This window comes from Hymenobacter sp. (assembly GCF_035709525.1).
Classification (GTDB): Bacteria; Bacteroidota; Bacteroidia; order Cytophagales; family Hymenobacteraceae; genus Hymenobacter.
In genome coordinates, this window is sequence record NZ_DASTEP010000120.1 from 1 (window position 1) to 41,932 (window position 41,932).

The 41,932-nt window shown below is 63.2% G+C and carries 19 protein-coding genes; 17 read left to right on the plus strand and 2 right to left on the minus strand.

Annotated elements, in window-relative coordinates:
- Positions 1–93: 93 nt before the first annotated feature.
- Together VFO93_RS10065 and VFO93_RS10070 are read right to left on the minus strand one after the other, a co-directional pair.
- Entirely contained in the window at positions 94–1,344 is a 1,251-nt protein-coding gene (locus tag VFO93_RS10065) for a DUF2264 domain-containing protein (protein ID WP_325134240.1), read from the minus strand.
- A 226-nt stretch (positions 1,345–1,570) separates the two neighbouring features.
- The gene (locus VFO93_RS10070) at positions 1,571–5,824 is read right to left on the minus strand and encodes a two-component regulator propeller domain-containing protein (protein ID WP_325134241.1); all 4,254 of its coding nucleotides are present in this window, start codon (positions 5,822–5,824) and stop codon (positions 1,571–1,573) included.
- A gap of 501 nt (positions 5,825–6,325) precedes the next feature.
- On the opposite strand from VFO93_RS10070, the gene VFO93_RS10075 reads away from it, so the two are divergent.
- The 17 genes from VFO93_RS10075 (at position 6,326) to VFO93_RS10155 (ending at position 41,847) form a co-directional block, all read left to right on the plus strand.
- On the plus strand, positions 6,326–9,433 hold the full coding sequence (locus tag VFO93_RS10075; protein WP_325134242.1) for a SusC/RagA family TonB-linked outer membrane protein: 3,108 nt from the start codon (positions 6,326–6,328) through the stop codon (positions 9,431–9,433).
- Between the two features lie 117 nt (positions 9,434–9,550).
- Entirely contained in the window at positions 9,551–11,311 is a 1,761-nt protein-coding gene (locus VFO93_RS10080) for a RagB/SusD family nutrient uptake outer membrane protein (protein ID WP_325134243.1), read from the plus strand.
- Between the two features lie 92 nt (positions 11,312–11,403).
- Positions 11,404–14,580: a TonB-dependent receptor gene (locus VFO93_RS10085; RefSeq protein WP_325134244.1), complete on the plus strand. Its 3,177-nt coding sequence runs from the start codon at positions 11,404–11,406 to the stop codon at positions 14,578–14,580.
- A gap of 45 nt (positions 14,581–14,625) precedes the next feature.
- Complete coding sequence (locus tag VFO93_RS10090; protein WP_325134245.1) at positions 14,626–16,404, plus strand: RagB/SusD family nutrient uptake outer membrane protein; 1,779 nt, start codon at positions 14,626–14,628, stop codon at positions 16,402–16,404.
- Positions 16,405–16,543: 139 nt separating this feature from the next.
- On the plus strand, positions 16,544–18,418 hold the full coding sequence (locus VFO93_RS10095; RefSeq protein WP_325134246.1) for a glycoside hydrolase family 35 protein: 1,875 nt from the start codon (positions 16,544–16,546) through the stop codon (positions 18,416–18,418).
- Between the two features lie 30 nt (positions 18,419–18,448).
- Positions 18,449–19,615 carry a glycoside hydrolase family 43 protein gene (locus tag VFO93_RS10100; protein ID WP_325134247.1) on the plus strand — a complete coding sequence of 389 codons (1,167 nt, stop codon included), beginning with the start codon at positions 18,449–18,451 and terminating at the stop codon, positions 19,613–19,615.
- A gap of 312 nt (positions 19,616–19,927) precedes the next feature.
- On the plus strand, positions 19,928–21,982 hold the full coding sequence (locus tag VFO93_RS10105; RefSeq protein WP_325134248.1) for a DUF2264 domain-containing protein: 2,055 nt from the start codon (positions 19,928–19,930) through the stop codon (positions 21,980–21,982).
- A 98-nt stretch (positions 21,983–22,080) separates the two neighbouring features.
- The gene (locus VFO93_RS10110; protein ID WP_325134249.1) at positions 22,081–24,432 is read left to right on the plus strand and encodes a S41 family peptidase; all 2,352 of its coding nucleotides are present in this window, start codon (positions 22,081–22,083) and stop codon (positions 24,430–24,432) included.
- Positions 24,433–24,752: 320 nt separating this feature from the next.
- Positions 24,753–27,149 carry a TIM-barrel domain-containing protein gene (locus tag VFO93_RS10115; RefSeq protein WP_325134250.1) on the plus strand — a complete coding sequence of 799 codons (2,397 nt, stop codon included), beginning with the start codon at positions 24,753–24,755 and terminating at the stop codon, positions 27,147–27,149.
- A gap of 202 nt (positions 27,150–27,351) precedes the next feature.
- Entirely contained in the window at positions 27,352–29,523 is a 2,172-nt protein-coding gene (locus tag VFO93_RS10120; protein WP_325134251.1) for a family 43 glycosylhydrolase, read from the plus strand.
- Positions 29,524–29,680: 157 nt separating this feature from the next.
- Entirely contained in the window at positions 29,681–30,784 is a 1,104-nt protein-coding gene (locus VFO93_RS10125; protein ID WP_325134252.1) for a glycoside hydrolase family 43 protein, read from the plus strand.
- 179 nt (positions 30,785–30,963) lie between these two features.
- Positions 30,964–33,351: a glycoside hydrolase family 127 protein gene (locus VFO93_RS10130; protein WP_325134253.1), complete on the plus strand. Its 2,388-nt coding sequence runs from the start codon at positions 30,964–30,966 to the stop codon at positions 33,349–33,351.
- 49 nt (positions 33,352–33,400) lie between these two features.
- Positions 33,401–34,906 (plus strand): hypothetical protein, encoded by a 1,506-nt coding sequence (locus tag VFO93_RS10135; protein ID WP_325134254.1) that lies wholly within the window; start codon positions 33,401–33,403, stop codon positions 34,904–34,906.
- Positions 34,907–34,975: 69 nt separating this feature from the next.
- The gene (locus VFO93_RS10140; protein WP_325134255.1) at positions 34,976–36,892 is read left to right on the plus strand and encodes an NPCBM/NEW2 domain-containing protein; all 1,917 of its coding nucleotides are present in this window, start codon (positions 34,976–34,978) and stop codon (positions 36,890–36,892) included.
- A 40-nt stretch (positions 36,893–36,932) separates the two neighbouring features.
- Positions 36,933–38,087: a glycoside hydrolase family 88 protein gene (locus tag VFO93_RS10145; RefSeq protein ID WP_325134256.1), complete on the plus strand. Its 1,155-nt coding sequence runs from the start codon at positions 36,933–36,935 to the stop codon at positions 38,085–38,087.
- Between the two features lie 4 nt (positions 38,088–38,091).
- The gene (locus VFO93_RS10150; protein ID WP_325134257.1) at positions 38,092–40,053 is read left to right on the plus strand and encodes an alpha-L-arabinofuranosidase C-terminal domain-containing protein; all 1,962 of its coding nucleotides are present in this window, start codon (positions 38,092–38,094) and stop codon (positions 40,051–40,053) included.
- A 234-nt stretch (positions 40,054–40,287) separates the two neighbouring features.
- Positions 40,288–41,847: an alpha-N-arabinofuranosidase gene (locus VFO93_RS10155; protein ID WP_325134258.1), complete on the plus strand. Its 1,560-nt coding sequence runs from the start codon at positions 40,288–40,290 to the stop codon at positions 41,845–41,847.
- The last annotated feature ends 85 nt before the right edge of the window (positions 41,848–41,932 follow it).

Consider the following 41,932-nt stretch of genomic DNA (forward strand, 5'->3'; position numbering starts at 1 on the left):
CGCTGCGTCTCTGCTTGATGCGCAGAATGCTCAGCATGACAGTATCACCCACTCATCCACTCATCCAAAAAACCACTCACCCACTCACCCACCCTACAGCGCGTGGTCGAGCCTGACATCCTGGCCCGACCAGATGCGCCGGGCGGTCCAGTCCTGGGCGGGCTCGGCCCAAAAGGCATGGCTGGCGGGCAAACCCAGCGGCAGAAAGGCGGTGGAGCAGAGGTAAAGGCTGCCCGTGGAAATATACCCCTCGCCGATGCCTGGCTGGTGGCCGCAGAGCCCGATTTGCAGCCAGCCCTGCGCGTCGAAGGTGCCCTTGGGCTCCATGGTGCGCTGAATGACGGCCGTGAGCGCGCTGCGCACCTGCCCGGCCGGCAGCCCCTCGGGCAGCACGCCCTGCAAGGTGCACTGCGCCAGGTGCTGAAACGCCCCGCAGCGATACGCCAGCGAGCGCCCAAACGCCGCAAATGAGCCATCGGGCCCGATGAGGCGCTCTTGCACGGCGGCGTAGCGGCGGGCGCGGGTGCGCAGCGTGTCGAGCAACTCCTTGCGCTCGCGGCCGGCCGCCACCAGCGTGCCCACCACGTCAAGCAGCATGGGCTGAATGACGTAGCTGTTGTAGTAATCCCAGTGAAAATCAGGCCCGTCGCCGTAGGTGCCATCGCCCTTGTACCAGGTTTGGTGCTCCCGAATGGCGTAGTCCATCCGCATGGGGTCGCCCTGCCCGGTAAACTTGAGCAGCGCCGCCTCAATGATGGCGCTGAACAGCAGCCAGTTGCTGTACACCGGCTTGATGACCCGGCTGCTTTGCAGCGCCGCCACCAGTTGCGCCTGGGTGGCGGCGGGCAGCTTCTCCCAAAGCTGGGTGGGCGCGCGCAGCAGCGCATGGGCCAGGAAAGCGGCATCGACCACCGGCTGGCCGCCTTGGTTGAAATTCAGAAAGTCAACATCCTGCGGATTGACGGCGTGGGCGATGGCCTGCCGGGCCTGCTCGGCGGCCTGCTGCTGGCGGGCGGCCTCATCGGCGGGCACGTCTTTGAGCTCGAGCCAGGGGGCCAGGCCGGCGAGGGTGCGGCCCAGCGCTTCGAGGTGACTCACGCTACGGCGGCCTTGCTGCTGGCCGGCGGCCGCCTCAATGGGCATGGTGGCCTTGAGGCGGCCGGCGGCCCCGGCGGCCAGCACCGGGCTGGCCACGCGCAGCAGGGTAGCCAGCCAGTAGGCGCGGTCGTTGGCGGGGCGCTTGGCGGGGGGCGAAAGGGTAGGAGCGGCGGCGTGGCCTACGTGTGGCAAGGCCAGCGCCGAGAGGCCGGTAGCCGCCTGGCCCAGAAAAAAACGACGTTTCATGCAAGCTTACTTTTTGAACTTCAGCAGTTCGGAATCGACCAGCAAACAGCCCCAAGTGCTGGGCCGCAGCCGGCTACCTGCCGGGAGGCACACCAGCGGCAAAAAAGCAGGAACGGCCGCTGCCACAATAGTACGGCCGCCTGGCCCGACGAATCGGGGGCATTTTGGAAAATCAGCGGGGAAGTTTTCGGCACAAGCCAGCGAGGCGCGGGTGGAACTGCCGCCGCTACTCGGCCGGCGCGGCCGCGCCCCGGTGCTGCCGGGCGTAGTCGGAGGGCGTGGTGCCGAACAGCTTCTGGAATACCTGCCGGAAGTACTTGGCATTCTCGATGCCCACCTCAAAGGCCACTTCCGACACCCGCAGCTGGGTGCTGGCCAGCAGCTGGGCCGCCCGCTTCAGGCGCACGTCGCGGATAAACTCCACCGCCGTCTGGCCCGTCAGGCTCTTGATGCGGCGGTAAAAAACCGAACTGCTGAGGCCCAGCTCGCGCACCAATACCTGCACGCTGAATTCGGCGTCGCCGAGGTGCTGCTCGACTACGTGCATGGCTTTTTCCAGAAACTCGCGGTCGGCGTCGGCCACTACTATCTCGGTGGGCTGAAGCAAGATGCGACGCTGGTAAAACTCGTGTAGCTTGCGGCGGTTGCGCAGCAGGGCGTCGGCCTTGGCGTGCAGCAGGGTGGGGTTAAAGGGCTTGCTCACGTAGTCGTCGGCCCCCATGCCGAGGCCTTCGAGCTGGTGGGTTTCGGCGGTGCGGGCGGTCAGCAGCAGCACCGGAATGTGGCTGGTTTTGGGGTGCTGCTTCAGCTTCTGGCACAGCTCCAGGCCGTCGGAGCGCGGCATCATCACATCCGAGATAATGAGGTCGGGCTGCTGGGCCAGGGCCATTTCCCAGCCGACTACGCCGTCTTCGGCGGCCAGCACCTGGTAGTCGGCCGCGAAGAGCTCGCAGAGGTAGTCGCGCACTTCGTCGTGGTCTTCTACCACCAGCAGGCGTGGCGGGCTGGCGGGCGGGGCCGCTTCCGTAGCTGGCTCGCCCGCCGGTAGCTCGTCGGGCGCGGCTGGCTCGGGCAAGGGCTCCTCGGCTGCCATATCGGGGGTTTCGGGCGCGGGGGCCAGGTCTTCGGGGCGCAGGTGCTGCTGGCCGAAGGGTAGGCGCAGCTCGAAGGTGGAGCCCACGCCCAGCGTGCTGGCCACCGTGAGCTGCCCGCCGTGGCGCTCGGCAAACTGCCGGGCCAGCGCCAGCCCGATGCCGGTGCCCGTCATGCGCAGCGTGTTGGTGTGCGCAGCCTGGTAGTAGGGGTCGAAAATGCGGTCGAGCTCGTGCGCCGCAATGCCCAGGCCGGTATCCGAGACGGTGATGCGCAAGTAATTGGCGGCCAGCTGCCCATCGGTGTACACGGCCGGGCCGGCCGGGCTGCCCACTGCGGCGGCAGTCAGCTCCACGCGGCCCTGGGGGCGCACGTACTTAAAGGCATTAGCCAGCAGGTTGGTCAGAATAATTTCCAGCTTGCCCTGGTCGAAAAACAGCGGCACCGGCCCGGCCGGCAGGTCGAGTTGGTACTGCACGCCGCGCTCCTGGGCTTGCAGCTGAAAGCTGGCGTACTGCTCGGCGACGAACGGCGCAATGTCCTGGCGGGCGGCGCGCAGCGGCACGTGGCCGGCTTCAACCTTGCGAAAATCAAGCAGCTGGTTTACCAAATCGAGTAGCTTGCGGGTTTGGCGTTGCATCAGCTGCACCTTGGCTTGCAGGCCGGGCACCGGGCCGGGGCTGCCGGCAATCTCCTCCATCGGCCCCAGGATGAGGGTGAGCGGCGTGCGCAGCTCGTGGCTGATGTTGGTGAAAAAGCCCAGCTTGAGGTTGGTGAGCTCCTTTTCTTTTTCGACCCGAAAATGCTCCAGTGCGAGCTTGCTTTTCAGTTCCTGCCGCGTCATTTCGATGCGGCGGTACAGCGCTACGCCGCCCAGCAGCGCCAGCGCGTACAGCGCGTAGGCCCAGCCGGTTTTGTACCACGGCGCGCGCACGTCGAAGCTGATAGTGGCCGGGCGGGCGCTCCACGCGCCCTCGCCGTTGCTGGCTTTCACGTGCAGCGTGTAGTGGCCGGGCGGCAGGTTGGCAAAGCTGGCCGAGCGCTGGCCGGGCGGCGGCGTCACCCAGCCCCGATTGTAGCCTTCGAGCTGGTAGGCGTACTGGTTTTTCTGTGGGTTGGCGTAGTTCAACCCCACAAACTCCACTGAAAAATCATTGTCGCCGGGCCGGATTACTACCGTTTGCGCCTCCGACAGCGGGCGCGGCAGCAGCACGCGGCCGTTGAAGGGCTGGCCCACGGCCACCGGCTGGTTGGCCACGCGCAGGCCCGTGAGCTGCACTACCGGCGCGTAGGGGTTGGGCTGAATCATGGCCGGCTGGAAGTAGCTCACCCCATTGATGCCCCCGAAGTAGAGCGTGCCATCGGCCCCGCGGTCGGCCGCGCCTATCTTGAAGGCGTTGCTTTGCAGGCCATCGGCCACGTCGTAGCGCAAATACTGGCGGGTGGCGGGCGCGTAGCGGTAGAGGCCGGTGCCGCCTATCCAGAGGTGGCCGGCGTCGTCGGCCAGCAGGCTTTCTACATCGCTCTCGGGCAAGTGCTTATAAGCGCTGCGCACCGTTTCGCGGCCTTGCGTGTCGGTAGCCAGCCAGTGCAGCCCGCCCCCGATGGTGCCAATCCAGAGCGTGCCCTGGCGGTCGAGCAGCAGCGGCCACACGTAGTTCACGCGCAGGCCGTCGGGGGCGTCGGGCTGGTGCTGGAAGTGCCGCAGCACGCGCAGCGAGTCGGCTTCCACGCGCAGCTTCAGCAGGCCTTGGTCGGCGGTGCTGGCCCACAGTACGTCGCGGCGCGCGTCGTAGAGCAGGTAGGTAAAGCGGCTGGTGGGCAGCGCACTGTTTTTGGCGAGGTAGGCGCGCAGCAGCTGGCCCTGGGCGTCGAACTCAAGCAGGCCCATATTGAGCGTGGCTACCCACAAGTGGCCGGCGCGGTCTTCGGTGATGCGCTCGATGCTGGCGTCGTGCAGGGTTCCGGCCCCGGCCACAAATGGGTCGTAGGTAGTAAGGGTTTCGCGGCCGCCGGCGCGGCTGAGGCTCACCAAGCCCCGGTTGCGGGTGCCAATCCAGAGGGTGCCGTTGCGGGCCTGGTACAGGGCCGACACGTCGATGCTGCTGCGGCCCGAGGTTTTGTCTTCGCTGAGGTAGCTGCGGTAGGTTTGCCGGGCGAGGTCGTAGGCCTGCACGCCGTTGCGGGTGCCCAGCCACAGCGTGTTGGTGGCCTCTTCCTTATACACGGCGTTGATGTAGTTGCTGGCCAGCGCCGCTTGGCCGGCCCGCTGCCGGCGCAGCTGCCCAAAGGGCTTCTGGCGCAGATTCACCTTATTGAGGCCGCCGGCCGAGGCGCAGAGCCACATCACCTGGGTGCGGTCTTCGAAAATCTGGTGCACCCGCTCGGAGTTGAGGCCGCCGGGCTCGCCATCCTGCGGCAGCAGCAGGGTAGGGGCGGGGCGCAGCGGCGGGGCGGTGCCCGTCACGGCCCCGGCCTCCCACACGTAGAGGCCGTAGTTGGTACCCACCCACAAGCGCCCAAACGAGTCGAGCTGAAGGGCTTGCAGCTGCGGGTAGTCGAGCGGCTGGGGGTGGGCGGCCAGCTGGCGGCCGGCCCGGCGGTTGGCGGCGCTCACCCACAGCACCTGCTGGTTGAGGCCAATCCAGAAGTCGCCGCGCCGGTCCACGAGCAGCGCCCGCACGTGGTCGTTTATTTCGGTGGGCTCTACTACCGGGGCGGCGCTGCCGGGGCGCACCACCCCGAGGCCCTGGTTGTAGGTGCCCACCCACACGTTGCCCTCGGCATCGGTGGCCAGGCTGCTGAGGTAGTGCTCAGCTGGCTGGCGGGCGGCAAACGGCACCAGGCGCACGCTGGCCAACCCGCCTTTCGCATCAAAAGTCAGCAAAAACAGGCCGTGCTTGGGGGTGGCCACCCACAGCCGCCCCTGGGCATCGGAGGTCAGGGCCATAATGCTGACATCGGCGAGCTGGGCCAGCAGCGGGCGGGCGGCGGGCGGGGCGGCGGCCGGGCTCAGGGGGCGCAGCTGGTCGGCGGCGGCATCGTAGTAGTAGAGGCCGGCGCGCTCGGTGCCCACCCACAGGCGGCCGGTAGCCGGGGCCACGTGCAAGACCTTGATGCGGTTGCCGGCCACGCCCTGCCGCGTGATGGGTAGCAGGTAGGGCCGCAGCGCGTAGCCGTCGTAGCGGTCGAGGCCGCGATTGGTGCCCACCCAGATAAAGCCGGCCCGGTCCTGGGCCACGGCCATGGCGTCGCTGTGGCTCAGGCCCTGGTCTACGGTGAGGTGCTCGAAGCGAAACTCACCGGGGGCGGTGTCCTGCGCCCGCGTACCCAGTGCTAGCAGGAGTAGCAGCGGCAGCGAAAGCAGGTAGCGGTAAAAAAGCGGCATAGGCGCGGCGGTAGGAGCGAAGACGGGCGCAGTAAGCGCCGGATAAACCGAACGAGAAGCTGGCCGCCCGGCCAAGTAAAGCAAGACGTGGATGCTAGTTAAAGGCCGGCCCACGAGCCAGCCCTAATCAGGTTGCAAGGTAAGGCCGGCCGCCCAACCATGTGCGGCGGCCAGCGCCGTTTTTCTACCTGCTCTAAATAAGCTGACAAGTGCTTTTATACATTGTTTGTAAAGTAGTTGAATGGCAAATATTTTAAATAAAGTCGCTTCAAGAAGGTTGCTGTCACGTAAGCAATGGATGAATTTACCCCCTGCTAATTGATGAAAACGTACCCGCCGCGCCGGTGGAAATGCTGCTACTTTTGTGTTGCTGCACTGTTACCAACGCGGGTTGCTTACGTGCAGTAAGCATTTACTTACTAGGGCTGGCCCGGCTGGTGCCACTGCTCCGAGCTAGCCCCGATTTTCCCACCCAGCGTCTTCCGCTACCCCCTTTTTTCTATGCCCAAACCCTTACCCTCACGGGCGCTATGCCGGCTACTATTCTTAGCGGCGGCCGGCGTGGCTGGTACCACGGCTGCCCAGGCGCAGGTTATCAATACGCCGATATTGCCGCCCCGCGCTACCACGCCCACCGATACGGCTCGCACCAGTGGCACCCCGCCCGAGCTCAACAAGCAGCCCGTAGCCCAAGTGTTTACCCCCTCGGTGACGGACGAAAACGGCGAGCCCCTGGCCGGCGTGAAGCTGGCCACCGAAAGCGGCGCCTTCACGGCCCTCACCGACTCGGTGGGCCAGGCCCAGATGCCGGACGTGAAGGCCGGCGAAACGCTGGTGGTAAGCATCGACAAGTCGGTGATTCGGCGCTTTGCCGTTACCGACAACCTCACGCCCATCATCATGCTCGATACGCGCAACCCGGCGGTGGCGCGGCTCAAGCCGGTGCGGCTGCTGTTCAATACGTCTATCCGGCCGGACCTCACGGCGGCTTCTACGCAGACCGTGTACTACCGCGACCTGCAAAAATTTCCGGTCACGACCTTCCTCAACGCGCTGGCGGGGCAGGCGGCGGGCTTGCAGGCCATCCAGTTTTCGGGCCGGCCCACCGACGACGTGTCGGCTGTGTCGATACTGGGGCAAAGCCCCACGATTGTGATTGACGGCATCGCGCGCACCAACTCGTCGCTCGACCCGCTGGCTTTGTTTGACCTGGAAGAGATTGAGTCGGTGACGGTAATGCGCGACGCGCTGGCCACCTCGATGCTGGGCGTGCGCAACACCAACGGCGGCATCCTGAACGTGACCACCCGCCGGGGCACGCCGGGCCAGCCGCGCATCTCGCTCACGGTGCAGTCGGCCATTCAGCAGCCGCTGCGCCTGCCCCGCGCCCTCGACTCGTACAACTACGCTACCCTCTACAACGAGGCGGCCCAGAATGACGGCTTGCCGCCCGTGTACACGGCCGCCGACTTGCAAGCTTACCAGGACGGCTCGGACCCCATCGGCCACCCCAACGTGAACTGGCGCGACGCGGTGCTCAAGAAGTCGTCGCAGCTCGACCGCTACACCTTCAGCGCCAGCGGGGGCAATGCCTTCTCGAAGTACTTCGTGAGCCTGGAGCACCTGAGCCAGTCGGGCCTGCTCAAAACCAGCGACATCAACAGCTACAACACCAGCAACGACTACAAGGTCTACACGGTGCGCTCCAACATCGACTTGCAGCTGAGCAAGAAGCTGACGGGCGGCATCCGGCTGCTGGGCCGCCTGCAAAACCTCAACGACGCGGGCGCGACGGCCAACACTATTCTGGCGTCGATTATCAACACGCCGGCCAACGCCTACCCGATTTTCAACGCCAATGGCAGCTACGGCGGCACGCAGCAGTTTCAGAACAATGTGTACGCCCAGACCGTGGGCTCGGGCTACCGCGAAAACTACAAGCGCAACGTACTAGGAGACTTCTACTTGCAGCGCACGCTCAATGAGGTGACGCAGGGCCTTTACGCCCGCCTCACGGGCTCGTACTACGCCAGCTTGTCGGAAAACATCACCCGTAGCAAGTCGTTCGCCACCTTCTTGCAAACGACGCCGGCCACCGGCACCCCCACCTACCAGCAGTTCGGGGTCAATAGCGACCAGTCGAACAGCAACGGTATCAGCTACCAGAGCAACACTACCTACGTGGAAGGCCTGCTGGGCTACGACCGCCAGTTTGGCGAACACGGCCTGAGTGCCGTGGCCGTGGCCAGCCGCCAGTCGACCAACCAGGACTCGGACCTGCCCTACACGGTGCAGGGCGTGTCGGGGCGCGCGTCGTACAACTACCAGCAGAAATACGTGGCCGAGCTAGCCTTCGGCCTCAACGGCTCGAACCGCTACGCCAGCGGCACGGCCTACGGCTTTTTCCCGGCCGGGGGCCTGGCCTGGAACATCTCGCGCGAGCGCTTTATGGAGTCGCAGCAGTGGCTGTCGTTTCTGAAGCTGTACGGCTCCATCGGCGTCACGGGCAACGACGTGCCGGGCTACTTCACTTACATCCAAACGTATTTCGACACGCCTAACACCTTCTATGGCACCGGCGCGAGCGGCACGTTCTCGCTGAGCGAGCAAACGCTGGCCGCCACCAACCGCACCTGGGAAAAAGCCCGCAAGCTGTCGCTGGGCGTGCAGGGCGCGCTGGCCGACAATCACCTGGGCTTCACCCTTGAGTATTTCAACTCGCTGTACTACGACCTGCTGTATCAGCGCGGCCGCAACACGGGCCTGCTCGGCCAGACTTATCCCGACGAGAACATCGGCCGCACGCAGTACTACGGCATCACGGGCCAGCTCACGTACCAGCAGTCGTTTGGCAGCCTCAGTTTGTTTGGCTCGCTGAACATGAGCGTGCAAAACTCCCGCATCCGCAACATCGACGAGGTGTACCGGCCGTATCCCTGGATGCAGCTCACCGGCGGGCCGGTCAACCAGTTTGTGGGCTACGTGGCCGACGGGCTGTACCAGACCCAGGCCGAAATTGCGGGTAGTGCTACTACAGTGGGCTACAAGCCGGTGCTGGGCGACATCAAGTACAAAGACCTGAACGGCGACGGCGTTATCGACCAGTTCGACCGGGCTACCATCAACACCACCAAGCCCAGCATTCCGTTCGGCGTGACGCTGGGCGCGGCCTGGAAAGGCTTCGACTTTTCGGTGCTCTTCCAGGGCACCCTCAACCGCCAGATATACCTGCAGGGCAACAGTGAGTATGCCTTTCAGAACGGCGGCTTTGGCCCGGCCTTCGAGCAGCACCTCGACCGCTGGACGCCTCAGAACCCCGGCGCCAGCTACCCGCGCCTGGGGTTGGGCAACAACATCAATAACTTCGCTACCTCATCTTACTGGCTGCACGACAACAGCTACGTGCGCCTCAAAAACCTGGAGCTGGGCTACACCGTGCCGCTGGACCTGAGCCGCCGGGTGCGCCTGCAAGGCGTGCGCTTCTTCTTCAACGCCACCAACCTGGTAACCTTCAGCCAGTACGCCAGCGACCGCATCGACCCCGAGGTGTTCAACGCGGCCTACCCGATTCAGCGCCTGCTCAACTTTGGTTTCAACATCAAGCTGTAATTTTTTCTGGGCTGTTGGCTGGCAGCTGCTAGCTGCCGGCTTGTGCCGCAACTCTTCCCACCCATTAAAAATAACGCTGTTGGCTGCTAGCTGACAGCGTACAGCCCAAGCATAGTTATGAATCAGAAGCTACTTATTCCGGCCGCCGCGCTGCTGCTGGCCCTCGGAACCACTGCTTGCCAGAAAGACCCCGAAACGGAGCCGCGCTACCTCATCCGCGACGAGCTGCTGTGGGACAACCTGGACCAGAATGCCTTTCTGGCCGGGGCTTACCTCAACGACGTGTATAGCTACCTGCCCGGCGGCTTCAACCGCATCGGGGCCGGGGCTGGCATCGGGGCCAACACCGACATCGGTGACTTTCTGGCGGCCGGGGCCGGCGATGCCGTGCCCTCGCGCTTGCAGCGCCCGGTAGAGTACTACACCAACGGGACGGTGAGCTCGGTCAACAACCCCGACCCGTACTGGAACTCTGCCTACGCCGGCATTCGGCGGGTAAATATTTTCCTGGCCAACATTGACCGCGTGCCCGTGTCGGCCACCAACAACGTGTACTGGAAAGCCGAGGTGCGCTTTATCCGGGCCATGCTGTACTTCGAGCTGGTGAAGCGCTACGGCGGCGTGCCGCTCATCGGCGACAAGGTGTTTACCCTGAACGATGACCTGTCGCTGCCGCGCAACACGTATGCCGACTGCGTCAATTACATCGTGAGCGAGTGCGATGCCATCAAGGGCAACCTGCGGGCCGATGCCTCCCTGGCCGATGCCGACTGGGGCCGCATCACGCGGGGCTGCGCCCTGGCCCTCAAGGGCCGGATGCTGCTGTACGCCGCCAGCCCGCTCTTCAACGGGGGCCGGGTAAACGGGGCCAGCGACCTGCAAGGCTACCCCAGCGCGGACCCCAGCCGCTGGCAGCGCGCCTACGATGCCACCCAGGAGCTGGTGGCCCTCAACTACTACGCCCTGAATGCGGGCACGGTGGGCTCGGCCACGCCGTATTCCAATATCTTCACGGCGAAGCGGAATAAGGAGATTATCCTGGCCAAGCAGGCGGCCAACAGCACCCTGCTCGAAACCAATAACGCGCCGATTGGCTACAGCTCGCCGGCTACCAGCCTGGGCCTCACCAGCCCCACGCAGGATTTTGTGGATGCCTTCCCGACCAATACGGGCCTGGGCATCACGGCTACCGGCACCAACTACAACGCTACCGCGCCCTACACCAACCGCGACCCGCGCCTCGACGCCACGGTGTTTTACAACGGCATGACCTGGCTGAGCCGGCCGGTGCAAACCTTCACGGGCGGCGTGGACCGCCCCGGCGGCTCGGCCGTGCAAACCCGCACCGGCTACTACCTGCGCAAGTTCACGGGCAACTTCGTGACGGGCACTACCTACTCCAACACCAGCCACAACTTCCCGATTTTCCGCTACGCCGAAGTGCTGCTGAACGCGGCCGAGGCGCTCAACGAGCTGGGCCGCACCGACGAGGCCCTGACGCGCCTCATCGCTATTCGCACCCGCTCGGGCATTGCGCCGGGCACCAACAGCCGCTACGGCCTGCCGGCGGCCGGGAGCGTGAGCCAGGCCGATGCCCGCACGCTCATCCGCAACGAGCGCCGCATCGAGTTGGGCTTTGAGGAGCACCGCTTCTGGGATTTGCGCCGCTGGAAAACGGCTGAAACCGTGCTCAACGGCCCGCTCTATGGCGTGCAGATTACGCGCAGTGGCGCCGGCACCACGGCTTCGCCCTACACCTTCACTTATGCCCGCCAGCAGGTGAGCACGATGAACTGGCAGCCCCGGCTTTACTACATGCCGCTGCCCTACGACGAAACCACCAAAAACCTGAACCTGGCCCAAAACCCCGGCTGGTAGCAGCTACACGGCGGCGGGCGTTGGGCTGATGCAGCCGCAGGCCCGCCGCCCAACGCTACCAGCGTAACATAAACCTCCCCACCCATTTATATATGAAAAACTTTTTACTACTACTGTGGCTGGCCCTGGGCGCGACCATTCAGCTGGCGTATGCGCAGAGCCGGGTGGTGCAGGGCGTGGTGCGCGACCGCGAAGGCACCGTGCCCGGCGTGGCCGTGTACGAAAAAGACAACACCGCCAACGGCGCATCTACCGACGTGGATGGCCGCTACGCGCTGACCTTGAAGGGCAAAAGTGGCGTGCTCGTGTTTCGCTCGGTAAACTACAAGCTGAGCGAGGTGCAGGTGGGCAGCCGCACGACCATCAACGTAACGCTGGAATCGACCGACCAAAAGCTCGACGAGGTAACGGTAGTGGGCTACGGCGAGCAAAAGAAGCTGACCCAAACCGGGGCCGTGAGCCAGGTGAGCGGCCAGGAAATACGCCAGAACCCCTCGGCCAGCTTGCAAAACTCGCTGGTGGGCCGCCTGCCGGGCTTCTTCTCGCAGCAGTCGTCGGGCCAGCCCGGCGCCGACGGGGCCAACTTCTTTATCCGGGGTGTGAGCAGCTACAACCAAAACAACCAGCCGCTCATCATCGTCGATGACATTCAGTACAGCTACGACCAGTTTGCCCGCCTCGACCCCAACGAGATTGAGAGTCTTTCCATCCTGAAAGACGCCGCTACCACGGCCATCTACGGGGTGCGCGGGGCCAACGGCGTAATCGTGGTAACGACCCGCCGCGGCAAAGACGGCCCGCCCCAGATTTCGGGCCGCGCCGAGTTTGGCTTGTCGCAGCCCACCAAGATTACCCACTACCTCGACGCCTACGAGTCGGCGCGCCTCTACAACCAGGCCCAGATAAACGACAACAACGCGCTGGCTACGCCCAACCCCAACTTTCAGCCGCGCTTTTCGGCCGACGACCTAAAGAAATTTCAGGATGGCTCGGACCCCTACGGCCACCCCAACGTGAACTGGCGCAAGGAGCTGTTTCGGACCTGGAGCCAGCAGTACCGCGCCAACATCGACATCTCGGGCGGCTCGCCCCGCGTGAAGTACTTCACGTCGGTAGGCTACCTGTTTCAGAACGGGATGCTGAAAGACTTCAGCGGCACCACCGGCGTAAACAACAACTACTACCAGCGCCGCTACAACTACCGCTCGAACCTGGACATCAACGTAACCAAGGGCCTCGACATGCGGGTGGACGTGTACGGCAACTTTGCCGAGGTTAACTACCCCTCGGTAAACAGCCCCAACGGGGTGAACTCGGGCAACGGCGGCGACGTGTTTTACGACTACAGCAGCTTCCTGACGCTGGCGCCCTTTGCCTACCCCATCTACAACCCCAACGGGTCGTATGGCTACAGCAACTGGGCCAAAAGCAACGGCTCGGCCTACGACGTGAACAACGTAATCGGCCGCGTAACCAACAACGGCTACATCCGCAACTTCGAGAATAACATCAACGGGGTGCTGTCGGGCAAGCTGGACCTGGGGGCCTACAACAGCACCCTCAAGGGCCTCACCCTGACGGGCCGCGCCGCCTACACCAGCAACTACTACTACACGCGCAGCAACACGCGTAACTCGTTTCCGTCCTTCATCTACGACCCCACCAAGGACCCCAACGACCCCACGGCCTACACCCCGCGCGACCAAAACGTCTTCCGCACTACGCGCTACAGCCTGGGTTACAACCCCCGCGGCACTACCCGCGTGCTGACGTTGCAAGCCATTCTGGGCTACGACCGCACGTTTGGCAAGCACCACGCCTCGGGCCTGGCGCTCTATAACCGCAACTCGAACACGGCCGGCAACAGCAACAACATCTACAACTTTATTCCGGCCAACTTCCTGGGTTACTCGCTGCGCCTGGGCTACGACTACGACGAGCGCTACCTGTTCCAGTTCAATGCCGGCTACAACGGCTCCGACCGCTTTAGCTCGGCCAACCGCTACGGGTTTTTCCCGGCCGTATCGGCCGGCTGGAACATTGCCGAGGAAGCCTTCTTCAAGCGCGCCATTCCGGTGGTGGACATGCTGAAGCTGCGCGGCAGCTACGGCCTGGTGGGCAACGACGCCCTGGGCGGCGGCTACTCGTACTACTACCAGCAGAACTACTTCAACAGCGGCAGCACCAACGGTAACCCCGGCATCGGCTGGAACACCGGCACCACCAGCACGCCGCAAAACGGCATCGCCGAAGGTACCCTGCCCAACGACCAGGTAACCTGGGAAAAAGAGAAAAAGCTGGACGTAGCCGTGGAGTTCCGCTTGTTCAAGAATGCCTTGTCGGGTAGCGTCGACTACTTCCGCAACAACCGCTACGACATTCTCACCACCCGCGGCACGGTATCGGGCATCTTCGGCCAGGGCCTGCCGCCCGTGAACCTGGGCATGGTGCGCAACCAGGGCATCGAGGTAGAGCTGGGCTACCAGAGCCCACTCTCGCGCGATTTCTCGTACTCCATCCGGGGCAACTACTCGTTTGCCAAAAACAAAATCATCTTCCAGGATGAGCCCCAGAACCAGTACAGCTACCAGAACTTTACGGGCAACAGCATCGGCCAGCAGCGGGTGTACGTCTTCGACGGCTTTTACAGCCAGGCCGACGCCGCCAACAAGGACGTGCCCAAGCCCGCTACCGGCGCGCAGCCCGGCGACCTCAAGTACAAAGACCTGAACGGCGACGGTAGAATCGACGCCTTCGACCAGGCGGTAACCGGCTTTCCCAGCCTGCCCAACACCACCTTCGGCCTCAACCTGGGCGTGCGCTACAAGGGCTTCAGCGTTAGCGTGCTGTTTCAGGGCGCGGCCAATTTTAACATCGCCGGTGGCGCGGAAGCCATTAAGGCATTCGGCGCCAACCTCACCGAGGTGCACACCCGCGCCTGGACGCCCGACCTGGGCGACGACGCGGCCTACCCGCGCCTCTCGTTGCTGGGCGGCATCAGCGACCCGGCCAACCGCTCCACGTTCTGGCAGATTTCGGGCAACTACGTGCGCCTCAAAAATGCCCAGATTAACTACGACCTGCCCACCAGCTTTATGCGCCGCCTGGGCATCCCGGCCGCCCGCATCTACGCCAACGGCACCAACCTGCTGACCTGGACGGTAGCCGATAAGCTGTACGATTTTGACCCCGAAATCAACCTCAACATCGCCAGCACGCCCTACCCGCCCCAGCGCCTCGTGAACTTCGGCCTCAGTGTGACTTTCTAACCTCACTGCTTAGCTCACTTCCCACCCTATTCTAGTATCTCGTATATGAAAAAGCTACTTCCCGTGGCGCTGGCCGCCCTCGCCCTGACAACGGCCTGCCAGAAAGATGACTTTCTCGAGCCTAAAACCAGTGCCCTGACCGAGGAAACGGTATTTGCCGACAGCACCCGCACGCTGGGCTTTCTGAGCCGTATTTATTCCGACGTGGCGTTCAGCTTTGCCAAGCAGCGCTGGTCGAGCCACGGCAACAGTGAGCACGCCACCGACGATGCCGAGTACAACTACTCGGGCACGCCGCAGGTGTCGGTGCAGCTCTACAGCGGCATTCTCACGCCGCTGGCCTTCTACGGCTCGGGCGCTTCGTCGGGCGTTAGTTTCGACTCTAACAACGGCAGCGACTTTTGGGTAACGCCCTGGCAGAACATCCGCCGCTGCAACCTGCTGCTGAGCAAGCTGCCCAGCACGCCGCTCTCCAAAAAGATGCAGGCGCGCATGGCCGGCGAGGTGCGCTTTTTGCGCGCCTGGTACTACAACCAGCTGCTCATTGCCTTCGGCGGCGTTCCCATCATCGGGGATAAGGTGTACGGCATTGAGGACGTGATTAACCTGCCCCGTACTTCCTACGCCGACTGCGTCACGTACATCAGCAGCGAGCTGGATGCCGCCGCTGCCGTGCTGCCCCGCGGCAACAGCGACTACGCCGGCCCCGACTACGGCCGGGTTACCGCCGGGGCCTGCCTGGGCCTGAAAAGCCGCCTGCTACTCTACGCCGCCAGCCCGCTCTTCAATGGCGGGGCCGAAACTACCGACGCCAGCCTCGCGGCCCTGGTGAGCTACCCCAGCGCCAATACTGCCCGCTGGCAGGCCGCCGCCGACGCCGCCAAGGCCGTGATGGACCTGAACCTGTATTCGCTCTACACCGACAACGCCACCAAACCCGGCTACGGCTACTACTCGGTGTTCTTGCAGCGTGTGAATCCTGAGTACATTTTCTTTTATAACCGCCCGGCCAACAAGGACTTCGAGTACTACTACAACCCGCCCTCGCGCGGAGGCTCTACGTACTCGATGCCCACCCAGAACATCGTGGATGCCTTCCCGATGCGCAACGGCAAAGCCATCACCGACCCCACCTCGGGCTACGTGGCCACCAACCCCTACGTGAACCGCGACCCGCGCTTCAACTACTCGATTATCTACAACACGGCTTCTATCTTCCAGGCTTCGGCCGGGCGGGCGGCCCCGGTGTACACCTACGAGGGCGCTTCTTCGGATGGCTTCAACCTGAATAACTCCTACACCGGCTACTGGTGCCGCAAGATGTGCGACTCGACTACCTCGCAAAGCAGCGGGGCGAGCACCGAGCGCGGCTGGCCGCTGATGCGCTACGGCGAAATCGTGCTCAACTACGCCGAGGCCCTCAATGAAGTAGGCCGCACCAACGACGCCATTACGCAAATCATCGCCCTGCGTACCCGCGCGGGCATATTGCCCGGCACCGATGGGCGCTACGGCATTGCATCGGGCATCAGCCAGTCGGCGGCCCGCGACCTCATTCGCAACGAGCGCCACATCGAGCTGTGCTACGAAGACCACCGCTACCACGACATCCGCCGCTGGAAAATCGCGATGGTGACCAACAACGCCTTCAACAACCGGATGCGCATCACCAACCGCGGCACTGCCACCGCGCCCGGCCCCTACACCTACAGCATCGTGCCCACCATCCGGCGCCACAATTTCCGCCCCGAGATGTACCTGCTGCCCCTGCCCGACGCGGAAATCCGCAAGGTGCCGCTGCTGCGCCAAAACCCCGGCTGGTAGCAGCTGCTAGCAGGCAGCGATAATAAAAAGAGGTAGCCGGCATTCTGGGAATTTACGAACAACTCCTGGAGTGCCTGCTACCTCTTTTTGTGTCAATACCTAGCCGGCCGAATCTACTTTCTTGCTCATATTTAGTTACATGACCACGCGCTTTCTTCCTTTAGTACTGGCCGGCGTTGGCCTGGGGCTGGGCCCCGCCCCGGCCCCCAAGCGGCCCGCGCCCGCGCCTACCCACACCTTCGCGCTGGGTGCCAGCCAGTTTTTGCTCGATGGCAAGCCCTACCAGATTGTGTCGGGCGAGCTGCACTACCCGCGCATTCCGCGCGAAGCCTGGCGCAGCCGCCTGCGCGCCGCCAAGGCCATGGGCCTGAACACGGTGGGCACCTACGTATTCTGGAACGCCCACGAGCCGCAGCCGGGCCAGTTCGACTTCACGGGTAATAACGACGTGGCCGCCTTCGTGAAGATGGCCCAGGAAGAAGGCCTGTGGGTGACCTTGCGCCCCAGCCCCTACGTGTGCGCCGAGTGGGAATTTGGCGGCTACCCGTACTGGCTCCAGAACATCACGGGCCTGAAAGTGCGCTCGCAGGAGCCGCAGTACCTGGCCGCCTACCGCCGCTACCTGCTAGCCGTGGGCAAGCAGCTGGCCGGGTTGCAAGTCAACCACGGCGGCCCCATCCTGATGGTGCAGGTGGAGAATGAGTACGGCTCCTACGGCTCGGACAAAGTGTACCTAACCCAGAACAAGAAGATGTTTGAGGAAGCCGGCTTCGACGGCCTGCTCTACACCTGCGACCCGGCCGCCGACGTGGCTGCTGGCCACCTGCCCGGCCTGCTGCCCGCGGTGAACGGCGTGGACAAGCCCAGCCAGATTCGGCAATTGGTAAACGCCAACCACGATGGCAAAGGCCCTTACTACGTGGCCGAGTGGTACCCGGCGTGGTTCGACTGGTGGGGTACCGAGCACCACACCGTGCCCGCCGCCAAGTACACGCCGGGTCTCGACTCGGTGCTGCGCGCGGGCATGAGCATCAACATGTACATGTTTCACGGGGGCACCACCCGCGACTTCATGAACGGAGCCAACTACAAAGGCCCCGGCACGCACTACGAGCCCCAAATCAGCTCCTACGACTACGACGCCCCGCTCGACGAGGCCGGCAACCCCACGGCTAAGTTCCGCGCCTTCCGCGAGGTGATTGCCAAGTACCGGCCGGCCGGCGCGCCCGCCCTGCCGCCCGTACCCGCCGCCAAGCCCAGCGTGGCCTTTCCTGCCGTGCAGCTCACTTACAACGGCGAGCTGATGAGCCGGGCCGCCGCCCCGGTGGCCAGCCAAAAGCCCCTCACGTTTGAAAAGCTCAAGCAGGCCTACGGCCTGGTGCAGTACCGCACTACCGTGGCGGGTGGCGGTGAGAAATGGCTTAAAATAAAGGACGTGCGCGACTACGCCGTGGTGCTGGTGAACGGCAAGCGCGCCGGCACCCTCGACCGCCGCCTGGAGCAGGACAGCCTGCGCCTGACGCTGCCCGCCGGGCAGGTGCAACTCGACATTGTGGTAGAAAACCTGGGCCGCATCAACTTCGGCAAGTACTTGCTGGAGAACAACAAAGGCATCACCAAGAGCGTGACGCTGGGCGGCAAAGAGCTTACCAACTGGCAGCACTACGGCCTGCCCCTGGCGCAAGACCCGCAGAAGGCCACGGCGAAAACCACGCGCGCCAGCAACGACGCGCCGGCCGTGAGCCGCGGCACCTTCACGGTGGCCACGCCCACCGATACCTACCTCGACATGCGGCAGTGGGGCAAGGGCGTGGTCTGGATAAACGGCCACAACCTGGGCCGCTACTGGGCCATTGGCCCGCAGCAAACCTTGTACGTGCCCGCCGAGTGGCTCAAGAAAGGCGCGAACACCGTGACCGTGCTGGAAATGCTCAAAACCAAGCAGGCTACCCTGACTTTCCTCGACCATCCCATTCTGAGCGAGGTGCGCCCGAGCTCGGCACTGGTTAATTAATTTTCACCGTTTCCGGTCCTTTTTCCTGGTATGAAACATCTTCTTTTTCTGGGCTTGCTGGCGCTGGCCGGCGCTACGCACGCGCAGAAGCGCACGGCCTTCGCGCCCGGCCAACCGTGGCCCGATAATAAGGGCACGCACCTCAACGCCCACGGCGGCGGCGCGCTCTACGACAAGGGCCGCTACTACTTTTTCGGCGAGCACAAGATAGCCGGCCCCAAGGGCAACAGCGCCCAGGTAGGCGTGCATTGCTACTCGTCCAAAGACCTGTATAACTGGAAGGATGAGGGCATTGCCTTCGCGGTAGCGCCCGAGGGCTCGGGTTCGGAGGTGGAGAAAGGCTGCGTGCTGGAGCGGCCCAAGGTGGTGTACAACGCCAAGACCGGCAAGTACGTGATGTGGTTTCACCTGGAGTTGAAGGGCAAGGGCTACGAGGCCGCCCGCACGGCCGTGGCTGTAGCCGACAAACCCACCGGGCCCTACAAGTACGTGCGCTCGTTCCGGCCCGGCGCGGGGCAGTGGCCGCTGGGCTTCAAGGAAGAGTGGAAGCAGCCCGTGCCCGGCGAAAAAGACCTGAAATGGTGGACGCCCACCTGGCAAACGGCCGTGGCGCAGGGCCTCTTTATCCGCCGCGACTTCGAGCCGGGGCAGATGGCCCGCGACATGACGGTGTACGTGGACGACGATGGCAAGGCCTACCACATCGCGTCGTCGGAGGAAAACCTGACGCTGCACGTGGCCGAGCTCACCGACGACTACCAGAACTTTACGGGCAAGTGGAACACCATCGCGCCGGCCGGGCACAACGAGGCCCCGGCCCTGTGCAAAAAGGATGGCAAGTACTACCTCATTACCTCGGGCTGCACCGGCTGGGACCCCAACGCGGCGCGCTCATTTGTGAGCAGCTCCATCTGGGGACCGTGGCGGCAGCTCGATAACCCGGCCACCGGCCCGCAGGCCAACATCACCTACAACTCGCAGAGCACTTACATTTTGCCGGTAGCGGGCAAGAAGGATGCTTTCATCTTCATGGCCGACCGCTGGACGCCGAAGAACCCCATCGACGGCGGCTACATCTGGCTGCCGCTCACTTTCGAGGGCGACCAGCCCCGCCTCACCTGGGCCGACCGCTGGGACTTGGGCGTGTTCAACCAGCCCAAAGCCAGCGAAGGCCGCGCCGCTAACGACTCAAAATAAGGCGCTACTACGCGTTGGTAGCGAGCCTGCGCTGGTCGCGGGCCCAGAATAACGAAAAAAAGGCCGGAGCTTGCTGCTGCACTAGCAGGCTCCGGCCTTTGCTTTACTAGCTCAAGTTGCGAGGTAGCCGCGAAGCGGCGGCATGTTGGTAGTTATCGTAGCAATCTGCGGAGAGCCGCAAAGCGGCGGCACCCACGAGAAAATGCCGCCGCTTTGCGGCTCTGGCTTGCGAAAAGTCACATAGACTACCAACGTACCGCCGCTTCGCGGCTACCCTGCAACTTGGGTTTGCTAACTGTATCGATGAATTCAATGAAGTATTTCTCTTTGCTGGCCGGCGCGCTGTTGGCGCTGCCCGCCGGGCGCGCCCTAGGCCAAGCTACCGCCACTACCCCCGCTTTTTTTGATACCCACGTGGCGCGGCCCGCCACCAAGCTGCCGCTTTTCGAGGTCAAAAACCCTGATAAGACGCTGAGCCCCTACACCGGCATGACGCGCCGGCACTGGCAGGATGCCGCCCGCTACCTGCTCGGCGGGGCCTTCAGCTACGTGCATAAGCTCGACGACCCGATGCAGTTTCCGAAGCAGCCGGGCAAAAGCTACCCACGCAGCGAAAGCCAGGTGCCCACCGAAAAACTCGAAGGCCTGTGCCGCACGCTCTTCATGGCCGCGCCGCTGCTGAAAGAAGAACCCGGCCTGACCCTGAACGGCGTGGGCGTGGCCGACTACTACCGCCACCAGCTAACGCAGCTCGTGAACCCGGCCAGCCCGAGCTACATCAAGCCCCGCGCCAAGGACGGCGGCCCCAGCCAGAACCTGGTGGAGTTTGGCGGGCTGGCGGTGGCCCTCTTCGCGGCCCCCGAGGTGCTGTGGGACCCGCTGCCCCAGGCCACCAAAGACCAGCTGGCCGCCACCATGCTCAGCTACGGCGACGGCCCCACGGTGCAGCAGAACTGGCGCTACTTCAACGTATTCGTGCTCAGTTTCTTCGACTCGCGCGGCTATAAGGTAAACAAGCCGCTGCTGGAAGAGTACGCCCGCAAGCAGCTGACCCACTACCGGGGCCAGGGCTGGTACCACGACGCGCCGTTCTACGACTACTACAGTATGTGGGCGTTCCAGATGTACGGCAAGCTCTGGACGCACTACTACGCCCGCGCGCACTACCCCGACATTGCCGCCCAGCTCACCAGCAACTTCAACGACCTGCGCGCCAGCTACCCCTATATGTTTGCCCGCGACGGCAGCATGATAATGTACGGCCGCAGCATCGGCTACCGCTTCGCGGCGGCGGTGCCGTTTCCGCTGATGGGCCTGGAGCCCGAGGCCGATACCAACTTCGGCTGGATGCGGCGCATTGCCTCGGGCACGCTGCTGCAATTTTTGCAGAACCCTGATTTTTTGCAGGATAACGTGCCTAATCTGGGCTTCTACGGCGAGTTTGACCCCGCCGTGCAGGGCTACAGCTGCCGGGGCAGCATGTACTGGCTGAGCAAGGTATTCCTGGGCTTGCTGACGCCGGCCGACTCGCCCTTCTGGACGGCCCCCGAAAACGAGGGCACTTGGGCTACACCCGCGCTGGCTTCCGGCAAGGTGCTGAACAACTACCTGCCCGGCCCCAACATCCTGCTGACCGACTACGCTAATATCGGGGCCAGCGAAATTCGGGCGTGGTGCCACTTCAAGGCCATCGGGGCGGGCGAGCCGTTTCGGGCCAGTGAAAACTACAACCGCCTGAGCTACAACAGTGCCTTTCCGTGGCAGGCCGACGGGCCCAACGGCGAAGTAGCCATGAACTACGTCTTCAAAAACAAACAGAACAAGTGGGAGGCGCTGCGTCTGTTCACGTTCAAGAAGTTTGAGAGTGGCGTGTACTACCGCGACGCCGAGCTCGAAACCAACCCCAACGTGAAGCTGCACCTGGCCGACATGCCGCTGCCCAACGGCATTTTGCGCGTAGACCAGAGCGTCGGCACCGAGCCTGTGGCTGCCCGCCTGGGCCACTACGCCCTGCCCAACCTCACGGGCACCATCCGGCGCAGTACCCGCAAAGTCGGGGGCCACGAGGTGCAACTCATCGACAACGGCACCTACCAGTTGGCCCTGGTAAACCTGAGCGGCTGGGACCAACTCGAAACCCTGGACACCAAGGGCCTCAATCCGGTGAAACCCACTAGCACGCTGCTCAACGCCAGCGCGCAATTCACTCCCGGCCCCCGGCTCTACGCTACGCTCATGCTCTGGAAAAAATCGGGGCAAAAGTGGACGAAGACCGAGCTGTCGCCCGTGCGCCGCCTCACGCCCGCGCCCGATGGCAGCGTGGCTGTGGAAATGGCCGACGGTACCCGCCGGCAAATCAAGTACTAGCGCAGCGGCAACTTGCTGTGCTGGCGAAGGCTTTTCGTGCAACCTAAAGCGCGGGCAAGCTACTCACTGCGGAAACCGCTCACCGCTAAAAAAACTACATGAGAAAGCTTTGCCTAACCTTAAGCCTGCTCGCCGCCCTGGGGCTGGCCGGGCCCGCCGCCCGCGCCCAGCCGCAGCCCACCAAGCGGCAGCAGGAAGGCCTGGCCACCTTTGCTCGGCTCTACGGCTACGTGCGCTACTTCCACCCAAGCGACGAGGCGGCGGCTACCGACTGGAATAGCCTGGCCATCCTGGGCAGCGAGCGGGTGTTGGCCGCCCGCACCGATGCCGAGTTGCAAGCCACGCTGCTGGGCTTGTTTCGGCCGCTGGCACCCACGCTTCAGCTGGTGCCGGCCGGCAAAAGTTACACCTTTAAGAAAGAGGCGATTACGCCGCCTCGCCTGGCTGGCTACCAGCCCATCAGCTGGCAGTACGAGGGCTACGGCCAGGCCGGCACCTACGGGCCCTATTACAGCCGCCGCCTGCACCGGCCCGTGCCGGCCCCTATTGCTCCGCTGAACGTCAGCCGGTCTGGTACCGTGGTCAAATGGCTGGATGCCACGGCTTACCAGGGGCTGCCGTTTCGTTACGTGGCGGCCGTGCGCAATACGCAGCCCAACCAAGCTACTGGGGCGCTATTTGCGGGGATAAGCCTGGAAAAGCGAGGCACGGGCTTTCGGGAGGATATGAGCGACCGGCCCATCCTGTACGGCCAATGGGCCGATTATACCATCAGCGGCCGCATCGACCAGCAGGCCAATGGCTTGTACGTGGGCGTGCAACTACTCGGCGATGGCGAGCTGCAAGTAGACCGGCTGCGGGTGGAGGTGCAGGACAGTGGGCGCTGGAAAACGGTGTTTGCCACTGGCTTCGAAGGCGACTCTACCGGCCGCTACCCGCGCAGCCTCGAAGCCCAGGAAGATAAGGCGCAAGATAAAGCCAACGGCTACACATACTTGGTGCAGGAAGGCAAGGCGGCCGAAGGACATAAATACCTGGCCATGACCAGTAAATACCAGCCGCCCAAAGCTACCCATCCGGCTAAAAGCGAGGTCGAAGCCCCGCCGCTGTTTGCCCATCAGGCGGCCATCGGTGAGGTGGTGCAGGAGGACATTGGCAGCAACCTGCGCTGCGTGCTCCCGCTGGCCCTCTATGGTACTAAAACTGCTACCTACCCGGCCGCCGACCCCGCCGCTGGGCGGCAGCTGCGGGAGGCGCTGGCCCGCGTGGCCCGCACCGAGTATACCGGCGCCACCCGCGCCGTGCGCCTGGCCGACGTCATTATTACCTGGAATATTTTCCAGCATTTCTATCCCTATTTCGCCGTCAGCCACTCCGACTGGCCGGCCGCGCTGCCCGAGTATTTGCGGGCGGCCTACCCCGAGCAGTCGGGCTACGAGTTTGGGCAGGTGTTGCGCCGCCTCGTGGCCCGCCTGCACGATGGGCACGGCTACTTCCAGTATGCCGGCCCCCGCCCGCGCACGCAGCAGCTGCCGCTAAAGTGGGAGTGGGTGCAGGGCAAGCTGGCCATCACGCAGGTGCTGGGCGACTCGCTGCCGGTGCGGCGCGGCGACGTGGTGACGGCCATCAATGGCGAGAATCCCCGGGAATTTTTCGAGCAGGCCGAGCAGTTTATTTCGGCCGCCACGCCCGGCTTCCTGAACTATCTGGCGGCCGAGGAAACGAGGACGGGACCGGCCAACTCCGTGCTGCGTGTGCAGGTGCAGCACGCCACCGGCACTACCCGCAACCTGGTGCTGCACTACAGCCTGAACGGCCAGTCCTTTCCCACCAAAAAAGCGTCGCTGGAGCCCTACCGGCAACTCAGCCCCGGCGTGTTCTACGTCAACCTCGACCAATTGCCGATGGAGAAAATCACCCCGCACCTCGCTGAGCTGGCCCAGGCCAAAGCCATCATCTGTGACCTGCGGGGCTACCCAGGCAGTAAGGAACTGCTGAGCCACTTGCTGACCCGTCCCGACACTGCCACCCACTGGATGCGGGTGCCGCGCTACATCTACCCCGACCAAAAGCAGTTGGTTGGCTACCGGTATGAGGGCTGGAGCATGCAGCCGAAAAAGCCTCATTTGGCGGCCCGTATAGTATTTATTACCGATGGCCGCGCCGTCAGTTTTGCCGAAAGCGTGCTGGGATTGGTGAAGGGCTACCACCTAGCTACCATCGTAGGACAGCCCACGGCCTGCACCAACGGCGATGTCAACCCCTTCGTGCTGCCCGGCCGCTATACCATTTACTGGACCGGCATAGAGGTGCGCCGCCTCAACGGGCAGCCCCACCACGGTGTGGGCGTGCTGCCCGACGTGCCCATGGAGCGCACCCTTGAAGGCGTGCGCGCCGGCCGCGACGAGCTGCTGGAAAAAGCCATTGAAGTGGCCACGGAGCATCCTTAGCGGCTGCTCGCCACGAAGCGAGTAGAGTACAGGGCTTTTAGTAAGTGGCCGAAAGCTGAGTTGCTGTCCGTGTGCCAATTGGTGCCAGGAGTTACAGTTGTCTTGGCCGATGGTATGCGCAAAACAATAACGTTTGAGTAGGGGAGGCGGACTACCTTTAAGGGCCGACTGCTGCGAGAAGGGCATCTTTCGCGGAAGCCGGTTCATTTGTTTTTCATTTTTTATGCGCTTTTCGCACAATCGATTGTGCGAAAAGCACCATATTTGTAGGCCGGCCCGGCAGGGGCGGCAGTTGTCTTACCTTGTTACGCACTGCTCCTTTGTCCCACCCTTTTTCTCGCGGCCTTTTCCTGGCCGGCCTCGGCCTGGCGCTGGCTACTGCGGCCCACGCCCAAGACTACCAGAAAACCGCCGACGGCCTGCGCCTCAACACCGACTCGCTCACCGTGGAGGTGCAGTTTTACGCCCCCGACATCGTGCGGGTGCTGAAATATCCTAAAGGCCGCGACGCCGGGAAAAAGAGCCTGACCGTGACGCTGCCGCCCGCGCCGGGTAAGCTGAAATACGGCGAGCAAAACGGCCTAGCCACGGTAGGTAGCGCCAGTACGCAGGTGTTGGTGAACCGCCAAACCGGGCAGGTAAGCTTCCGCACGGCCAAGGGCCAGCCGCTGCTGAGCGAAAAAGCGCGCGGCACGCGCTTCAGCCCCAAAACCGACCTGAGCGCCGCCACCTACCGCGTGCGCCAAACATTTGAGCTGACGCCCGATGAGGCCGTGTACGGCCTGGGCCAGCACCAGGACGGCCACCTCAACTACCGCGGCCAGAAGGTGCTGCTGAAGCAGAAAAGCCTTGACATCGCGCTGCCCGTGCTGCACTCCAGCAAGGGCTACGGCGTGCTGTGGGACAACTACTCGACCACCAATTTCAGCGACGCGGCCACGGGCACGGTGTTCGATTCGGAGATTGGCGACTGCACGGATTACTACCTGCTGAACGGCGGCGGCACGGCCGACGGCGTGGTGGCCCGCTACCGCAGCCTCACCGGGCAGGCGCCCATGTTTCCGCGCTGGACGCTGGGCTTCTGGCAAAGCAAGGAGCGCTACAAAAGCCAGGACGAAACGGTGGGTGTGGTCGAAAAGTACCGCTCCCTGGGCGTGCCGCTCGACGGCATCGTGCAGGACTGGCAGTACTGGGGCGAGGACAACGACTACTGGAACGACATGGCCTTCAACAACCCTAAGTTCCCCAATCCGCAGGCCATGGTAGACCGCGTGCACGCCCTGCACGCCCACCAGATGATTTCGGTATGGCCTTCGTTTGGCAAGAAAAGTAAGCCTTATCAGGAGCTGGCCAGCAAGGACATGCTCTTCGATTTCATCACGTGGCCGCGCACGCCGCACGTGAAAGTGTACGACGCCTTCGACCCCGCCGCCCGCGACATCTATTGGAAGTACTTGAACCAGGGCCTCTTCAAGCTCGGCATGGATGCCTGGTGGATGGATGCCACCGAGCCCGACCAGCTCCAGCCCTTCGACACCGACGACGACAACGAAACGGCCCTGGGTAGCTTCCGCCGCGTGCGCAATGCCTACCCGCTCGTAGCCACTAGCGGCGTGTACGAGCATCAGCGCCAGGCTACTAGCGATAAGCGCGTGTTCATTCTCACGCGCTCGGCTTTCGCCGGGCAGCAGCGCTACGGCACCATGGTGTGGTCGAGCGACGTGGACTCGCGCTGGGATGTGCTGGCCAAGCAAATCCCGGCCGCCCTCAACCTGAGCCTGACCGGCTTTCCGTACTGGAACAGCGACATCGGCGGGTTTTTCCCGAGCGGGCAGTATCCTAAAGGGGGGAAAGACCCTGCCTTCCAAGAGCTGTACACGCGCTGGCAGCAGTTTGCGGCCCTCACGCCCATGATGCGCAGCCACGGCGAGTACACGCCCCGCGAAATCTACCAGTTTGGCGAGCGCGGGACCTGGGCCTTCGACTCGCAAGCCAAGTTTATTGACCTGCGCTACCGCCTTCAGCCCTACCTCTACTCGCTGATGTGGCAGGTAACGCACCAGGCCGGCACGCCCATGCGCGCCCTGCCGATGGACTTCGCCAACGACCCTAAGGTGAGCGACATGGGTAGCGAGTACATGTTTGGCCCCGCCTTCTTGGTGCGCCCCGTCACGGAGGCGCAGTACGTGAACCGGCCCGACCGCAACGTGCCCGTGCCGCCCGATTTCACCCAAACCAAAAGCGTGAGCGTGTACCTGCCCACCGGCGCAAATTGGGTTGATTTCTGGACCGGCCAGCGCCAGTCCGGCGGCACTACCGTGCAGCGCGAAACGCCGATTGACGTGATGCCGCTCTACGTGCGCGCCGGCTCGGTGCTGCCGCTGGGGCCGCGCCAGCAGTATACCGGCGAGAAGGCCGACGCGCCGCTCGAAATCCGGGTGTACCCGGGGGCCGATGGCGAGTTCACACTTTACGAAGACGAAAACGACAATTACAACTACGAAAAAGGCGCGTTTGCCACGATAAAAATGCGCTGGAACGACAAGGCGCGGCAGCTGACCTTCGAGGACCGCGCCGGCAAGTTTGCCGGGATGCAGGACCGCCGCACCTTCCGCGTGCTGGTGGTGGATGCGCAGCACGGCACCGGTATCGGGGCCGACGACGCGCCTGCCAAGGAAGTGAGCTACGCCGGGAAGAAAACGACGGTGAAGCTGTAATTCGAAAAACGTCTGTCATGCTGAGCAGAGCGCAGCGGAGTCGAAGCATCTCTACCGATGAACTAAACTATACCGTTAGCGATGAAGCGAAAGAGATGCTTCGACTTCGCTGCGCTCCGCTCAGCATGACACATGTCAACGAAGCGGTAGAGATGCTTCGACTCCGCTCAGCATGACAAAACAATAGACCACAACACTCTTGATGAAACGCCCCCTTGCCCTGCTGCTGAGTGCCCTAGCGCTGGCCGCGCCCGCCGCCGCCCAGTCGCCCAAAGCTGCTAAAGTTGCTAAAACTGCCACCCAGGCCGCGCCCTACAGCGCCTACCTGTTCGCCTACTTCACCGGCAACGATAAGAAGGAAGAAGCCATTCGCTTCGCCCTTAGTCCCGATGGCTACCACTACACGGCCCTGAACGGCGACCGGCCCATCATCAGCTCGGCCGCTATCAGCGAAACGGGCGGGGTGCGCGACCCGCACATTTTGCGCGGGGCCGATGGCAAGACGTTTTACATGGTGGCCACCGACATGGTCTCGGCCAAAGGGTGGAGTAGCAACCGGGGCATGGTGCTGCTGAAATCGACCGACCTGATAAATTGGACGCACAGCGCCATCAACTTCCAGAAGCGCTACGCCAAGCAGGACGACCTCAAGCGCGTGTGGGCCCCGCAAACCATCTACGACCCGCAGGCCAAGAAATACATGGTGTACTTCTCGCTGCAATACGGCTCGGAGCCTGACAAAATCTACTACGCCTACGCCAACAAGGACTTCACCGACCTCGAAGGCGAACCCAAGCAGCTGTTTTTCTCGCCCACCAACGGCTCGTGCATCGATGGCGATATCGTGGCGAAGGATGGCAAGTACTACCTCTTTTTCAAGACCGAAGGCAACGGCAACGGCATCAAAGTCGCGGTGTCGGACAAGCTCACTTCGGGCTACGTGCTGGGCGATAAGTACGTGCAGCAGACGACCAGTCCGGTGGAGGGCGCGGGCACTTTCAAGCTGAACAACTCGCCCGATTACATCCTGATGTACGACATGTACACCAGCGGCAAGTACCAGTTTACCCGCACCCGCGACCTGCAAAATTTCACGGTGGTAGACCAGGATGTGAGCATGAATTTCCACCCGCGCCACGGTACGGTGATGCCCATCACGGCCGCCGAGGCCACGCGCCTGGCCCAGCGCTGGCTCACGCCCTCCGACGTGCTGCTGACCGCCCAAAACCCCGCCATCCGCAAGCTGAATACCGTAGTAGATAGCGCGGCCGGTAAGGTTGCCTTTTTGGCTTTGCCGGGCACCAACGTGGCGGCGCTGGATTTGCAAATCAAGAACCCCCTGCTGCCGGTGTCGCCCAGCGGCCCGCAGAACTTCGCCAAAGGCCCCGTGACGTACACGGTAGGGCAGGGGGCGGCCAAGCGCACCTACCAGGTGAGCGTGACCGAAACCCACAACCCGGCGCTGAACGGCTACTACGCCGACCCCGATATTCTGTATTCGCAGAAGATGGGCAAGTTTTACCTCTACCCCACGAGCGACGGGTTTAACGGCTGGTCGGGCACGTATTTCAAGACGTTCTCGTCGCCCGATTTGGTGCATTGGAAGGACGAGGGCGTGATTCTGGACTTGCCCAAGGATGTGAGCTGGTCGAAGAAAAACGCCTGGGCCCCCACCATTATCGAGCAGAAAACGGCCACCGGCTACAAATACGCCTACTATTTCTGCGCGGGCGCTAAGATTGGCGTGGCGCTGGCCGACAGCCCCACCGGGCCATTCAAAGACTCGGGCCAGCCGCTGCTCGACAAGCTGCCCGAGGGCGTGAAGGGCGGCCAGCAAATCGACCCCGCCGCCTTCCGCGACCCCAAAACTGGCAAGCTGTACCTCTACTGGGGCAACGGCTATATGGCCGGCGCTGAGCTCAATGACGACCTGACCAGCCTGAAGCCCGGCACCACGCAGGTGATGACGCCCGACAACACGTTCCGCGAGGGCGCCTACGCCTTTTACCGCAACGGCAAATACTACTTCATGTGGAGCGAGGACGACACGCGCAGCCCCAACTACCAGGTGCGCTACGGCACTTCCGACACGCCGCTGGGCAAGATTACGGTGCCGGCCAACAACTCGGTTATCGTGAAAGACCCAACCCAGGGCATCTACGGCACGGGCCACAATTCCGTCATCCAGATACCCGGCCGCGACGAGTGGTATCTTGTGTACCACCGCTTTACTTACCCGCAGGGCATCAAGATGGGCGGCGACGCGGGCTTCCACCGCGAGGTGTGCATTGATAAGCTGGAGTTCAATGCGGACGGTAGCATCAAGCCGGTGAAGCCCACGCACGCCGGTATTCAGCCGGTGCAGTTGAAATAGCCACCGTTTAGAGCAATTCCGCAATCAGTGTATGGATGTAGAGACGCAATATTTTGCGTCTTGCGTCAGGTTACGTTCCCGAACGCAAGACGCAAAATATTGCGTCTCTACACTGACTTCGAAACAGCTCTAGGCTTTTCCCCTCATCCTAGCATAAATGAAGTACCTAACTTGGTTGATGGCGGCGCTGCTCTTGGGCACGACCGGGGCAGGGCAGGCGAAGTGCCGCCCGCTGCCGCCCGCCGAAAAGAAAATGGGCGCGTACCTGATGGTGTACTTCACCGACCCCACGCACAGCTTGTTCATGGCCACGAGCCGCGACGGCTACTCCTTCACTGCCGTTAACGGCGGGCAGCCCGTGATTGCCGGCGATACCATTGCCGAGCAGCGGGGCATCCGCGACCCGCACATTTACCGGGGGCCAGATGGGGCTTTTTACATGGCTATGACTGACCTGCATTTGTTTGGTAAGCAGAAGGGCTATCGCAATACTACTTGGGAGCGGGACGAAAAGGCCTATGGCTGGGGCAACAACCGCGGGCTGGTGCTGCTTAAATCCACGGACCTCATTCATTGGACGCACCACGAGCTGCGCCTCGACCAGGCGTTTCCCGAGTTGGAGGTCGGCTGCGCCTGGGCACCCGAAACGATTTACGACGCGGTGGCCGGTAAAATGATGCTCTACTTCACCATGCGCCTAGGCAACGGGCAAACCAAGCTGTACTACGCCTACACCGACGCGGCATTTACCCGGCTTACCTCGGCCCCGAAGCTGCTGTTTGACTACCCCGACCCGGCCGTGCAAGTGCTCGATGCCGACATTACCCAGCTGCCCAATGGCCGCTTTTGCCTGCTATACGTGGCGCAGGAAAAGCCCGGCGGCATCAAAATGGCGCTTTCCGACAGCATCCACAGCGGCTATCGCTACAACCCGGCCTGGGTAGATGCCGCCCCCGGGGCCTGCGAAGCGCCCAACCTGTGGAAGCGCATCGGCGAAAACAAGTGGGTGGTGCTCTACGACATCTTCAGCATCCAGCCGCACAACTTCGGCTTTGTGCAGACCACGGACTTCAGCACGTTTCAGGACCTGGGACGCTTCAATGAAGGCGTGATGAAAACAACCAATTTCACGTCGCCCAAGCACGGGGCCATTATCCAACTCACGGCAAAAGAGGCCGACCGCTTGGAAAGCTACTGGCAGCGAAAAAGCAGCGTGGGGAAGAAAACGCTGAGGAAAAGCCCGCTGAAAACCGGCCAGTAATTAGGAAGCTGTCCAGGAAGTGTAACCATTTAAAAGTAACCGTCATGCTGAGCGCAGCCGAAGCATCTCTACCGCTTCGTTGCTAGCGTCTAGAGTTAGTTCACCAATAGAGATGCTTCGACTCCGCTGCGCTGCGCTCAGCATGACGGCCTGATGGCTTTGCCAAGAAACTTAAACCTATGCTTATCAAGACCCACCCGTCCTTCCTACTTGCTTTCCTGGCGCTGCCGCTCGCCGCCCAGGCTCAGTCGAAGCGGCCGGCCGCGCCGCTGCAAGAGTTTCCGCTCTCGGCGGTGAAGCTGCTCGACAGCCCGTTTCTGGCCGCGCAGCAAACCGATAAAGCCTACATCATGGCGCTCGACCCCGACCGCCTGCTGGCCCCGTTCCTCATCGATGCGGGCCTGCCCACCAAGGCCGAGCGCTACCCCAACTGGGAAAACACTGGCCTCGACGGGCACGTGGGCGGGCACTACCTCTCGGCGCTGGCCCTCATGTACGCCGCCACCGGCGATGCCCAGGTGCAGCAGCGCCTAACGTACATGATAGAGCAGCTGGCCCGCTGCCAGCAACAGAACGGCAACGGCTACGTGGGTGGCATTCCGGGCGGGCGCGCGATGTGGGCCCAGCTCAAGGCGGGCACCGTGGAGGCGGGCGGCTTCGAGCTGGGCAAGAAATGGGTGCCGCTCTACAACCTGCACAAAACCTACGCCGGCCTGCGCGATGCCTACGTGTACGCCGGCAACGCGCAGGCGCGGCAGGTGCTCATCGGCCTCACCGACTGGATGGTGGACCTCTCATCCGGCCTCTCCGACGCCCAAATACAGCAGATGCTGCTCAGCGAGCACGGCGGCCTGACGGAGGTATTTGCCGACGTGGCCCAGCTCACCCACGACCCCAAGTACCTCATGCTGGCCCAGCGCTTTTCGCAGCGCAAAACCCTCGACCCGCTGCTGGCCGGCAAGGACGTGCTGACCGGCCAGCACGCCAATACACAGATTCCCAAGGTTATCGGCTTCAAGCGCATCGCCGAGGTGGGCGGCGATACGAGCTGGGCGCGGGCGGCCAGTTTCTTCTGGCAAACGGTGGTGCACAACCGCACGGTGAGCATCGGGGGCAACAGCGTGAGCGAGCACTTCAACCCGGTCAACAACTTCAAGCCCATGCTGGAAAGCCGCGAGGGGCCGGAAACGTGCAACACCTACAACATGCTCAAGCTCAGCAAGCAGCTTTACCTGAGCAGCGGCGCCACGCGCTACCTCGACTACTACGAGCGGGCCACCTACAACCACATTCTGTCGAGCCAGCACCCCGGTCCCGAGGGTGGCTTCGTGTACTTCACGCCCATCCGGCCGCAGCACTACCGCGTGTATTCGTCGCCGCAGCAAAGCTTCTGGTGCTGCGTGGGCTCGGGCCTCGAAAACCACGGCAAGTATGGCGAGCTGGTGTACGCCCACCGCAAGGATAACGACTTGCTGGTAAACCTCTTCGTGCCCTCGCGCCTGAGCTGGCCCGAGGCCGGCCTGACCCTGGAGCAAACCACGCGCCTGCCCTACGAAGAGCAAAGCACCCTGCGCCTCACCCTCAAAAAAGCCCGCCAGCTCACCCTGCGCGTGCGCCGCCCGGCCTGGGTGCGCCCCGCCGAGTTTAAAATGCTGCTGAACGGCCAGCCGGTGCCCACCGACACCACGGCGCAGGCTGGCTACGCCACCATCAGCCGCAAGTGGCGCACTGGCGACGCGCTGACGGTGGCCCTGCCGCAGCACACGCAGGTCGAGTACCTGCCCGACCACTCGCCCTGGGTGTCCTTCGTGCGCGGCCCCATCGTGCTGGCCGCCCGCACCGATACCACCGGCCTCACCGGCCTGCACGCCGATGCCAGCCGCATGGGCCACGTGGCGCGTGGCCCCCTCATGCCCATCGAAAACACGCCTGTGCTGGTGGCCTCTTCGGCCGCCGAGCTGGTGGCTGGCCTGCAACCCGTGCCGGGCCGGCCGCTCACCTTTTCGGTAGCCAGCCTGGCCGAGGCCGGCCAGTCGGGCCAAACCGAGCTGGTGCCCTTCTACCAGGTGCACGATGCCCGCTACACGCTGTACTGGCCGGTGGCCACGCCCGCCGAGCTGGCCGCCCGCAAGGAAACCCTGCGCCGCGAAGACGCCGCCCGCCGCGCCCTGGCCGCCCGCACCGTCGACCAAGTAAGCCCCGGCGAGCAGCAGCCCGAGTCGGACCACGCCTACGAGGGCGAGCAGTCCAACGCCGGCACCTTCCGCGAGCGGCACTGGCGCGACGCCGCCCACTGGTTTAGCTACCGCCTGCAAAACCCCAAGCGCGAGGCCAAAACCCTGCGCCTAACCTACTTCGGCGGCGATAAAAACCGCTACTTCACCATCCTGGTCAACGGCAAGCCGCTGACCGAAGTGAAGCTGGACGGCGACCGGGGCCAGGACTTCTTCGAGGCCGACTACGAGCTGCCCGAGGCCGCCCGCAAAACCACGAACCTGACCGTGAAATTTGCCGCCGCTGCGGGCTCCACGGCGGGCGGTATTTACGACGTGCGGCTGCTGAAGTAAGAGCCCGTCGATTTCCTTCTAAAAGCTTCTGACTTATTTGAAATCATTCATGAACCTCTTTTTCCAACCTAACAAAACAAGCACTATCAAAACGTTGCTGGCGGTGCTGTGCTGCGCTGCCAGCACCGGCGCGGCGCACGCCCAGGCCTACGTGCAAACGAGCAGCACCGAAGGCAGGCTGTGGCAAGAAGCCAGGGGCAGCCTGCAAAAAACGGCTTCCGTCGCGCCGTTGCTGGAAGTGAAGGGCGACGAAAAAATAGCCACGTTCAAAGCCTGGGGCACCTGCTTCAACGAGCTGGGCTGGGACGCGCTGCAACTACTGCCCAAGCCGGAGCAGGAAACCGTCCTGAGCCGGTTGTTTGCGCCGGCCGGCGACCTGCATTTTTCGCGGGGGCGCTTTGCCATGAATGCCAACGATTACGCTCGCGGCTGGTACAGCTGCGACGAGGTGGACGGCGACTTTCAGCTTCAGCACTTCAACATCGAGCACGACCAGACCACGCTCATTCCATACCTCAAGGCGGCCCAGCACTACAATCCTGGGATGACGTTCTGGATTTCGCCGTGGTCGCCGCCTTCGTGGATGAAAATCAACCACAGCTATGCCGTGCGCAGCAGCGACAAATACAACCAGTTGGCCCCGGCTTCTGACGTGGCGCTGTACGAAAAATCGACGGAAAAAAACGGCAAGGTCTTTCCCGAGCGGCTGACGGTCAACGATTACCTCATTCAGGACCCGCGCTACCTGACGGCCTACGCTAACTACTTCTGCAAATTTATCGCTGCTTATAAGGCGCAGGGCATTCCCATCACCACGGCCATGTTTCAGAACGAGTCGTGGAGCTATACCATTTACCCCGGTTGCGCCTGGACGGTGCCGGGCATCATCCGCTTCAACACCGAGTACCTGGCCCCGGCCCTGCAAGCCCAGCACCCCGAGGTAGCCCTGTACCTGGGCACCATCAACACCAACCGCTACGAAACCATTGACGCTGTGCTCGCCGACCCGCGCATGTCCCAGACCATCAAGGGCGTGGGTTTTCAGTGGGAGGGCGGGCAGATTTTGCCCCGGCTGCGGGCCAAGTACCCGCAGTACCGCTACATGCAGTCGGAAAGCGAGTGCGGCTGGGGCTCATTTGACTGGAAGGCGGCCGAGCACACCTTCGACCTCATCACCCACTACCTAGGTAACGGTTGCGAAGAATACACCTTCTGGAACGCCATTCTGGCCGACGGCGGTGTGAGCCCCTGGGGCTGGAAGCAGAACGCGCTGATTCGAGTGGATTCCAAGGCTAAAACGGCGACTTACACCCCGGAGTACTACGCCACGAAGCACTTCAGCCACTTTATCGGGGCGGGGGCTACCATCGTGGCCCAGCGCCCGGGCAAGGATGATAAGCTGCCCGTGCTGGTAGCTACCACCCCGCAAGGCAAATACCTGGTAGTAGCCGGCAACTTCAACGAGGCCAGTAAGACCGTGGTGATAAAGCTGGGGCAGCGCTACCTGGATGTAATGCTGCCGGCCCACTCGTTCAACACGTTTCAGGTGAAATGAACAGGCCCGGCTCCACGGTAGTCACGCTTCATCTGTATATCCTGCTAATTTTTGAACACATTGCCTTCTGTGAAATTTTCTTTTGCTCACCCTGTTCTTAGCAAGCGCCTGTTAGGCTACGGCACTCATCTGGCCGCCGTAGCCACCCTGCTAACCGCCAGCCCCGCCGCCCACGCCCAGCAGCTTACGCCCGCCTTCCGCAACTGGGCCGCCACGCCGCCGCTGGGCTGGAACAGCTGGGACTGCTACGGCCCCACCGTGACCGAGGCCGAAACCAAGGCCAACGCCGACTACATGGCCAAAAACCTCAAAAGCAGCGGCTGGGAGTACGTGGTGGTCGACATCCGCTGGTACGTGGGCAACGACACGGCCCACGGCTACAACGAGAAAAACCCCGACTGGAACCTCGACGAGTACGGCCGCTTCGTGCCCGCGCCCAATCGGTTTCCGTCGGCGGCGGGCGGGCAGGGTTTCAAGCCGCTGGCCGACTACCTGCACGGCCAAGGCCTGAAATTTGGCATCCACATCATGCGCGGGGTGCCGGTGCAGGCCGTGCTGCGCAAGCTGCCCATCAAGGGCACGCAGCTCACGGCGGCCGACATTTACACCAAAGAAGGGCAGTGCAACTGGCTGCACGACATGTACACGGTGGTGCCCGACCGGCCCGGCGCGCAGGAGTACTACAACTCGCTGTTTGAGCTGTACGCCAGCTGGGGGCTTGATTTTGTGAAGATTGACGACCTCTCCGAGCCCTACCACGCGGGCGAGATTGAGCTGATTCGCAAGGCCATCGACCGCACGGGCCGCAAAATCGTGCTCAGCATGTCGCCCGGCGAAACGCCCATTGCCGACGCCCGGCACGCCCAGGAGCACGCCAACATGTGGCGCACCGTGGGCGACTTCTGGGACTCGTGGGAGCAGCTCAAAGAGCACTTCGAAGTGTGCGAGCGCTGGGCACCCTACACCCGCGTGGGCAACTGGCCCGATGCCGACATGCTGCCCCTGGGCCGCCTCGGCATCCGGGCCGAGCGCGGCGACGACCGCCCGACGCGCTTCACCCGCGACGAGCAGCGCACCCTGATGACCCTGTGGAGCATCTTCCGCTCGCCGCTTATGTTCGGCGGCGACCTGCCCAGCAACGACGCCTTCACCCTGAGCCTCCTCACCAACAAGGCCGTGCTGAACGTAAACCAGCACAGCACCAACGGCCGCCAGCTGTGGCGGCGCGGCGACCTCGTGGCCTGGACCGCCGACGACCCCGCCACCGGCGACAAATACCTGGCCCTGTTCAACGCCCAGGACCAGGAGCCGGCCCCCGCCAGCGCCGCCGCCTGGCAGAGCCAGCCTATCAACCGCCAGCACCCGCAGCAAGACGTGAGCGTGGAGTTGAACGGGGCCAAAAAGCTGTACCTGGTAGTGCGCGGCGGCCCCGACGGCACCGCCTGGGACCACGCCGACTGGCTGAACCCGACCTTGCAAAAAGGCGCCGAAGCCGTGCCCCTGAGCACCTTGAAGTGGCAGCAGGCCACCGCCGGCTGGGGCCAGGTGAGCCAGGGCAAAAGCGTGAGCGGCGGCCCGCTGCGCGTGGGCGGGCAAACCTACGCGCAGGGCATCGGCACGCACGCTAACTCCGTGATTGAGTACGACGTGCCGGCCGGCTGCAACCGCTTCACGGCCACGGTGGGCCTCGACGGGGCCGCCGCCGGGCAGAATACGGGCGGCACGTTTCAGGCGCTGGTGTTCACCCGAAGCCCCATGCTGGCCCCGCCCGCCGAGTCGACTACCATGAGCGTGTCGCTACGCGACCTGGGCTTGGCCCCTGGCGCTACCGCCACCAACCTCTGGACGGGCGAAACCACTCAGGCGCTGCGCCCCGAGTTCACGGCGACGGTGCGGCGGCACGGGGCGGTGCTTTACCGGCTATCGGCCGGGAAGCCCGCGCCGGCCGCGCCCGTGAAGCGTAGCGCGCCGCGCAAAACCCGCTAGGTGCTCCTGATTCAATTAATACAACCTCACGCAAAACCGAATGCGAACTAGTATAAAAGCTGCGCTGCTGGCCGCAGGCCTGCTGGCGGCCGGCTGCGCTACCTCCCAAAAAGCCAGCTCCGGCGCGACTACTGCCCAGCCCAAGCCGGCCGAGGTAATCGCCCTGCTTACCAAAGTCAACGACCACTGGCAGGCCACGCACCCGGCGCAGGTGCGCTCGTTTTGGGACCACGCGGCGTACCAGACCGGCAACATGGCCGCCTACGCCGTGACCAAAAACGACAAGTACCGGCAGTATGCCGAGGACTGGGCGGTATTTAATAAGTGGCAGGGCGCGACTTCGGACGACCGGGCCACTTGGAAATATAAGTACGGCGAAACACCTGAATACGTGCTCTTTGGCGATTGGCAGATTTGCTTCCAGACCTACGTGGACCTGTATAAAATCAAGCCCGAGCCCATCCGCATTGCCCGCGCCCGCGAGGTGATGGAGTACGAGATGAGCACGCCCCAGAACGACTACTGGTGGTGGGCCGACGGCCTCTACATGGTAATGCCCGTGATGACCAAGCTCTACGGCGTCACCAAAAACCCGCAGTACCTCAGCAAGCTGCACGAGTATTTCGGCTACGCCAACAGCATCATGTACGACGCCGAAACCGGCCTCTACTACCGCGATGCTAAGTACGTGTACCCGCAGCACAAGTCGGCCAACGGCCTCAAGGACTTCTGGGCGCGGGGCGACGGCTGGGTGTTTGCCGGCCTGGCCCGCGTGCTGGCCGACCTGCCCGCCACCGACCCGCACCGTGCCGAGTACCTGAGTAAGTACCAGGGCCTGGCCGCCGCCCTCCAAAAAGCCCAGCAGCCCGAGGGCTACTGGACGCGCAGTCTGCTCGACCCCGCCCACGCCCCCGGCCCCGAAACCAGCGGCACAGCCTTCAACACCTACGCCTATATGTGGGGCATCAACCACGGCGTGCTCGACCGCAAGCAGTACCTGCCCACCGCGATGAAAGGCTGGCAGTACCTCACCGCCACCGCCGTGCAGCCCGATGGCACCGTGGGCTACGTGCAGCCCATCGGCGAGAAAGCCATTCCAGGCCAGGTCGTGGACAAGAACTCGACGGCCAATTTTGGCGTCGGGGCTTTCCTGCTGGCGGCCAGCGAGATGTATCACTTCACCACTAAAAAATAAGCGCTTGCCTACTCTCTTCTCTTCCCTGCGGCCGCTGCTGTGCGCGGCCGCACTGGCCGCGCCGCTGCTGGCGGCGGGCCAGGCCAAACCCACCGCCAAGGCCATCAGCCCCGACTTATTCGGCATCTTTTTCGAGGACATTAACTACGCCGCCGATGGCGGGCTGTACGGCGAGCTGGTGCAAAACCGCTCCTTCGAGTACGCGCCCAGCGACCACGAGGGCTGGCACCCGCTCAGCGGCTGGGACTACCTGCACGAGGGCTACGCCATGGGCAGCCTCTCGGTGGAAAGCACCGCCCCGCTGCACGCCAACAACCCGCACTACGTGCAGCTGCGCGTCGAAAACCCCTTTCAGAAAGGACTGGGTATTAAGAACAACGGCTTCGATGGCATTGCGCTGCAAGCGGGCGAGAAGTACGACTTCTCGCTGTGGGCGCGGGTGAAATTGGGCGCGGCCGTGCCGCTGCTGGTGCAGCTGCGCGATAAGAGAGGCAAGGTGCTGGCCGAAACCACGCTGTCGGCCCAGGCCGCCGGGTGGCAGCAGTACCGCACTACCCTCGCGCCCTCGGCCGCCGAGCCCGAGGCCAGCCTCGTGGTGCTGGCCACCGGCCAGGGCGTGGTCGATTTGGACATGATTTCGCTGTTTCCGCAGAAGACGTTTCACAACCGGCCCAACGGGCTGCGTGCTGATTTGGCCGAGGTTATCGGCGATATCAAGCCCAAGTTTGTGCGCTTTCCGGGCGGCTGCTTGTCGCACGGCGATGGGCTGGATAACATGTACGACTGGAAGAAAACCATCGGGCCGGTAGAGCAACGCGTGGCCCAGCGCAACATCTGGGGCTACCACCAAACGGCCGGGCTGGGGTACTTCGAGTACTTCCAGTTTTGCGAAGACATCGGGGCCAAGGCCCTGCCCGTGGTGCCGGCCGGCGTAAGCTGCCAAAATTCGGGCGGCTCGTGGCGCATCGGCGGGGTAGGACAGCAGTGCATCCCGCTGGCCGACATGGCCGCCTACACCCAGGACGTGCTCGACCTGATAGAGTACGCCAACGGCCCGGCTACCTCGACCTGGGGCGCTAAGCGGGCGGCGGCCGGCCACCCCGCGCCCTTCAACCTGGAGTACGTGGGCATCGGCAACGAAGACAAAATTACGCCCGGCTTCGAGGAGCGGTTTAAGTTGATTTACAGTACCGTGCGCGCCAAATACCCCAAGATGCAGGTAATCGGGACCGTGGGGCCGTCGCCCAAGGGCGAGGACTACGACAAGGGCTGGGCGCTGGCCAGCCAGCTCAACGTGCCGCTCGTGGACGAGCACTACTACGAAAAGCCCAAGTGGTTTTTGACCAATAACCGCCGCTACGACACCTACGACCGCGCCAAACCGAAAGTGTACCTGGGCGAGTACGCCTCGTGGGGCAACACCCTCTTCAACGCCGTGGCCGAGGCCGCCTACATGACCTCGCTGGAGCGCAACGGCGACGTGGTGCACCTGGCCAGCTACGCGCCGCTGCTGGCTAAGGAAGGCCACACGCAGTGGAACCCCGACCTCATCTACTTCAACAACCGCACGGTAGTGCCCACTGCCAACTACTACGTGCAGCAGCTTTTCGGCCAAAACCAGGGCACCGAGTACGTATCCGGCGTGGTAGCCCCTCCCCCCGGCGCGGTAGCCGACACCACCGTGGCCGCCTCCTGCGTGCGCGACGCCAAAACCGGCGACGTTATCCTGAAAATAGTGAACGCCAGCGCCACCGTCCAGCCGTTTCAGGTCGATTTGTCGGGGCTGAAAGGGGTGAATCTGGCGGCTACCCGCACCGTGTTTACGGGCGACAAGGATGCGAAGAATACCTTCGCCAGTCCGCGCACGGTGCTGCCTAAAACGGCTCCTTATAAAGCTGGGAAGCGCTTTTCCTACGCTGCCGAGCCATACTCGCTGACGGTTATTCGGCTGCGCGGCAAGCGTTGATTATGAAATTGTTTGTCACTGCTGCGCGCTAGTTGCTCGCCGCCCGGGGAACCTCACCCCCTAGCTCCCTCTCCAAAAAAGAGGGGGGACTATCTCTAGTTCTAGACTTAGAAGCTAAGACTAAGAACTAGTCCCCCCTCTTTTTTGGAGAGGGGGCTAGGGGGTGAGGTTCCCCGGGCGGCGAGCACGCCAACCAAAATACTATTTTCCAATCTCCACAACCACTCCCCACCTATGCCCACCTCTTCCTTCTGTCGCATCGCCCTCGCCGCCCTTGGCCTGGCCGCGCCGCTGGCCGCCGCGGCCCAAACCGTGCAAATGACCGTGCAGCCCGGCGACCCCAAACTGATTGTCAGCAAGCACATTCAGGGGCAGTTTGCTGAGCACCTGGGGCGCTGCATCTACGACGGCTTTTGGGTAGACCCCAGCCTGAACGTGCCCAAGCAAGGGCGCATCCGCATGGACATTGTGGACGCGCTCAAGAAGATTCACGTGCCCAACCTGCGCTGGCCCGGCGGCTGCTTTGCCGATACCTACCACTGGCACGATGGGGTAGGGCCGGCCGCCCAGCGCCCCAAGATGCTCAATCTCTGGTGGGGCAATACGCTGGAAGATAATAGCTTCGGCACCCACGAGTTTCTGGAGCTGTGCGGGCTGCTCGGCACCGAGCCCTACCTGGCGGCCAACGTGGGCAGCGGCACCGTGCAGGAAATGAGCAACTGGATGGAGTACCTCAACTCGAACGAGGACACGCCGATGGTGCAGGAGCGCAAGAAAAACGGCCATGCCGAGCCCTACAAGGTATCGTGGTGGGGCATCGGCAACGAAAGCTGGGGCTGCGGCGGCAACATGACGGCCCAGTACTACACCGACGTGTACAAGCGCTACGCCACCTTCGCCCACGACTACCCCGGCACCCGCCTCAAGCGCATCGTGAGCGGGGCCAACGGCGACGACGCCAACTGGACCGAAACCTGCATGAAAAACATCCCGCTCAACCAGATGTGGGGCCTCACGCTGCACCAATACACGCTGCCCACCGGCAGCTGGAGCGGCAGCAAAGGCAAGGCCACCGGCTTCGGCGAGGATATGTATTTCAGCACCCTGCGCAACTGCCTGAAGATGGACGCCATCGTGGCCAAGCACGCCGCCATCATGGATAAGTACGACAAGGACAAGAAGATAGCGCTGCTCGTGGATGAGTGGGGCGTGTGGACCGACGTGGAGCCCGGCACCAACCCCGGCCACCTCTACCAGCAAAACACCCTGCGCGACGCCCTCGTGGCCGGCACTACCCTCAACATCTTCAACAACCACTGCGACCGGGTGAAGGGCGCCAACCTCGCCCAGGCCATCAACGTGCTGCAAGCCTTGGTCTTGACCGACAAGGAGAAGATGCTGCTCACGCCGACCTACTACGTGTTTGACCTCTACCAGGTGCACCAGGATGCGCAGTTTATGCCCGTGCAGTTCCAGAGCCCCGACTATGCGTTTGGCAATGAGAAAATCCCGGCCCTGAACGCCTCCGCCTCGAAGGACAAGAACGGCGCGGTGCATATTTCGCTCGTCAACCTCGACCCCAAAAACGCCCTCACGCTCGAAACCGCCCTACCCGGCGTAAGCTTCAAAACCGTGACCGGCCGCGTGCTGACTTCGGCCAGCGTGAGCGACTACAACACCTTCGACAAGCCGAATACCATCAAGCTGGCCGCCTTCACCGGGGCCAAGAAGAAGGGCGACAAGCTGGCCGTAACCTTGCCCGCCAAGTCGGTAGTGGTGCTGGAATTGAAGTAGTCGTTTAGTGATTTTTGAAACGCGAAAATAACTGTCATGCTGAGCGGAGCGCAGTGCAGCCGAAGCATCTCTACCGCACCGTTGT

Coding starts and splice junctions, on each gene's coding strand:
- VFO93_RS10110 (WP_325134249.1), top strand. CDS start 22,081: ATGAGAAAGCTTTGCCTAACCTTAAGCCTGCTCGCCGCCCTGGGGCTG.
- VFO93_RS10090 (WP_325134245.1), top strand. CDS start 14,626: ATGAAAAAGCTACTTCCCGTGGCGCTGGCCGCCCTCGCCCTGACAACG.
- VFO93_RS10075 (WP_325134242.1), top strand. CDS start 6,326: ATGCCCAAACCCTTACCCTCACGGGCGCTATGCCGGCTACTATTCTTA.
- VFO93_RS10095 (WP_325134246.1), top strand. CDS start 16,544: ATGACCACGCGCTTTCTTCCTTTAGTACTGGCCGGCGTTGGCCTGGGG.
- VFO93_RS10145 (WP_325134256.1), top strand. CDS start 36,933: ATGCGAACTAGTATAAAAGCTGCGCTGCTGGCCGCAGGCCTGCTGGCG.
- VFO93_RS10080 (WP_325134243.1), top strand. CDS start 9,551: ATGAATCAGAAGCTACTTATTCCGGCCGCCGCGCTGCTGCTGGCCCTC.
- VFO93_RS10070 (WP_325134241.1), bottom strand. CDS start 5,824: ATGCCGCTTTTTTACCGCTACCTGCTTTCGCTGCCGCTGCTACTCCTG.
- VFO93_RS10065 (WP_325134240.1), bottom strand. CDS start 1,344: ATGAAACGTCGTTTTTTTCTGGGCCAGGCGGCTACCGGCCTCTCGGCG.
- VFO93_RS10085 (WP_325134244.1), top strand. CDS start 11,404: ATGAAAAACTTTTTACTACTACTGTGGCTGGCCCTGGGCGCGACCATT.
- VFO93_RS10100 (WP_325134247.1), top strand. CDS start 18,449: ATGAAACATCTTCTTTTTCTGGGCTTGCTGGCGCTGGCCGGCGCTACG.
- VFO93_RS10120 (WP_325134251.1), top strand. CDS start 27,352: ATGAAACGCCCCCTTGCCCTGCTGCTGAGTGCCCTAGCGCTGGCCGCG.
- VFO93_RS10155 (WP_325134258.1), top strand. CDS start 40,288: ATGCCCACCTCTTCCTTCTGTCGCATCGCCCTCGCCGCCCTTGGCCTG.
- VFO93_RS10125 (WP_325134252.1), top strand. CDS start 29,681: ATGAAGTACCTAACTTGGTTGATGGCGGCGCTGCTCTTGGGCACGACC.
- VFO93_RS10130 (WP_325134253.1), top strand. CDS start 30,964: ATGCTTATCAAGACCCACCCGTCCTTCCTACTTGCTTTCCTGGCGCTG.
- VFO93_RS10135 (WP_325134254.1), top strand. CDS start 33,401: ATGAACCTCTTTTTCCAACCTAACAAAACAAGCACTATCAAAACGTTG.
- VFO93_RS10105 (WP_325134248.1), top strand. CDS start 19,928: ATGAAGTATTTCTCTTTGCTGGCCGGCGCGCTGTTGGCGCTGCCCGCC.